This is a genomic window from Gemmiger sp. An194 (assembly GCF_002160145.1).
Taxonomy (GTDB): Bacteria; Bacillota; Clostridia; order Oscillospirales; family Ruminococcaceae; genus Allofournierella.
On the sequence record NZ_NFKA01000002.1, the window covers coordinates 114,340 to 171,060 of the forward strand.

General features: G+C 62.1%; 55 protein-coding genes, 1 riboswitch and 1 other annotated feature (2 of these 57 cut by a window edge). Of the genes, 29 read left to right on the plus strand and 26 right to left on the minus strand.

What is annotated here, in order from left to right:
* The 3 genes from B5F28_RS01750 to ilvD all read right to left on the minus strand — a co-directional run.
* On the minus strand, positions 1-577 hold the 5' portion of the coding sequence (locus B5F28_RS01750; RefSeq protein ID WP_158097484.1) for a PD-(D/E)XK nuclease family protein. Its footprint begins 2,672 nt before the window's first position; only the first 577 of its 3,249 coding nucleotides appear in the window; its start codon is at positions 575-577; the stop codon falls past the left edge of the window.
* Between the two features lie 119 nt (positions 578-696).
* Positions 697-1,719, minus strand: coding sequence for a bile acid:sodium symporter family protein (locus tag B5F28_RS01755; RefSeq protein WP_087292679.1), 1,023 nt, complete (start codon positions 1,717-1,719; stop codon positions 697-699).
* A 71-nt stretch (positions 1,720-1,790) separates the two neighbouring features.
* Positions 1,791-3,449, minus strand: coding sequence for a dihydroxy-acid dehydratase (ilvD, locus tag B5F28_RS01760; protein WP_087292682.1), 1,659 nt, complete (start codon positions 3,447-3,449; stop codon positions 1,791-1,793).
* 73 nt (positions 3,450-3,522) lie between these two features.
* Positions 3,523-3,805: a binding site (T-box leader), on the minus strand.
* Between the two features lie 215 nt (positions 3,806-4,020).
* Between ilvD and B5F28_RS01765 the strand changes: the two genes are divergently transcribed.
* Positions 4,021-4,593 carry an HD domain-containing protein gene (locus B5F28_RS01765; RefSeq protein WP_087292685.1) on the plus strand — a complete coding sequence of 191 codons (573 nt, stop codon included), beginning with the start codon at positions 4,021-4,023 and terminating at the stop codon, positions 4,591-4,593.
* Between the two features lie 76 nt (positions 4,594-4,669).
* Here B5F28_RS01765 and B5F28_RS01770 read toward each other — a convergent pair whose 3' ends face one another.
* The 7 genes from B5F28_RS01770 to B5F28_RS01800 all read right to left on the minus strand — a co-directional run bounded on the left by B5F28_RS01770 (position 4,670) and on the right by B5F28_RS01800 (position 10,541).
* Complete coding sequence (locus B5F28_RS01770; protein ID WP_087292688.1) at positions 4,670-5,068, minus strand: hypothetical protein; 399 nt, start codon at positions 5,066-5,068, stop codon at positions 4,670-4,672.
* A 194-nt stretch (positions 5,069-5,262) separates the two neighbouring features.
* Positions 5,263-6,048 carry a peptidoglycan-binding domain-containing protein gene (locus B5F28_RS01775; protein WP_158097485.1) on the minus strand — a complete coding sequence of 262 codons (786 nt, stop codon included), beginning with the start codon at positions 6,046-6,048 and terminating at the stop codon, positions 5,263-5,265.
* Positions 6,049-6,101: 53 nt separating this feature from the next.
* Positions 6,102-6,731 (minus strand): stage II sporulation protein R, encoded by a 630-nt coding sequence (locus tag B5F28_RS01780; protein ID WP_087292694.1) that lies wholly within the window; start codon positions 6,729-6,731, stop codon positions 6,102-6,104.
* A gap of 59 nt (positions 6,732-6,790) precedes the next feature.
* Positions 6,791-7,726 (minus strand): 4-(cytidine 5'-diphospho)-2-C-methyl-D-erythritol kinase, encoded by a 936-nt coding sequence (gene ispE / locus B5F28_RS01785; protein WP_087292697.1) that lies wholly within the window; start codon positions 7,724-7,726, stop codon positions 6,791-6,793.
* A 13-nt stretch (positions 7,727-7,739) separates the two neighbouring features.
* Positions 7,740-8,882, minus strand: coding sequence for a DUF362 domain-containing protein (locus B5F28_RS01790; RefSeq protein WP_087292700.1), 1,143 nt, complete (start codon positions 8,880-8,882; stop codon positions 7,740-7,742).
* Complete coding sequence (locus tag B5F28_RS01795; RefSeq protein WP_087292703.1) at positions 8,875-10,062, minus strand: pyridoxal phosphate-dependent aminotransferase; 1,188 nt, start codon at positions 10,060-10,062, stop codon at positions 8,875-8,877. The genes B5F28_RS01790 and B5F28_RS01795 overlap by 8 nt, the downstream gene beginning before the upstream one ends.
* On the minus strand, positions 10,062-10,541 hold the full coding sequence (locus tag B5F28_RS01800) for an Lrp/AsnC family transcriptional regulator (protein WP_087292706.1): 480 nt from the start codon (positions 10,539-10,541) through the stop codon (positions 10,062-10,064). Before B5F28_RS01800 ends, B5F28_RS01795 begins: the two co-directional genes overlap by 1 nt.
* A 391-nt stretch (positions 10,542-10,932) precedes the next feature.
* Between B5F28_RS01800 and B5F28_RS01805 the strand changes: the two genes are divergently transcribed.
* Together B5F28_RS01805 and B5F28_RS01810 are read left to right on the plus strand one after the other, a co-directional pair.
* The gene (locus B5F28_RS01805) at positions 10,933-11,202 is read left to right on the plus strand and encodes an ACT domain-containing protein (protein WP_087292709.1); all 270 of its coding nucleotides are present in this window, start codon (positions 10,933-10,935) and stop codon (positions 11,200-11,202) included.
* A 22-nt stretch (positions 11,203-11,224) separates the two neighbouring features.
* On the plus strand, positions 11,225-12,586 hold the full coding sequence (locus tag B5F28_RS01810) for a PFL family protein (RefSeq protein WP_087292961.1): 1,362 nt from the start codon (positions 11,225-11,227) through the stop codon (positions 12,584-12,586).
* A gap of 156 nt (positions 12,587-12,742) precedes the next feature.
* On the opposite strand, the gene B5F28_RS01815 is transcribed toward B5F28_RS01810, so the two are convergent.
* Both B5F28_RS01815 and B5F28_RS01820 read right to left on the minus strand, forming a co-directional pair.
* Positions 12,743-13,984, minus strand: a complete 1,242-nt coding sequence (locus B5F28_RS01815) for a metal-dependent hydrolase family protein (RefSeq protein WP_087183512.1) — start codon at positions 13,982-13,984, stop codon at positions 12,743-12,745.
* 78 nt (positions 13,985-14,062) lie between these two features.
* Positions 14,063-15,499, minus strand: a complete 1,437-nt coding sequence (locus B5F28_RS01820; protein WP_087292712.1) for an APC family permease — start codon at positions 15,497-15,499, stop codon at positions 14,063-14,065.
* Here B5F28_RS01820 and B5F28_RS14380 point away from each other — a divergent pair.
* The 9 genes from B5F28_RS14380 (at position 15,498) to B5F28_RS01855 (ending at position 24,229) form a co-directional block, all read left to right on the plus strand.
* Positions 15,498-15,716 carry a hypothetical protein gene (locus tag B5F28_RS14380; protein ID WP_143424667.1) on the plus strand — a complete coding sequence of 73 codons (219 nt, stop codon included), beginning with the start codon at positions 15,498-15,500 and terminating at the stop codon, positions 15,714-15,716. The two genes, B5F28_RS01820 and B5F28_RS14380, sit on opposite strands and share 2 nt — an antisense overlap.
* A 108-nt stretch (positions 15,717-15,824) precedes the next feature.
* Positions 15,825-16,553, plus strand: a complete 729-nt coding sequence (locus B5F28_RS01825; protein ID WP_087292715.1) for a LytR/AlgR family response regulator transcription factor — start codon at positions 15,825-15,827, stop codon at positions 16,551-16,553.
* A gap of 211 nt (positions 16,554-16,764) precedes the next feature.
* On the plus strand, positions 16,765-19,137 hold the full coding sequence (gene feoB, locus B5F28_RS01830; protein ID WP_087292718.1) for a ferrous iron transport protein B: 2,373 nt from the start codon (positions 16,765-16,767) through the stop codon (positions 19,135-19,137).
* A gap of 54 nt (positions 19,138-19,191) precedes the next feature.
* A complete protein-coding gene (locus B5F28_RS14385) occupies positions 19,192-19,362 on the plus strand; it encodes a FeoB-associated Cys-rich membrane protein (RefSeq protein WP_143424501.1) in 171 nt (56 codons plus the stop codon).
* Between the two features lie 443 nt (positions 19,363-19,805).
* Positions 19,806-20,690, plus strand: a complete 885-nt coding sequence (locus B5F28_RS01835) for an ABC transporter substrate-binding protein (RefSeq protein WP_087292721.1) — start codon at positions 19,806-19,808, stop codon at positions 20,688-20,690.
* Positions 20,691-20,748: 58 nt separating this feature from the next.
* Positions 20,749-21,438 carry an amino acid ABC transporter permease gene (locus B5F28_RS01840; protein WP_087292724.1) on the plus strand — a complete coding sequence of 230 codons (690 nt, stop codon included), beginning with the start codon at positions 20,749-20,751 and terminating at the stop codon, positions 21,436-21,438.
* A complete protein-coding gene (locus tag B5F28_RS01845) occupies positions 21,425-22,147 on the plus strand; it encodes an amino acid ABC transporter ATP-binding protein (RefSeq protein ID WP_087292727.1) in 723 nt (240 codons plus the stop codon). Before B5F28_RS01840 ends, B5F28_RS01845 begins: the two co-directional genes overlap by 14 nt.
* 78 nt (positions 22,148-22,225) lie before the next feature.
* On the plus strand, positions 22,226-23,452 hold the full coding sequence (locus tag B5F28_RS01850; protein WP_087292732.1) for an argininosuccinate synthase: 1,227 nt from the start codon (positions 22,226-22,228) through the stop codon (positions 23,450-23,452).
* 6 nt (positions 23,453-23,458) lie between these two features.
* Positions 23,459-24,229 carry a dimethylarginine dimethylaminohydrolase family protein gene (locus tag B5F28_RS01855; RefSeq protein ID WP_087292736.1) on the plus strand — a complete coding sequence of 257 codons (771 nt, stop codon included), beginning with the start codon at positions 23,459-23,461 and terminating at the stop codon, positions 24,227-24,229.
* Between the two features lie 98 nt (positions 24,230-24,327).
* Here B5F28_RS01855 and B5F28_RS01860 read toward each other — a convergent pair whose 3' ends face one another.
* The 3 genes from B5F28_RS01860 to B5F28_RS01870 all read right to left on the minus strand — a co-directional run bounded on the left by B5F28_RS01860 (position 24,328) and on the right by B5F28_RS01870 (position 27,122).
* On the minus strand, positions 24,328-24,750 hold the full coding sequence (locus B5F28_RS01860) for a hypothetical protein (RefSeq protein WP_087292739.1): 423 nt from the start codon (positions 24,748-24,750) through the stop codon (positions 24,328-24,330).
* A 125-nt stretch (positions 24,751-24,875) separates the two neighbouring features.
* Positions 24,876-26,789 (minus strand): aminotransferase class I/II-fold pyridoxal phosphate-dependent enzyme, encoded by a 1,914-nt coding sequence (locus B5F28_RS01865; RefSeq protein ID WP_143424668.1) that lies wholly within the window; start codon positions 26,787-26,789, stop codon positions 24,876-24,878.
* Between the two features lie 144 nt (positions 26,790-26,933).
* The gene (locus B5F28_RS01870) at positions 26,934-27,122 is read right to left on the minus strand and encodes a hypothetical protein (RefSeq protein WP_087181677.1); all 189 of its coding nucleotides are present in this window, start codon (positions 27,120-27,122) and stop codon (positions 26,934-26,936) included.
* A gap of 203 nt (positions 27,123-27,325) precedes the next feature.
* Here B5F28_RS01870 and B5F28_RS01875 point away from each other — a divergent pair, with 203 nt between their 5' ends.
* Genes B5F28_RS01875 through B5F28_RS01885 form a run of 3 tightly spaced genes read left to right on the plus strand, consistent with a single transcriptional unit; the run spans position 27,326 to position 29,534 of the window.
* The gene (locus tag B5F28_RS01875; RefSeq protein ID WP_247643374.1) at positions 27,326-28,150 is read left to right on the plus strand and encodes a pyridoxamine kinase; all 825 of its coding nucleotides are present in this window, start codon (positions 27,326-27,328) and stop codon (positions 28,148-28,150) included.
* Positions 28,151-28,152: 2 nt separating this feature from the next.
* A complete protein-coding gene (locus B5F28_RS01880) occupies positions 28,153-28,650 on the plus strand; it encodes a tRNA (cytidine(34)-2'-O)-methyltransferase (RefSeq protein ID WP_087292745.1) in 498 nt (165 codons plus the stop codon).
* An 8-nt stretch (positions 28,651-28,658) separates the two neighbouring features.
* Entirely contained in the window at positions 28,659-29,534 is an 876-nt protein-coding gene (locus B5F28_RS01885) for a DegV family protein (protein WP_247643375.1), read from the plus strand.
* Positions 29,535-29,595: 61 nt separating this feature from the next.
* Here the strand turns inward: B5F28_RS01885 and B5F28_RS01890 are convergent, their stop codons facing one another.
* The 3 genes from B5F28_RS01890 to B5F28_RS01900 all read right to left on the minus strand — a co-directional run bounded on the left by B5F28_RS01890 (position 29,596) and on the right by B5F28_RS01900 (position 32,822).
* Positions 29,596-30,447, minus strand: coding sequence for a class II fructose-bisphosphate aldolase (locus B5F28_RS01890; RefSeq protein ID WP_087292751.1), 852 nt, complete (start codon positions 30,445-30,447; stop codon positions 29,596-29,598).
* Positions 30,448-30,538: 91 nt separating this feature from the next.
* Positions 30,539-31,714: a diphosphate--fructose-6-phosphate 1-phosphotransferase gene (locus B5F28_RS01895; RefSeq protein WP_087292754.1), complete on the minus strand. Its 1,176-nt coding sequence runs from the start codon at positions 31,712-31,714 to the stop codon at positions 30,539-30,541.
* Between the two features lie 85 nt (positions 31,715-31,799).
* Positions 31,800-32,822, minus strand: coding sequence for a LacI family DNA-binding transcriptional regulator (locus tag B5F28_RS01900; protein ID WP_087292756.1), 1,023 nt, complete (start codon positions 32,820-32,822; stop codon positions 31,800-31,802).
* 171 nt (positions 32,823-32,993) lie between these two features.
* A riboswitch (PreQ1-III riboswitch) is annotated at positions 32,994-33,086 on the plus strand.
* Positions 33,087-33,093: 7 nt separating this feature from the next.
* Between B5F28_RS01900 and B5F28_RS01905 the strand changes: the two genes are divergently transcribed.
* Both B5F28_RS01905 and B5F28_RS01910 read left to right on the plus strand, forming a co-directional pair.
* Entirely contained in the window at positions 33,094-33,600 is a 507-nt protein-coding gene (locus B5F28_RS01905; protein WP_087292759.1) for a QueT transporter family protein, read from the plus strand.
* Between the two features lie 34 nt (positions 33,601-33,634).
* Positions 33,635-34,282 carry an HAD family hydrolase gene (locus tag B5F28_RS01910; RefSeq protein WP_087292762.1) on the plus strand — a complete coding sequence of 216 codons (648 nt, stop codon included), beginning with the start codon at positions 33,635-33,637 and terminating at the stop codon, positions 34,280-34,282.
* A gap of 57 nt (positions 34,283-34,339) precedes the next feature.
* On the opposite strand, the gene trhA is transcribed toward B5F28_RS01910, so the two are convergent.
* Positions 34,340-34,990 carry a PAQR family membrane homeostasis protein TrhA gene (trhA, locus tag B5F28_RS01915; protein WP_087292765.1) on the minus strand — a complete coding sequence of 217 codons (651 nt, stop codon included), beginning with the start codon at positions 34,988-34,990 and terminating at the stop codon, positions 34,340-34,342.
* 251 nt (positions 34,991-35,241) lie between these two features.
* Here trhA and secA point away from each other — a divergent pair, with 251 nt between their 5' ends.
* Positions 35,242-38,016 (plus strand): preprotein translocase subunit SecA, encoded by a 2,775-nt coding sequence (gene secA, locus B5F28_RS01920; protein ID WP_087292966.1) that lies wholly within the window; start codon positions 35,242-35,244, stop codon positions 38,014-38,016.
* 125 nt (positions 38,017-38,141) lie between these two features.
* Here the strand turns inward: secA and B5F28_RS01925 are convergent, their stop codons facing one another.
* From B5F28_RS01925 to B5F28_RS01945, 5 genes are all read right to left on the minus strand, one after another.
* On the minus strand, positions 38,142-39,077 hold the full coding sequence (locus B5F28_RS01925) for an MOSC domain-containing protein (RefSeq protein WP_087292768.1): 936 nt from the start codon (positions 39,075-39,077) through the stop codon (positions 38,142-38,144).
* A 6-nt stretch (positions 39,078-39,083) separates the two neighbouring features.
* A complete protein-coding gene (gene moaA / locus B5F28_RS01930) occupies positions 39,084-40,049 on the minus strand; it encodes a GTP 3',8-cyclase MoaA (protein WP_087292772.1) in 966 nt (321 codons plus the stop codon).
* A gap of 119 nt (positions 40,050-40,168) precedes the next feature.
* The gene (locus B5F28_RS01935) at positions 40,169-40,861 is read right to left on the minus strand and encodes a DUF554 domain-containing protein (RefSeq protein ID WP_087292775.1); all 693 of its coding nucleotides are present in this window, start codon (positions 40,859-40,861) and stop codon (positions 40,169-40,171) included.
* Between the two features lie 40 nt (positions 40,862-40,901).
* Positions 40,902-41,591, minus strand: a complete 690-nt coding sequence (locus B5F28_RS01940; RefSeq protein ID WP_087292778.1) for a response regulator — start codon at positions 41,589-41,591, stop codon at positions 40,902-40,904.
* Positions 41,576-43,222, minus strand: a complete 1,647-nt coding sequence (locus B5F28_RS01945; RefSeq protein WP_087292781.1) for an ATP-binding protein — start codon at positions 43,220-43,222, stop codon at positions 41,576-41,578. The genes B5F28_RS01940 and B5F28_RS01945 overlap by 16 nt, the downstream gene beginning before the upstream one ends.
* A 248-nt stretch (positions 43,223-43,470) precedes the next feature.
* Here B5F28_RS01945 and B5F28_RS01950 point away from each other — a divergent pair, with 248 nt between their 5' ends.
* From B5F28_RS01950 to B5F28_RS02000, 11 genes are all read left to right on the plus strand, one after another.
* Complete coding sequence (locus B5F28_RS01950; protein WP_087184099.1) at positions 43,471-44,151, plus strand: F0F1 ATP synthase subunit A; 681 nt, start codon at positions 43,471-43,473, stop codon at positions 44,149-44,151.
* Positions 44,152-44,197: 46 nt separating this feature from the next.
* Positions 44,198-44,413 carry an ATP synthase F0 subunit C gene (gene atpE / locus B5F28_RS01955; RefSeq protein ID WP_058963829.1) on the plus strand — a complete coding sequence of 72 codons (216 nt, stop codon included), beginning with the start codon at positions 44,198-44,200 and terminating at the stop codon, positions 44,411-44,413.
* An 18-nt stretch (positions 44,414-44,431) separates the two neighbouring features.
* Entirely contained in the window at positions 44,432-44,923 is a 492-nt protein-coding gene (atpF, locus tag B5F28_RS01960; RefSeq protein ID WP_087292784.1) for a F0F1 ATP synthase subunit B, read from the plus strand.
* Positions 44,920-45,435: an ATP synthase F1 subunit delta gene (gene atpH / locus B5F28_RS01965; protein WP_087292787.1), complete on the plus strand. Its 516-nt coding sequence runs from the start codon at positions 44,920-44,922 to the stop codon at positions 45,433-45,435. Before atpF ends, atpH begins: the two co-directional genes overlap by 4 nt.
* A 7-nt stretch (positions 45,436-45,442) precedes the next feature.
* A complete protein-coding gene (gene atpA, locus B5F28_RS01970) occupies positions 45,443-46,960 on the plus strand; it encodes a F0F1 ATP synthase subunit alpha (protein ID WP_087184097.1) in 1,518 nt (505 codons plus the stop codon).
* Positions 46,948-47,910: an ATP synthase F1 subunit gamma gene (gene atpG / locus B5F28_RS01975; RefSeq protein ID WP_087292790.1), complete on the plus strand. Its 963-nt coding sequence runs from the start codon at positions 46,948-46,950 to the stop codon at positions 47,908-47,910. The genes atpA and atpG overlap by 13 nt, the downstream gene beginning before the upstream one ends.
* A gap of 43 nt (positions 47,911-47,953) precedes the next feature.
* Positions 47,954-49,351 carry a F0F1 ATP synthase subunit beta gene (atpD, locus tag B5F28_RS01980; protein ID WP_087181695.1) on the plus strand — a complete coding sequence of 466 codons (1,398 nt, stop codon included), beginning with the start codon at positions 47,954-47,956 and terminating at the stop codon, positions 49,349-49,351.
* Complete coding sequence (locus B5F28_RS01985; RefSeq protein WP_087292793.1) at positions 49,351-49,752, plus strand: F0F1 ATP synthase subunit epsilon; 402 nt, start codon at positions 49,351-49,353, stop codon at positions 49,750-49,752. Before atpD ends, B5F28_RS01985 begins: the two co-directional genes overlap by 1 nt.
* Before the next feature lie 228 nt (positions 49,753-49,980).
* Positions 49,981-50,562 (plus strand): RNA polymerase sigma factor, encoded by a 582-nt coding sequence (locus B5F28_RS01990; RefSeq protein WP_087292796.1) that lies wholly within the window; start codon positions 49,981-49,983, stop codon positions 50,560-50,562.
* Positions 50,559-52,496, plus strand: coding sequence for a PepSY domain-containing protein (locus tag B5F28_RS01995; protein ID WP_087292799.1), 1,938 nt, complete (start codon positions 50,559-50,561; stop codon positions 52,494-52,496). Before B5F28_RS01990 ends, B5F28_RS01995 begins: the two co-directional genes overlap by 4 nt.
* 150 nt (positions 52,497-52,646) lie before the next feature.
* Complete coding sequence (locus B5F28_RS02000; protein ID WP_087292803.1) at positions 52,647-53,402, plus strand: AIM24 family protein; 756 nt, start codon at positions 52,647-52,649, stop codon at positions 53,400-53,402.
* Positions 53,403-53,493: 91 nt separating this feature from the next.
* Here the strand turns inward: B5F28_RS02000 and B5F28_RS02005 are convergent, their stop codons facing one another.
* On the minus strand, positions 53,494-54,639 hold the full coding sequence (locus tag B5F28_RS02005; protein WP_158097486.1) for an LCP family protein: 1,146 nt from the start codon (positions 54,637-54,639) through the stop codon (positions 53,494-53,496).
* Positions 54,640-54,998: 359 nt separating this feature from the next.
* Positions 54,999-56,721, minus strand: partial view of a SpoIID/LytB domain-containing protein gene (locus B5F28_RS15240; RefSeq protein WP_087292808.1) — the 3' portion only. It continues 1,166 nt past the right edge of the window; the window shows 1,723 of its 2,889 coding nt (coding positions 1,167-2,889); its start codon lies off the right edge, out of view — the gene reads right to left on this strand; it ends in the stop codon at positions 54,999-55,001.

The window sequence follows — 56,721 nt, forward strand, 5'->3', positions numbered from 1 at the left end:
ACACCGCGCGCCCGGCGAAGAAATCCGGCTGCAGCGCTTTGGCCGCTGCCAGCACCCGGTCCCCCGGGTCCATGGCCGAGCCCTCCAGCAGGGCCTCGTAGGCGGCGAAGATTCCCGCCAGTTCACCCAGCTTGCGGCTGCTGTGACCGGTATTTTGGGCCAGCTCCTCCAGCTGCCGGGGGCTGAGACCGGCGCTCTTGAATTCGTCCAGCGTCTCGGCGCACTTTTCGCAGAAGGCCGCGCTGCGCCGGTGGCGGCTGTAGTACACCAGATTCGGCCCCATGGACTGCAGCGCCCGGCGCACCAGCACCGCCCGGCCCGCGTCGGTGAGGGTGCGCACCGCCGCGCCGCCGTAGGCCTGCAGAATATCCTCGGCCAGGCTGGTGAAGCTGTAGCTGGTCACATAGCCGGACAGCTCGTCTCCCAGCAGCTGATACAGCCGCCCCTCGGTGGAGGAGGTGAACTGCTCGGGCACGATGAGCACGCTCTTTTCCCCCGCCAGCGCCCGGGTGCGGATGGTTTGTAACAAATGGCTCGACTTGCCGCTGCCGGACACTCCCAGCACCAGATGCAGCATGGCGATCCCTCCCTTTTGTGGTCTGTTCCCTTGATTATAACACAGCGCCCCGCCCCCGCAAAACAAAAAGCGGGCGCTCCATGCCGGGAGCGCCCGCTGAACATATTGATAAGGTAAGGTCAGGCGGTAGCAGTGGCAGCCTCCTGTGCGGGGGCGGCGGCCTGCTGAGCTTTCTGGGCCTTCTTCTCGGCGGCAGCGGCCATCAGGTTGGCCACGATGGAGCCGGAGATGTTGTGCCATACGCTGAACAGCGCGCCGGGAACTGTGGCCAGGGCCAGATCGGGGAAGACGGTGCCCGCCAGGCTGGTGGCCAGGCCGCTGTTCTGCATGCCCACCTCGATGGACAGCGCGTTGCACTTGGGATCGGACAGGCCCAGCAGCTTGCCCACGCCGTAGCCGCAGGCGTAGCCCAGAACGTTGTGCAGCATGACCACGCCCAGGATCAGCAGGCCATTGGCGAAAAGCTTGGCCTGGTTGCCGGAAACCACCGCGCCCACGATGGTAACGATGGCGGCCACGCTCACCAGAGGCAGAACCTCCACGGCGGCCTGGGTGAACTTGCCGAAGAACTTGTTGACCACAAAGCCCAGGGCGATGGGGATCACCACCACCTGCACGATGCTCACGAACATGCTCACAGCATCCACGGAAACGGTCTCACGCAGGTACAGGTAGCTCAGCGCCGGGGTCAGGAAAGGAGCCAGGATGGTGGAGCAGGCGGTCATGCCAACGCTCAGGGCAACGTCGCCCTTGGCCAGGAAGGTCATCACATTGGAGGAGGTGCCGCCGGGGCAGGTGCCCACCAGCATCACGCCCACGGCCAGCTCGGGAGGCAGGTTGAACAGCTTGATGAGCAGGAAGGCCAGGAACGGCATGATAACGAACTGAGCCGCGCAGCCCACCAGAACATCCTTCGGGCGGGTGAATACCACCTTGAAGTCCTCCAGCTTGAGGGTCAGGCCCATGCCGAACATGACCACCATCAGCAGGTTGTTCACGGTGACCAGACGGGTTGCCACGTTCCAGTCCTTGCCCACCCACAAAAAGCTTTCGGGTACAAAGAAGGCTAGGGCGGCCACCGCCACCACGATGAAGGCCATGTACCGGCCCACAAATTTGCTCAGCTTTTTCAACGCGTTCATTGTTTCGTTCCTCCCTGTTGTTTCACACACAATTTTGCAAAATTTCCGCAAGAAATTATTGTCTCAACGAATTATTTGAGCACCGCGCCGGTGTTTGCGCTGCTCACCAGACGGGCGTAACGGCCCAGCCAGCCGGTGGTGATGCGGGGGGCGGGGGCCTTCCAGTTTGCACGGCGGCGCTCCAGCTCCTCATCGCTCACCTTCAGCTCCACCTTACCGGCGGGGATGTCGATGGAAATGGTGTCGCCCTCCTCGATCAGGGCGATCTCGCCGCCCTGGGCGGCCTCCGGGCTCACATGGCCGATGGATGCACCGCGGGATGCGCCGGAGAAACGGCCGTCGGTGATCAGGGCCACGGTCTTGTCCAGCTTCATGCCCGCCAGTGCGCTGGTGGGGTTGAGCATCTCCCGCATGCCGGGGCCACCCTTGGGGCCCTCGTACCGGATGACCACCACATCGCCGGGGTGGATCTGGCCCGCATAGATGGCGGCAATGGCCTCGTCCTCACTGTCGAACACCCGGGCCGGACCTTCATGCGCCAGCATCTCGGGGGCAACGGCGCTGCGCTTGACCACGCAGCCGTCCTTTGCGATGTTGCCCCAGAGCACCGCGATGCCGCCGGTGGTGCTGTAGGGGTTGTCCATGGGGCGGATGGCGGAGGGGTCCCGGTTTTCGGCCCCGGCCAAATTCTCGCCCAGGGTCTTGCCGGTGACGGTGGGCAGTTCGGTATGGAGCAGGCCCGCGTCCGCCAGCTGCTTCATCACCGCCTGCACGCCGCCCGCGGCGTACAGGTCCTCAATGTGGGTGGGGCCTGCCGGAGCCAGGTGGCAGAGGTTGGGCACCTTGGCGCTGACCGCGTTGATGGTGGCCAGGTCCATGGGAACGCCCGCCTCGTTGGCAATAGCCAGCAGGTGCAGCACGCTGTTGGTGCTGCAGCCCAGGGCCATATCGGTGGCCAGGGCGTTTTCAAAGGCGGCGGGGGTGAGGATGTCCCGGGGGCAGAGATTCTGCTCCACCAGCTTCATCACCTGCATGCCCGCGTGCTTTGCCAGCTGGGTGCGGGCGGAGTAGACCGCCGGAATCGTTCCGTTGCCGGGCAGCGCCATGCCGATGGCCTCGCTCAGGCAGTTCATGCTGTTGGCGGTGTACATACCCGCGCAGCTGCCGCAGCCGGGGCAGGTGTTCTTGGTGAAGTCGTCCAGGGTGGCATCGTCGATCATGCCCGCCTTGTAGCTGCCCACCGCCTCGAACATCTGGGACAGGCTCACCTTCCGCTGGCCCTGACGGCCCGCCAGCATGGGGCCGCCGCTCACCAGAATGGAGGGAATGTTCAGCCGGGCCGCGGCCATCAGCATGCCGGGGACGATCTTGTCGCAGTTGGGCACCAGCACCAGGCCGTCGAAGCAATGGGCCAGGGTCATGGTCTCCACCGAGTCGGCAATCAGCTCGCGGCTGGGCAGCGAGTACTTCATGCCGGTGTGCCCCATGGCGATGCCGTCGCACACGCCGATGGCCGGTACCAGCACCGGGGTGCCGCCCGCCATGCGCACGCCGTCCTTCACCGCCTGGGCCAGCTTGTCCAGGTGGGAGTGGCCGGGCACGATCTCGCTGAAGGCGCTCACCACGCCGATGAGCGGCCGGTCCAGTTCCTCGTCGGTGTAGCCCAATGCGTAGAACAGGCTGCGGTTGGGGGTGCGCTCGGCACCCTTTTTCACGTTGTCACTTCTCATGGTTCCAAATCCCCTTTATCGTAAAATCAAAATAAAAAAGCCTTTGTCTTTCGCACTCGAATTTTGCTCGAATGCAAGAGACAAAGGCTTTTGAAAGCGCTCTGCGGTACCACTCTTGTTGCCCCGCCAAATGGCGAAGCCACCTCATGCCCGGACTCCCCGATTTTTCCAAACCGGTTCTAACCAGACGGCGGGATAACGGTTGCCTTCCGTCCGCGTTTACTCGCGCCCCGAAGGGCCTTTCAGGCGGCAGCTCAGAGGTGATTGTTCCCCCGGCCTTGATCGCGCTGCCTCGCACCAACCGGCAGTTCTCTGGGCGCAGTGCACAGGGTACTTTTCCTCTTCATTGCTTTTGCGTGTTGAATTGTCGTTGTGACCATTATAGCACCGTTTGCGCGGTTGTCAAGCGGTTTTTGTCTGATTATTTTGAATAAATTCACGCCGATTTGTTTGAATTTATTCGTGCATCCCGTACTTTGCAGCCGGACTTTTTTCTGCTACAATAACAAAAAAACACCGTGCCCGGGACTTTGCGCCCTGTGCACGGCATCGAGAAATGAGGTTGATTCAAATGGCAGGTTTGGCGATGGAACGCGCCAAAGAGCTGCTGCACAGCACCACCACCGAGGCGCACCTGTTTGAGCACGCCATCGGCGTGAGTGCCGCCATGGGAGCCATGGCCCGCCACTTCGGCGAGGACGCGGCCTACTGGCAGGCGGTGGGCTATCTGCACGACTACGATTACGAGCAATACCCCGAAGAGCACCTGAAGCACACCGAGGAGCCACTGCGCACCGCCGGGGTGGACGAGGAGAGCATCCGGGCGATTCTGGCCCACGGCTACGGCCTTTGCAGCGATGTGGAGCCGCACACCTCCATGGAGAAGAGCCTGTTCACGGTGGACGAGCTCACCGGCCTGATCGGTGCCACCGCACGCATGCGGCCGGGCGGACTTTCCGATCTGGAGGCCTCCAGCGTGAAGAAGAAATTCAAGGACAAAAAGTTCGCCGCCAAGATCGACCGGGCGGTGATCAAGCAGGGCTGCGAGATGCTGGGCATGGAACTGGGCGATGTGATCGAGCTGTGCATCCAGGGCATGCGCGAGCAGATGGACGCGCTGGGCCTTGGCCCCAAGGAGGGCTGAGCCAGCCCGCTTTTTTCAAATTGCAACGGCAGAGAAAGGGCCGGTATCCCGCTGGGATACCGGCCCTTTGCTTTGGTTATTTGGGTTTGCGGATCAGCGTCCAGGCCAGCGCCAGAACGCCGGCGGAGGCAGCTGCACCTGCTGCAATCAGCAGCGGCAGGCGCACCGTCAGGCTGGTCAGTCGGTTGTCGGAGGCATTCAGGCTTTTCAGCGTCTGATTTGCGTTCACATCCAGCTCGGTGAGCTGGTTTCCCCGGCAGTTCAGGCTCTCCAGCTGGGTGAAATACCCGATGCCCTGCAGGCTGGCAATGCCCTGATTGCTCACATCCATGACGGTCACAGCCTGCGGCTCGGCAGCATCCGCATGGACCGTGGCCGGAAGCTCCTGTGCGAAGGCGGAAACCGGCACCGATGCTGCCAGCATCATCAACGCGGCCAGCAGGCACAGACCCCGGCGCAAGTCATTCATTTTCATGGAATGATCAACCTCCCTTTGCTTTGGTAAGCGCTAAACAGTAATTTTTCCTTCTATCCAACAGATTCTATCACCACATCATTAACCTATTAATACAAAATGAATAAAACCGTCAAAACCACAAAAAAGCAGGACCTTCCCCTGTACAGATTGAGGAAAGTCCTACTTTTTATCCGGTATTTACCGCTTCTGGGTCAGCCCAACTGCTGGTTGAACACCGTAATCAGGCGGCTCCAGGTGGCGGTGCCCACCTTGCCGTCCGCCGTCAGGCCCTGCTGGCCCTGGAAAGCCACCACCGACTTTTTGGTGCCGGAACCGAAGTTGCCGTCCACCGTCAGCTGGGGAAGGCCCGAAACACCGTTCAGGTAGCTCTGCAAAAAGCGTACCCAGTCGCCGCGGCTGCCCTGCTGCATCACGTAGCCCACATACCGGGTGACCACCTTGGGCGGATTCCCGGCCCGCACAGCCTCATACACCTTGGCCAGCCCGGCAAAGGTATTTTTGCCCAGCAGCGCGTCGGCGGTGAGGCCGAACTGGGGCTGGAACCGGCGCAGCGCCGCCGAGGTGCCGCTGCCGAACACACCGTCCGCCGAGATGCTCTGGATGCCGGTGTACACCTTGCTCAGAGCCGCCAGCTTCTGCTGCATGCTTTTCACCACCGCACCCCGCGCACCGGGAGCCGCCACGATGCCCGGGTAGATCTCGCCCGCGCCGTAGATGCCCGCGTACTGGGTGTACAAAGCGTTCCAGGTGTTCTGGCCGGTCATGCCGTCCACGGTCAGCCCGGCCATGGTCTGGAACTGCTTCACCGCCTGCGCCGTGGCCCCGCCGTACTGGCCGTCCACCTTGACGCTCTGGATCTGAGGCCATTGCTTGCGGATGCCGTTCAGCCAGGTCTGTACCTGGGCCGAGTCCGGCCCTCTGCTTCCGTTTTGCAGCACCGTTCTGAAGTACGGGGGCACTGCTGTGATTGTTGCCATATCTGCATCCCTCCTTGCGCCATTGTATGCACAGGGGTTCCGGGATGTTCCTCTCAATTTTCGTGCAGCCATTCCTCCAGCCGTTCCACTGCCTCCAGGGCGGCAAAGCGGACCTCGTAGCCCCGGCTGTTTTCCAGAATCTCCTGCTGGGCCGCCTCAGGGTATTCGGCGGGCTGGGCGGCGGAAAGGCAGAGCGCCGGGTAAAGCACACAGAACCAGTTGCGGCCCGCGTGGTCCCCCAGCTCCACCCGCAGTGCGTCGTATCGGCCGGCGGGCAGAGTGAAGTCCTCGTAGGCGGTGGTGGGGAAATACATGTTGGTCACATAGACCCGCACCGCCTGGTCGCTGCCCTCTTCGCGCACCACCCGCTCGGCCGCGCGCTGGAAATCTTCCAGATGGGCCCGGGCGGTTTCCAGGGCGGCCTGCTGGTCCGGCAGACCGGCGAACAGGGTCTGGGCGGTTTCCAGCACCGCGTCCCGCACCAGCAGCTTGAGGGCCTGGTCCGCCTCACTGTTGGAGTTGGCCTGCACGTGCAGGCGCAGGGTGTCCTGCCGCAGGGAGGCGCAGGCCGCCGAGAAGGGGCCCAGCCAGCCGCTCACGGCAATGGCCAGCACCAGCCCGGCAGCCAGGGCCGCGTGGGCCATCCAGCTTGATTCATTCTTTTTAAGTACAGCAGAAAACATAAAACGCACATCCTTTCCTTGGCAGCTTCTGCCAATAGAATGGGCGTGCGTTCTGATTTTTATTCCGCGGGCTGGGATTTCTGCTCGGGATTTTTCCCGCCCTTGTTTCGGATCGGAGTCGGGCGGCGGCCGGGAACCACACGGGCACCCCAGCGGTCCGGCTGAGCCAGATAGACCTGGCTGTACTGCCTGCGCAGTGCATCGGCGGCCCGCTTTGCGGCGGCTTCGTCGTCAAACACGCCGAACACTGCCGCGCCGCTGCCGGTCATCAGGCTGGCCAGCGCGCCGTTCTCGTTCAGCAGCTGCTTGATGGCCGGGGTCTCCTTGGCACCGCTGCATTCCTCCAGCGCGTTGCCGCTGGCGGCGCACAGGGCGTTCAGGTCTCCCGCCTTCACCGCTGCCTCAGCGGCGGCGGAATCCGGGTGGACGCTGCTGCCCACCTCATCGTAACGGGCGAAGGCCTCGGGGGTGCTCACGCCCACGCTGGGCATGACCACCACGAACCAGCAGTCCGGGCAGGGGGGCAGGGGCTTGAGGATATCACCGATGCCCTGCACCCGGCAGGTGCCGCCCAGAATGGCAAAGGGCACATCCGCGCCGATGGTGGCGCCGATGGCGCACAGCTCGGTGATGGACAATTTGGCCCCGTACAGCTCGTTCATGCCCACCAGCACGGCGGCGGCGTCGGCGCTGCCGCCCGCCATACCCGCCCGCACGGGAGTGGCCTTGTGGATCTCGATCTCCACCCCGGCCAGCAGGCCGGTGTAGTGGAAGAAGGCCAGCGCCGCCTTGTAGGCGGTGTTCTTTTCATTGGCCGGGATGCGGCTGCCGGGCAGGCGCAGAATCAGATCCCGGCTTTTTTTCAGCACCACCCGCTCGTGCAGGGTGATGGTCTGCATGATCATATCCAGCGCGTGGTAGCCGCCGGGCAAAAGGCCGGTCACGTCCAGCGTCAGGTTCAGCTTGGCCGGGGCCAGCACGGTTACCTGTTTCATGGCTCACACCTCGTTATAATTTTTTTAAAAGAAAGGACCGCCGGGTGTCGATGGCCTTCACAGGGCACATCTCGTGGCAGCAGAAGCACCGGATGCACCTGGCCGGATGGATGTGCGCCTTGCCCTGCACCGTGATGGTGTGCTGAGGGCAGATCTCGGCGCACTTGCCGCAGCCGATGCACAGGCGTTTGTTGATCACCGGGCGGGGGGCCAGCAGCCGCTCCACCGCGGGCACCGCCCAGCGCACCGCCCGGGGGGCCTTGTCGGCAAAGTCCACACTGCCCCAGCTGGAGGGCAGCCGGTAGCCGGGAATGGGGCGGCACAGCTCCCCTTCCCCCCTGGCGCAGGCCAGGTCGAATCGCTCCGGGCACAGGCCCCGGCCGATGGCCGCGTTTAAGTAGGGCACGTCCTTGGGGCGGATGTTCAGCATATGGCAGAGGGCAAGGTCCATCTGCAGATGGTTCTCCGCCGCTGCCACAAGGCCCACCATGCGGGGCGTACCGCCCGCCGGGCCGTCGCCCTCCTGGGCCAGGATGCCGTCCAGAATGGCAAAGCCGGGCTTCACGCAGCCCAGCAGGTCGATGAGCATCTCGCCGAAGCGCTCCTTATCCGGGAAGCGCATGTGCCACTCGGCCTTCTGCAGTCCGGGGATGCAGCCGAACAGATTCTTGGTGGCGGCGGAAAGGCCGGTCATCATGTGGGTCTTGAGCTTGGGCAGGTTGATGAGCACATCGCAGTCCAGCACCGGCTCGATCAGGGTAAAGGCCCGGACCAGTCTGCCGCCGGATGCGGTTTCCCGGCTTCTGCAGTCGGTATAGAGGGCCGCGCCCTCCTCCCGGCACACATCGGCCAGGCCGCTCACCTTATAGATGCTGCGCAGGATGGCCGGGTTGTAGACCCCGCCGGGGGAATCCGTCACCATGATGGAGGCAGCGCCCCGGCGGCGCACCGCCCGGATCACCGCCCGCACCAGGGCCGGGTGGGTGGTTACCGCCTTTTCCGGCGCGTGCTTTGCCAGCAAATTGGGCTTTAACAGCACCTTCTTGCCCGCCAGTGCTTCGGCGGCGGGCAGCTGGCTGAACAGCCGCTCCACCGCAGCATCCACCGTCTGCTGGTCATAGTTTGCCGCCGCGGCAAAATACACGTTGTTATCCATTCACGCCCTCGTCCCGCAGCTGCTGCAGAAAGGCCTCGATCCGGTCCAGCGCCTGCTTCAGATGGCTCACGGAATAGGCGTAGCTGATGCGCACAAAGCCCTCGCCGCAGTCGCCGAAGGCGGTGCCGGGCACCACTGCCACCCGCTTGGCATACAGCAGCTTTTCACAGAATTCCTCGCTGGACAGGCCGGTGGACTGGATGCTGGGGAACACATAGAAGGCTCCCTTGGGCTCAAAGCAGGAAAGGCCCATCTCGTTCAGGCGGCTGACCAGAAAACGGCGGCGCATGTCGTATTCCTGACGCATGCGCTCGATCTCGTCGTCGCATTCCCGCATGGCCACCACCGCCGCATACTGGCTGGTGGTGGGCGCACACATGATGCAGTTCTGGTGCAGCTTGGTCATCACGGCAATGATCTCGCGGGGGCCGCAGGCAAAGCCCATGCGCCAGCCGGTCATGGCGAAGGCCTTGGAGAAGCCGTTCACCACCACGGTGCGCTCGGCCATGCCGGGCAGGCTGGCAATGCTCACATGGGGATGGTCGCCGTAGTTCAGCTCGGCGTAGATCTCATCCGACAGGACCATGATGTCGGTATCCCGCAGCACCTCGGCAATGGCCTCCAGGTCCTCCCGCTCCATCACCGCACCGGTGGGGTTGCAGGGGAAGGGCATGATAAGCAGCTTGGTCTTGGGGGTGATAGCCGCTTTCAGCTCGGCGGCGGTGAGCCGGAACTCATTTTCCGCCTTCAGAGGCACCGGCACCGGCACGCCGCCGGTGAGGGTGGTGATGGGCTGATAGCACACAAAGCAGGGCTCGGGGATGATGACCTCGTCGCCCGGGGCCACCAGGCTGCGGATGCACATGTCGATGGCCTCGCTGCCGCCCACCGTGACCAGAATCTGGCCCAGCGGGTCATAGGAAAGGCCGAACCGACGGTCCATATAGGCGGCGATCTCCTGCCGCAGCTCCTTCATGCCGGCGTTGGCGGTGTAGCTGGTCTTGCCCTTCTGCAGGCTCTTGATGCCCGCGTCCCGGATGCGCCAGGGGGTCTTGAAATCCGGCTCGCCCACGCCCAGGCTGATGCAATCGTCCATTTCGGCGGCGATGTCGAAGAATTTACGGATGCCCGAGGGCCGCATGGCAGCAGCGGCCGGGGCGATCAAACGGCTGTAATCCATCACAGCGTAGCCCACTCCCTTTCGTCCGGCTCTTCCTCGGCGTACATCACGCCATCCTTTTTATAGGTGCGCAGCACAAAGTGGGTTGCGGTGGACAGCACATCGTCCATGGGGGAAAGGCGCTTGGCCACAAAGAGGGCGATCTCCTGGAAGCTGTGGCCCGCGATCACCAGCTGCAGATCGTAACCGCCGCTCATAAGCAGAACGCTCTGCACCTCTTCGAACTGGCTGATGGCCATGGCGATCTCGTCAAAGCCGTGGCTCTTTTTGGGGCGAACCCGCAGCTCGATCACGGCCTGCACCTTATCGGTGCTCACCTTTTCCCAGTCCACCATGGCCCGGTAGCCACGGATCACGCCTTTGTTGGCATAATCATCCATCTGGGCGGCCACCTCTTCCGGGCTGATGCTCAGCATGGCAGCCAGCTCTTCCACGCTCAGGCGGGCGTTTTCCTCCAGCAATTTCAGCAAACGTTCCATACAATGGATCACTTCTTTCTTTGTTGATTGGCCCTCTTTGGGGGCAAATTCGGCAATTTAACTTGGGCAATACTGCATAATTCCAGGTGGTGGAGCGCACCAGAAAATTTTTTGCGGAATGAAGCAAAAAGCACAGCCAAGCCTTGGAGGCCCCGCGAGCATTTTTGGAAAATTCCACGGAAAATTTTGGTGCGATACGCCGCCTGAGCTTTTGGGCGTGAATTGTGCGGTGTTGCCCTTATTATAAAAAAAAATACTGTTAAAGTAAACCACGGGACCGCAAAATCTGCTATAATGGCAATAACGTCTTGCAGCCGCCAGCGGCTGCAAACCGCCGCAAACCGGGCACCGCGCCGTGCGCTGTGCCGTCGCAGAGGGAGGATTTTGGTTTATGAAAGCTGTTATCACCGTTGTCGGAAAGGACACCGTGGGCGTGATCGCCAAGGTCAGCGCCGTGTGCGCCGAGCTGAACATCAATGTGGAGGACGTGACCCAGAGCATCATGCAGGAAATGTTCTGCATGATCATGCTGGTGAACCTGAGCCGCTGCACCCAGGATATGGACGCTGTGCGCGCCCGCTTTGCCGCCATTGCCGAAGAGGTGGGCATGGAGCTGCACATCACCCGCGAAGAAGTGTTCGACGCGATGCATCACATTTGAGAAGGGGGCCGTTCCATTGAGCATGATCAACACCAGCGACATCCTGGAAACCATCGGGATGATCACCTCGGAAAATCTGGATGTGCGCACCGTGACCATGGGCATCAGCCTGCTGGACTGCGCCGACCCGGACCCCAAGAAGGCCTGCGAGAAGATTTATAACAAGATCACCGAAAAGGCCGCCCGCCTGGTGCCGGTGGTGGAGAAGATCTCCACCGATTACGGCATTCCCATCATCAACAAGCGCATCAGCGTGACCCCCATCGCCATGCTGCTGGCCAGCGCCCCCACCGCCGACCCGGTGGACTACGCCAAGACTCTGGACCGTGCGGCCAAGGCTGTGGGCGTGAACTTCATCGGCGGCTTCGGCGCACTGGTGCACAAGGGCTTCTCCGCCGGGGACGAGCGGCTGATCGCCTCCATTCCCCAGGCGCTGGCTGAAACCGACATCGTGTGCAGCAGCGTGAACATCGGCTCCACCAAGACCGGCATCAACATGGACGCGGTGAAGCTGATGGGCGGCGTGGTACGCAAGGCCGCTGAGGTCACCGCCGACAACCAGTGCATGGGCGCTGCCAAGCTGGTGGTGTTCTGCAACGCCCCCGAGGACAACCCCTTCATGGCGGGCGCCTTCCACGGTGTGGGCGAGCCGGACTGTGTGGTACACGTGGGCGTTTCCGGCCCCGGCGCGGTGCGCGCCGCCCTGGCAAAGCTGCCCAAGGACGCCCCGCTGGACGAGGTGGCCGAGCTGGTGAAGCGCACCGCCTTCAAGATCACCCGCATGGGTCAGCTGGTGGGCAACCTGGCCGCCAATGAGCTGGGCGTGCCCTTCGGCATTGTGGACCTGTCGCTGGCTCCCACCCCTGCCATCGGCGACAGCGTAGCCAACATTCTGGAGGAGATGGGTCTGGAGAGCTGCGGCTGCTGCGGCACCACCGCTGCCCTGGCCCTTCTGAACGACGCGGTGAAGAAGGGCGGCGTAATGGCCTCCAACCACGTGGGCGGCCTGTCCGGCGCTTTCATCCCCGTGAGTGAGGACGACGGCATGATCCAGGCGGCTCGCTGCGGCAGCCTGTGCCTGGAGAAGCTGGAAGCCATGACCGCCGTGTGCAGCGTGGGCATCGATATGGTGGTTCTGCCCGGCGACACCCCCGCCGAGGTGATCAGCGCTCTGATCGCCGACGAGGCGGCCATTGGCATGGTAAACACCAAGACCACCGCCGTGCGCGTGATCCCCGCCATCGGCCGCAAGGCCGGCGAGGAGCTGGACTTCGGCGGCCTGCTGGGCTACGCGCCCATCATGCCCATCAGCACCTACAGCCCCAGCGTGTTCATCAACCGGGGCGGCCGCATCCCCGCTCCCCTGCAGGCGCTGAAAAACTGAGGTTTTCCTCTCATCTTTATGCAGACAAAACAAAAAAGAGGTCTCCCGCCGGGAGGCCTCTTTTTTTCTTTCTTACATTATATAAGAACAGGAAAACCCCCGGCCCGGGGAGAGGTTCGGGCCAGGGGCTTTTTGTTATGGAAGGAGTGACGGAGATCAGCCCTTGACGAAGGCGCCTTCCTTCATGATGACCTTCATGTTGTCCACGGCGATGGCGCGGATGTTCTCCAGGGGGTTGCCCTCGATGACCAGCAGGTCAGCGGACTTGCCGGCTTCCAGAGTACCGGTCACGTCGTCTACCTTCAGCATCTCGGCGCCCACCTTGGTGGCGGCCACGATGGTATCCATCTCGGAGATACCGGCGCACTCTACGAAGGAGTACATCTCGCCGATGGCGGTGGTGCCATAGGGAGTCAGGCTGCTGCAGAAGGAGTCGGAACCGATGGTCAGGCCGATGCCCTTGGCCTTGGCCTTGCGCAGGTTGGCGTAGATGCGGTTCAGCTCCTTCTCGACCACGGTCTCACCGGGCTGAGAGTCGTGCATCTCGGGGATGTACACAGGGGGATAGGTCTTGAACCACTCATGCAGGAACTGGATGGTGGGGCAGAAGTAGATGCCCTTCTCAGCCATGATGTCCAGGCATTCGTCGTTCAGAGCCTGGCCGTGGATGATCAGATGCACGCCGGCCTTGGCGGAGTCCAGAGCGCCGCCGAAGCCCTCGGCATGGCTCCATACGGGGATGCCGACCATGTTGCACTCGTCCACAACGGCCTTGATCTCTTCGTAGGTGTAGTGCTGATCGGTCTTCTTGTCCCAGCGCCAGATGCCGCCGCCGGTGGACCAGATCTTGATGGCGTCAGGGCTCTGACGCAGACGGCGGCGAACTGCCTTGCGCAGCTCCCAGGGACCGTCTACACGCTCCGCCCAGGGATGGCTCTCGTCGTTGTACCAGCTGGGCAGCTTGTGGCTGTCGCCGTGGCCGCAGGTGCGGGCGAAGCCCAGGCCGGTGCCCACCACGCGGGGGCCGGTCATAACGCCGCGCTCGATCATATCGCGGATCTGCAGGCCGCTGCGGCTGATCTCACCAACGGTGGTCAGGCCGTGCTCCAGGCACTCGTGAGCCTGCTGAACGGCAACAACGGTCTTCTGGATGGGATCTTCCAGTACCCAATCGGTATCGTCGTCGGTCAGGTTGCCGGAGAAGTGCAGATGGGTATCGATCAGGCCGGGCATGATGGTCTTGCCGGTGATGTCGTGGGTCTCGTAATCGGGGCCGTATTCCTTCTTGGGACCGGCGTATACGATCTTCTTGTCTTCCACCAGGACCAGAGAGTCCTTGACCGGCTCGGCGCCAGTGCCGTCGATCAGCAGACCGCCAACGAATGCTACCTTACTCATAATGAAACAAACCTCCTGTTTCTTTGTTTGTGTATGTACCGAAGCGTAGTTTGAGCGCTTATAGGTTCATTTGGAAAATTACTTTTTCTTGGCTGCCTTGGTAACGGCCATCAGAATCAGGCCGATGACCAGCCAGCCCAGAACGATGCCCCATTCCACACCGTTCAGAGCGGCGGGGCTGAAGGGTACCACCATCAGCAGGATCACGATGGAACCGGCGGCGATGGCGGCGCAGATGCCCAGCTTGCCGCCGGGGACCTTATAGGGACGGGACAGATCGGGCTCGGTGTAGCGCATGCGCAGGCAGGCCAGGCTCACCATGGTGCAGCTGAAGATGAAGGCCAGTGCGGAAACGTTGGTCAGGCTCAGCAGCATGTTCTTGCCCAGGAAGGGTCCGATCACGGTGATGACCGCCAGGATGGTGCAAGCCAGCTTGGGGCAGCCGGACTTGGAATCCAGCACCGCGAAGGATTCGGGCAGCTGGCCCTTTCGGCCCATGGCCAGCATGATGCGGCTGGTGGCGCCGAAGAAGGAGTTCATGGGGCCCATGGGTCCCAGGGTGGCGATGATGAGCATCACCACATAGAAGATCATGCTGATGTCCTTCAGGCAGGCCAGAGCGGGCACGTCCTTGGTGATGAACTCGGTCCAGGGAACGATGGTGCCGAAGGAGTAGATGCAGATGATGTAGAAGCCGCCCGCGGCCAGCAGGGCCAGGCTGATGATCTTGCCGAATTTGTTCCAGTCCAGACCCTCGGCGGCCTCCTCAGCCTGCTGGGGAATGGTGTCGAAACCGGCATAGAAGAACGGGGTCATAACCAGAACGGACACGATACCGGCGAACATGTTGGTACCGGCGGTCTGGGTGGTGCTGCTCTGCACCTGCTGGAAGGAGGGCAGAATGTTGGCGGGGCCGCCCTTGAAGAAGGAGATGCCCATGGCCAGCAGCATACCGGCCAGCAGAGCCTTGGTCAAAAAGGCCTGCAGCTTGGCGGCGCTGGAAGCGCCCTTGAAGTTCAGCCAGATCACGTAGAAGGCGAAGCCCAGCGCGATGATGGTGGGGAACAGATAAACGTCCGCGCCCAGGATGCTGTACAGCTTCACCGACCGCAGAATCGGGAACAGGTCGCCGAACATCTGGCTCACCAGAGTGGAGATGGCGATGGCCTCCCAGGGGCACAGGATACCGTTGCCCAGAACCAGGAACCAGCCGGTGATGTAGCTCAAGGTGTGGCCGAAGGTGCGGTCCACATATTCCACGATGCCGCCGGAGATGGGAATGGCGGCGGTGAGTTCACCGAACACCGCGCCGATGGGCACCAGGAACAACGCGCCGATGCCGAAGGCGATCATTGCGGCGATGGGGCCGCCGCCGGTGACCATCCAGTCGCCCACCTGCAGCACCCAGCCGGTGCCGATGATGGCGCCGAAGCCGATGGTAAAGAAGTTCCACAGCGACAGTGTCTTTTTCATTCCGCCCTGTTCGGGCGCCGCTGTTTGGGGAGCATTTGCCATGAAGAGTTCCTCCTTGTTACAGGGCATTTGGGTCTGTCTGCCCATTGGCCAAAGACAGATTTCAGCCCTGTTTTTTCTTCTCTCTCTCCCACTGGAAAAAACGTTTCCGGCAGGCACGGCAACACTATACCAAGTTTTTGGCAAAGTGTGTACAGCTCGCGCACAATCTGCACTTTTGTCGTCAAAATCAGCAAAAGCGGTTGATTTTATCGACTAAAGCCCATATAATATATACAAAGTGAACAAATCCAAGGCGTTTTTTTCTACATCAAAATCCGGGTATTTTCCCCGTTTCGCGCCTAAAACAGGAGGTTTTTCTGGTTATATGATCCGTTACATTGCACTGTGCGGCCGCGACCGGCAGGAAAATTCCGAGCTGCTCCACAGCCTGGCTCCGCTGAACAAACGGGTGGGCCTGGAGTTCGTATTTTTCGACTCCAGCCGTACCCTTTTGGATGAATACAACCGTGGCCGCCGGTTCGATCTGATCCTGCTGGATGTGGGCGAGGACGGGTCCGGTCTTTCAGCGGCCATCCAGCTGCACCGGCTGCATCCGGCCATGAGTCTGATCCTGCTGGCCAGCAGCGAGCAGTGGGCCATTCCCGGCTATCGCACCCGGGCCTGCGGCTATCTGGTGCGGCCCTTCTCCGGGGTGGCGCTGCAGGAGGAGGTCTGGCTGGCGCTGACTCACTGTGAAACACCGGATTTTTACTACAGCTTCTCCAGCGAGGAGGGCACGGTGCAGATCAAGCACAGCGAGATCTATTATTTTGAATCGGACGTGCGGCGCATCACCCTGGTGGGGGAAAGCGCCAGCTACCAGTTCAGCGGCCAGATCAGTCAGATTGCCCAGCAGATGGAGCCCTTCGGCTTCGCCCGCACTCACAAGAGCTATGTTGTAAATCTGCTGCACGTGGAAAACCTGTTCCGGGACGTGCTCACCCTGGCCAACGGCTGCCAGATTCCCTGCAGCCGGATGCACCACCAGGAGGTGGCCCGCCGCATCCGGGACCGGCAGCCCTCCAGCGAGCTGTGGGCCCCGCCCCGCTGCTGACCGAATTTTTCTCGTTGCATGTTGGCTCCGGCTGTGCCGGGGCCTTTTGTTTTGCCCAAAAATCCCCCGCGCTGCCCATACCGCCCCTTGTATTGACATTTGAATCCACAGGTGCTACACTGATGCAGCGTATAGGCATTATAATAAAGTATTGATACCAAACCAAAGACGGAGCAATGGCTGCGTTTTTCCAAAAGAGGGGTTTTACGCAATGACACTTGATCAACTGCCGATTGGCAAAACCGCCACCATCACGGCGGTAAACGGCTCCGGCGCGCTGCGCCGCCATTTTCTGGACATGGGCCTCACCCCGCGCACCCAGGTAACGCTGCGCAAGGTCGCTCCCATGGGCGACCCCATCGAGCTGGAGCTGCGGGGCTACGAGCTGACCCTGCGTCTGGAGGATGCCAAGAGCATCAACATTGAGGGCGTGCACACTCGCACCCCCGAAGAGGTGGAGGCCGAGCACCATCACCAGCACGACCTGCGCGCCGTGGAGCCCATCGCTCACCCGGGTCTGGGCGAAGCCGCCGCCAAGCGGAACCGGAGCGCGAACGCTCTGCCCGCAGGCACGCCCATCACCTTTGCGCTGGCGGGCAACCAGAACTGCGGCAAGACCACCCTGTTCAACCAGCTCACCGGCTCCAACCAGCACGTGGGCAACTTCCCCGGCGTGACCGTGGACCGGAAGGACGGCCAGATCCGCAAGCATCCGGAGGCCACCGTGGTGGACCTGCCGGGCATCTATTCCCTGTCGCCCTATTCCAATGAAGAGATCGTGACCCGGGACTTTCTCATCAACGAGCGGCCCCAGGGCATCATCAACATCGTGGACGCCACCAACATCGAGCGCAACCTGTATCTGACCATGCAGCTGATCGAGCTGGGCATCCCCATGGTGCTGGCCCTCAACATGATGGACGAGATGCGGGCCAACGGCAACACCGTACTGGTGAACCAGCTGGAGGAAGAGCTGGGCATCCCGGTGGTGCCCATCAGTGCCGCCAAGAACGAGGGCATCGACGAGCTGATCGAGCACGCCATGCAGGTGGCGGTAAACCAGGAAAAGCCCGCCCGGGTGGATTTCTGCGCCGGCGCCATGCACCGCTGCATCCACGCCATCTGCCACCTGATTGAGGACCATGCCCAGCGGGCCCGGGTGCCCCTGCGCTTCGCTGCCACCAAACTGGTGGAGGGCGACGTGCCCATGCTGGAGCGGCTGCACCTTTCCGACAACGAGAAGGATCTTCTGGAGCATGCCATCACCGAGATGGAGGCCGATCTTTCCACCGACCGGGAGGCTGCCCTGGCGGACATGCGCTACGCCTTCATCGGCGCGCTGTGCGAGCACACCGTGATCAAGAAGGGCGAAAGCAGGGAGCACGCCCGCAGCGTGAAGATCGACAGCCTGCTCACCCACCGTTTTCTGGCCATCCCCATCTTCCTGGGCATCATGGGCCTGGTGTTCTGGCTCACCTTCGGCCTGATCGGCCAGGGCCTGAGCGACCTGCTGGCCCTGGGGCTGGACGCCCTGACCGGCGTGGTGGACAATGCGCTCACCGCCTACGGCATCAATCCGGTGGTACACAGCCTGGTGATCGACGGCATCTTCGCTGGTGTGGGCAGCGTGCTCACCTTCCTGCCCATCATCGTGGTGCTGTTCTTCTTCCTCTCCATTCTGGAGGACTCGGGCTACATGGCCCGCGTGGCCTTCGTGATGGACAAGCTGCTGCGCAAGATCGGTCTTTCCGGCCGAAGCTTCGTGCCCATGCTCATCGGCTTCGGCTGCAGCGTGCCCGCCATCATGGCCACCCGCACCCTGTCCAGTGAGCGGGACCGGAAGATGACCATTCTGCTCACCCCCTTCATGAGCTGCTCGGCCAAGCTGCCCATCTACGCCATGTTCACCGCCGCCTTCTTCCCCAAGTATCAGGCGCTGGTGATGATCGGCCTTTATGTGACCGGCATTCTGGTGGGCATTCTGTTCGGCCTGCTGCTTAAGGGCACCGCCTTCAAGGGCGAGCCCGTTCCCTTCGTGATGGAGCTGCCCAACTACCGCCTGCCCAGCGCCGCCAGCGTGCTGCGGCTGATGTGGGAAAAGGCCAAGGACTTTTTGACCCGTGCCTTCACGGTGATCTTTGTGGCCTCCATCATCATCTGGTTCCTGCAGACCTTCGATGCCCGCCTGAACGTGGTGACCGATTCCTCCACCAGCCTGCTGGCCATGCTGGGCGGTCTGCTCGCTCCCCTGTTCGCGCCTCTGGGTTTCGGCGACTGGCGGGTCTCCACCGCCCTCATCACCGGCTTTACCGCCAAGGAGGCGGTGGTCTCCACGCTGGCGGTGCTCACCGGCTCCAGCCTGAACACCCTGCCCCAGGCGCTGGGCAGCCTGTTCACCCCCTTCACCGCTTTTGTGTTCCTGATCTTCACCCTGCTTTACACCCCCTGTGTGGCAGCCATCGCCGCCGTAAAGCGGGAGATGGGCGGCGCCAAGGGCGCCCTCACCGTTGTGGTGGCCCAGTGCGTGATCGCATGGCTGGTTGCTTTTGCCGTTCGCTGTGTGGGTCTGCTGTTCGGGCTGTAATCCAAGCTATCCCAGCCGGGTATCCTGCCCGGCCCTGATCCGGAGGTTTTACTCATGAATCTGCCCACTCTTCTGGTGCTTGCGATCGTTGTGGTCTGCTTTGTGGCGGCTCTTGTGTTCATCTGCAAAAACGGCGGCTTCGGCGGCGAGTGCAGCGGCGACTGCTCCAGCTGCGCCGCCCGCTGCGAAGCAGCCAGGCAGAACAAGGAAGACGGCAAGCACTGAACATTTTTCTCCGTTCACCCCAAAGGGCGGGCGGGAGCTTTTGCTCCCGCCCGCTCTTTTTGTTTGGATTCGGGCTGAGCATACCGGATACCCGCCGCCCGGCAGATATTTATGCATATTTTGCAAGAACACATGCATATTATTCTTTTTCCAGTTTTTTCTCCGCTTTTACTCATGCAAAAAACCTTCATTTTATATTCACACGATATTAATAAATTCCCACAAATTAAGAATAAATATGCCGTTTATCCCGTTATTTTTTAGATTATATGCATTTTATTCATCAAATCGCACAGCGTTTTCCTCTTTTGCCACGCTGCTTTGTCAAAGTATACAGTCTTATAAAAATTCATTGACATTGAATATTTATTCAGCTATAATGAGTCCATCGAACACAGGACAGCGGCTTTGAGGGGGCCGCTTCATCAAGGAGGAAACACAGTATGAAAAAGTTGATCGCATTCGCACTGGCATCCATTCTTACTCTGAGCCTGACCGCCTGCGGCGGCGCTTCGTCCACTGCTTCTTCTGCAGCTGCGGCATCCACCGCCGCTTCCGCTTCCACCGCTTCTTCCGCGGCAGAAAGCACCAGTTCTTCCACCAGCACCGACGGTGCAACGCCCACCCTGGACGCCATCAAGGAGAAGGGCACCTTCACCCTGATGACCGCCACCGGCTTCCCGCCTTTTGAGTATCTGGGCGCGGACGGTCAGCCCGCCGGTGTGGACATCGACGTGGGCAAGCTGGTGGCCGATGAGCTGGGCGTGGAATACGAGGTTCTGGACATGGACTTCGGCCTGCTGATCGAGGCGCTGAAGAGCGGCAAGGGCGACATGATCGGCGCGGGCATGACCGTGACTGACGAGCGTGCCCAGCAGGTGGACTTCACCGTTACCTACGCCACCGCCGGTCAGGTGCTGCTGCTGCCCGCGGACAGCACCATCACCAGCGCCGAGGAGCTGAAGAGCGGTGACTACACCGTGACCGTACAGGCCAACACCACCGGCGACATCTACGTACAGGACACCCTGGGCATCTCTTCTCCCCTGCAGTTCAAGAACGCGGTGGAATGTGCCGCTGCTCTGGCCGCCGGCAAGGCTGACGCCGCTGTGATCGACAGCGTGGCCGCCAACACCATCGTGAAGAACTACGAGGGCGAGCTGAAGGTTCTGGAAGAGATGGTCACCGAAGAGAACTACGCGCTGGCCATCGCCAAGGGCCAGGAGGATCTGGTGGAGTTCGTGAACCAGGTCATCGAAAAGAACATCGAGAACGGCACCATCGACAAGCTGCTGGAGGAGCACACCGCTCTTTCCAGCGAGGGCTGATAAAACCGGAGCGGCGGGGCCCAAAAACGGGCCCCGCGTTCCACAGTGAGGTTTTCGTATGGAAAAGCTTTTGAACGACCTTTACATGGCCGTTATCTATCAAAACCGGTGGCAGGTGTATCTGGAGGGCCTGGGCAACACCCTGCTCATCACCGCCTGCGCTCTGCTCATCGGCATCCTGATCGGTCTTGTGGTGGCGCTGGTGCGCATCACCTGCGCACCTCGGAAAAACTTCCTGCAAAAGCTGGGCAGCTGGGTATGCGGGCTGTACACCACCGTGATCCGCGGCACGCCCGTCATCGTGCAGCTGCTGATCCTCTACACCGTGATCCTGGCCAGCAGCGAGGGCATTGTGGTTTGTATCGTGGGCTTCGGCATCAATTCCGGCGCTTATCTGGCCGAGGTGGCCCGAAGCGGCATCGCCTCGGTGGACCCGGGTCAGATGGAGGCTGGGCGCAGCCTGGGCCTCGGCTACGGGGTGACCATGCGCAAGATCGTGCTGCCCCAGGCCGTGAAGAACATTCTGCCCGCCCTGTTCAACGAGTTCATCGCTCTGCTGAAGGAGACCAGCGTGGCCGGTTACATTGCGGTGCGCGACCTGACCAAAGCCTCGGACGGCATCCGCGGCATCACCTTCAACAGCGTTCCGCTGTATCTGGCGGCCATCATTTATCTGCTGTTCGTCATCGGCATCACCCAGATTCAGAAGCAGGTGGAAAGGAGGCTGGCCCAAAGTGATCGCAGTTAACAACCTGACCAAAGACTTCGGCGGGGTCCAGGTGCTCAAGGGCATCACCGAGACCATCTCCCCCGGCGAAAAGATCGCCATCATCGGGCCCTCCGGCTCGGGCAAATCCACCTTTCTGCGCTGTTTGAACCTGCTGGAGACCCCCACAAGCGGGCAGATCCTCTTCAAGGGGCAGGACATCACCGCCCCCGGCACCGACATCAACCAGGTGCGCCAGCACATGGGCATGGTGTTCCAGCATTTCAACCTGTTCCCCCACCTGACCGTGCGGGAGAACATCACCCTGGCACCGGTGCAGCTGAAACTGCAGACCAAGGACGAGGCCAACGCCAAGGCCGAGGAGCTTTTGAAGCGCATCGGCTTGTACGACAAGATCGACACCTACCCCAGCAAGCTTTCCGGCGGGCAGAAGCAGCGCATCGCCATTGTGCGGGCGCTGGCCATGGACCCGGAGGTGCTGCTCTTCGACGAACCCACCAGTGCGCTGGACCCGGAAATGGTGGGCGAGGTTCTGGGCGTGATGAAGGACCTGGCCGATCAGGGCATGACCATGGTGATCGTGACCCACGAGATGGGCTTTGCCCGCGAAGTGGCCACCCGGGTCCTCTTTATGGACGGCGGCCAGGTACTGGAGCAAAACCCACCCGCCGAATTTTTTGAACACCCGAAAAACGAACGCCTTTGTTCGTTCCTGTCCAAGGTGCTTTGAATTTCATACAAACAAATTCAAACAAAATCAAAAAACAACCGGCCCCGCTGCGGGTCGTCTGAAAGGATGCGTATCATTATGAAAACTCAGTACAACAAGGTTCTGCTGGCCTACTCCGGCGGTCTGGACACCTCCATCATCATTCCCTGGCTGAAGGAAAACTACGGCTGCGAGGTCATCGCCGTCTCCGCCGACGTGGGCCAGGGCACCGAGCTGGACGGCCTGGAGGAAAAGGCCATCAAGACCGGCGCTTCCAAGCTGTATGTGCTGGATCTGACCGACGAGTTCATCGACGACTACGTCTTCCCCACCCTGCAGGCCGGCGCCAAGTACGAGGGCACCTATCTGCTGGGCACCAGCTTCGCCCGCCCGCCCATCGCAAAGCATCTGGTGGAGATCGCCGAGAAGGAAGGCTGCGACGCCATCTGCCACGGCTGCACCGGCAAGGGCAACGACCAGGTCCGCTTTGAGCTGAGCATCAAGGCCTTTGCGCCCGACATGCCCATCATCGCCCCCTGGAGAGAGTGGGACATCAAGAGCCGCGAGGAGGAGATCGACTACGCCGAGGCCCACAATGTTCCCCTGAAGATCAACCGGGAAACCAACTACTCCAAGGACAAGAACCTCTGGCACCTGAGCCACGAGGGCCTGGATCTGGAGGACCCCAGCCTGGAGCCCCAGTACCAGAAGCCCGGCTTTCTGGAGCTGGGTGTGAGCCCGGAGCAGGCCCCGGACACCCCCACCTATGTGACCATCCACTTTGAGAAGGGCATTCCCACCGCGGTGGACGGCGTGGCCATGAAGGGTAGCGACATCGTGCGCACCCTGAACAAGCTGGGCGGCGAAAACGGCATCGGTATCATCGACATCGTGGAGAACCGTCTGGTGGGCATGAAGAGCCGCGGCGTATACGAAACTCCCGGCGGCGAGATCCTCTACTTCGCCCACGCTCAGCTGGAGATGCTCTGCCTGGACAAGGCGACCTCCCACTACAAGGCTCTGGTGGCCCAGAAGTTTGCCGACATCGTATACGACGGCCAGTGGTACACCCCGCTGCGCGAGGCCCTGAGCGCCTTTGTCACCGAGACTCAGAAGACCGTGACCGGCGATGTGAAGCTGAAGCTCTACAAGGGCAACATCATCCCCGCAGGCACCACCTCTCCGTACAGCCTGTACAGCGAGGAGCTGGCCACCTTCGGCGAGGACGGCATCTACGACCAGAAGGATTCCGCCGGATTCATCAACCTGTTCGGCCTGCCCGTCACCGTGCAGGCAAAGTGCAAGAAAAACTGGCCCAAGGAGTGAGAAGCAATGTTTCAGCATGTGATCGTAAAGACCCCCTGCAAGGCCATGGTGAACGGCATTACCGATCACCCCGAGCTGGGGACCCCCGACTATGAAAAGGCACTGGCCCAGCACGCGGCCTACATTGAGGCGCTGAAGCAGTGCGGTGTGGATGTGACCGTGCTGCCGCCGGACGAGGCCTACCCGGACAGCTGCTTCGTGGAGGACCCAGCCATTGTGACCAAATACTGCGCCATCGTGACCAACCCGGGCGCGGCCAGCCGCAAGGGCGAGACCGCTGCCATCGAGCCGGTGCTGGAACAATTCTATCCCAAGGAGAAGATCTTCCACATCACCGACCCGGGTACCCTGGAGGGCGGCGACGTGATGATGTGCGGCGACACCTTCTACGTTGGCCGCTCCGCCCGCACCAACGAGGCGGGCATCCAGCAGCTGGCCGAGATTCTGGGTCAGTTCGGCTGCCAGGTGGTGGAGGTCCCCCTCACCGAGGTGCTTCACCTGAAAACCGGCGTGGTCTACCTGGAAAACAACAACATGCTCACCGCCGGTGAGTTCTGCCAAAAGCCCGCCTTTGCCGGCTACAACAAGGTGAGCATTCCCGCCGAGGAGGCCTACGCGGCCAACTGCATCTGGGTGAACGGCACCGTGCTGGTACCCGAAGGCTACCCCACCGTACTGAAGGCGGTGCAGGAGCTGGGCTACAAGACCATCGTGTGCGACACCTCCGAATACCGCAAGATCGACGGCGGCCTGAGCTGCCTGTCCCTCCGTTTTTAAACCAGAAAAAGTGCCCCGGGTATCTTGGAATACCCGGGGCACTTGCCTTTTTATGCAAAAAGGGAGCGCAGCCTTCGCCGCGCTCCCTTTGCTTCTGTTCAGTCGTTCTGTGCCTTGTGCACGATCCACACCTCGTGGGCCGCCACGGTGGCCTCCAGATCGTCCACCTTTTTCTCCAGGCGGTCCAGCCGCTCGTTGGCCTGCACCACACCGTCCGCTACCTGGCGGATCATGGGCATGACCTGGCTTTCCACCACCACGTTCATGTGGTTCTTCATCCGCTCCTCGCTGGCGGTGACGGCCGTGTTTATAGAGTGATCCACATAGCTCTTCATCCGCTCTTCACTGGCAGCGATGGCTGTGTTGATGGAATCCTCCATATAGCCCTTCATCCGCTCTTCGCTGGCAGCGATGGCTGTATTGATGGAATCTTCCATATAGCTCTTCATCCGCTCTTCACTGGCGGTGACGGCTGTATTGATCAAACCCGCAAGGGCCTGCATATCTTCCTGGGTCAGCATGGTGCGCTCCTTTCCGCCGGGGGCTGCTTTCTTCACTCATCTGTTGCATTGCTCAGTATAGCACAGCTGCCCCTGGGGAATCAATGCGTTTTTTGCCCAAAACCGGCTGGCAGTTTTTTCCCGTTTTACGGTGCGGGCACCGGCTCCGGCTGACGGGTACAGATCTGCCGCAGCTTTTCCACCAGGCGCTCGTTGTCCGCCCTAGTACCCACCGCCAGGCGGCACCAGCTGCTGTCCAGCCCGTGGAAGGCAGCGCAGCTGCGCACCATCAGGCCCGCGGAGATCAGGGTATCCGCAAAGCCCGCCGGGCCCTGCACCAGCACAAAATTTACCCGGCTGTCCAGCACGGTGAGGCCCAGCTGCCGCAGCTGTTCGGTGAGCCAGGGGCGCTCGGTTTCCAGCAAAGCCCGGGTCTTTTCCAGATGCTCCGGCTGGCGCAGCGCGGCCAGTGCCGCGGCCTGGGCCGGGCCGTTCACCCCAAAACGGGGACCGGCGGCGGTCATCTGCCGCACCAGCTCCTCGTGGGAGGAGATGGCATAGCCCACCCGCAGGCCGGGCATGCCCCAGGCCTTGGAGAAGCTGTCCACCACCACAAGGCCCGGGCAGTACACCGCGTCCTGCTTGAGGGAGTGCTCCTGCCCGTCCCGGGCAAGCTCAATGAAGCTTTCGTCCACTACACACAGCACATCCCGCTCAGCGCACAGCTTCACCAGATTCATCAGGCGGCTGCGGGGCAAAAGCGCACCGGTGGGGTTGCCCGGGTTGCACAGCACCAGCATCTGCGCCCCCTCCAGAGCCTGCTCCACCGCGCCGGCCTCAGGCACAAAATCCTGCTCGGGGCCTGCCATCAGGTGCACCAGCTCGCAGCCGGTCTGCTCCAGCGCCCGGCCGTATTCCTCATAGGCGGGCTCCAGGATCACTGCCTTCTTCGGCTGCACCGCCCGGGCCAGCCGCCAGATCACCTCGTCCGCACCGGAGGCCACGAACACGCTCTTGGTCAGCACCTCATACCGGTCCGCCAGAGCTGCCCGCAGGGCGGTGCAGTCCGGGTCCGGATATGTATCGGCAGCGGTCAGAGCGGCAGCAGCGGCCTGGGCCGCCACCGGGGGCATACCCAGCGGGTTGCTGCTGCCGGAGGCATCCAGCGTGCGCAGAGCCAGCGGCGGCATGGAGGGAGCCTCAATGCCTAAAAACTCCAGCAGCGCCCCGGCCTGGGCCATGGTCTCATCGAAGCCCTGCTGGTACAGCGCCCGCAGCTTGTTCACATCCCGCTCGGTGCGGGTCACGGTGACCGGGGTCTGGGGCCGGATCACAAACACCTTGCCCTCCTGCTCCAGCTCCTCGATGCGGCGCACCCGGCGGTTATAGTCCTCCGCCTGATGCAGACAGGCCTCCATCAGCTGGGGATGGGTCTTGTAGCGGCGGCGGTACATCTGGTCGATGGCCGGGCCCTGGCCCTTTTTGCGGAAACCCTTCTGCCGGGTGAGCACCACCACCAGCTTGCCCGCCGGGAAGGGCAGCTCCTCCGGCAGGGGGATGCAGCTGGCGATGCCGCCGTCCAGGCAGACGTCCTCGCCCACCTTCACCATACTGCACAGCAGCGGCATGCTGCAGCTGGCCCGGCAGGCGGTGAAGAACTCCTCGCCCATCTCCTTGTCGTGGTAGAAGATAGCCTTGCCGGTGCGGCAGTCGGTGGCCACCGCCCACATGCTCTGATCGGAATGATAGAAGGTCTCGTAGTCAAAGGGCACCAGCTCATGGCTGAGCTGACCGAACACGAAGTCGAAGTTGAAGAAGCTGAAGGTCTTCAGCAGGTGGGACGGTCCCATGTAACGGGGGTCGTTCACGTAGTTCAGGTTGATGTCCCGGCTGCGGCCCGGCTGGCGGGACAGATAGCTCAGCGCGTTCAGCGAGCCCGCACTCACGCCCACCACATTGGGGATGCGCACGCCAAGCTCCATCAGCGCGTCCAGCACACCGGAGGTGTAAACGCCCCGCAGAGCGCCGCCCTCCAAAATCAATGTATCGTTCTGGTTCATGGTCTTTCCCTCACTTCCTCCGGGCAGGGCAAAAACGCCGCCGCCCGTTTGCTGGTTCAAAAAAGAAATATACTGTTTAGTATAGTACAAAATTATAAAAAAATCATGCCCTGCCGTGAAAAAAACAGGCGGGGCATGATTGCCTCAATGATAATACCGGCCGACCATCTTGTCCAGGTCCAGCACCGCACGCTCCGCACCGCGGGCCACCTTTTTGGCCATCTTTTTCATCTTGCGGGTGTTCTTGCCCTTGGTCCCCGCGGCCACCCCGGCCGCTACTGCCATGGTCGCGGCGGTCAGGCCCGCGGCTGCCATCATGGTTTTCTTTTCCATTTTGTGTTCTCCTCCCTGGGTAAAATCCGCAAGCGCCTGCGCCTGCGTTACAGGGTTTAGTCTGCCCTGCTTTTCCTGACCTATACGGTTTTCTTACGGATTCTCTCTTTCTTTGCGGCGGGAATTGTGATAGACTATATAAGTTAAGAGTCGCCTGCCCTGCTGGGAGCAGGCCCCTCTTATTCAGAAGGAGTGACCTTTTTTTGAAGCATAACGCACCCAAAACCATTTTGTGCATTCATGATCTGTCCGGCATGGGGCGGTGCAGCCTGAGCGTTGCCGCACCGGTACTGGCCACGATGGGCCACCAGCCCGTTCTTCTGCCCACGACCCTGCTTTCCACCCACACCGGCGGCCTGGGCAAGCCGGTGGTGCAGCCGCTGGCCTCCTACGCCGATGCCGCGCTGAACCACTACCGCAAGCTGGGCGTGGAGTTCGACTGCATCTATTCCGGTTACCTGGCCAGCGAGGCTGAGCAGCAGCTGGTGCTCAAGGCCTTTTCCTACTGGCCCGGCGCACTGAAAGTGGTGGACCCGGTACTGGCCGATCACGGACGCTTTTACACCGGCATGCAGGACCTGCTGCCCGGCATGCGTGAGCTGTGCCGCCAGGCGGACCTGATTCTGCCCAACCTGACCGAAGCCTGCTTTTTGCTGGGCCGGGAATACAGCGCCGAGGAGTTCACCCCCGAGCAGGCCCAGGCTCTGGCCGATGAGGTGAGCGCGGGCGTGCAGCGGGCGGTGGTGACCGGCCTGCCTCTGGCAAAGCACCTGGCCTGCGCCGGCTCCAGCGGGCGGGACCGCTTTGTGGTCAAGCGCCTGCGCATCGACCGCAGCTACCCCGGCACCGGCGATCTGTTCGCCGCCGTTCTGGTGGGCTGCCTTTTGCGCGGCAACGCCCTTTCCGCCGCGGCGGATGCTGCCGCCGGCTTTGTGGCCGAGGCCATCAACAACACGGCCCCCACCGCGGACCCTGCCTTCGGCGTATGGTTCGAGCCGCTGCTGGGCCGCCTGAGCGGAGGAAACTGAACATGCCTGTTTTGAACATTGTTCTGGTGGAGCCCCAGATTCCGGAGAACACCGGCAACATCGCCCGTACCTGCGCGGTGACCGGCGCCCGGCTGCATCTGGTGCGGCCTCTGGGCTTTGAGGTAACGGACAAGCACCTGAAACGGGCGGGGCTGGATTACTGGCACCTGCTGGACATCACCTATTACGACAATCTGGATGACTTTTTCGCAAAGAACAGCGGCCCCTTCTTTTATTTCACCAGCAAGGGCCGCCACCGTCATACCGATGTGACCTACCCGGACGGCAGCTATCTGGTATTCGGGCGGGAGGATGCCGGCCTGCCGGAGCGGCTGCTGTTTGAAAACCCGGACCACTGTGTGCGGATGCCCATGCGCAAGGGTGTTCGCTGCCTGAATCTTTCCAACTCGGTGGCCGTCGGGGTATACGAAGCGCTTCGCCAATGGGATTTTGCGGACCTGGAGAGCCAGGGCCAACTGACCAAATACGAATGGAAGTGAGGAGTACCATGCGTAAGATCGCCGTTTTGACCGACTCTGCCTGTGACATTCCTGTGGAACTTCAGGAAAAGTACGGCATCGACATCCTGCCCTTCACCATCACGCTGGACGGCGTGAGCTATGTGGAGCGCAAGGATTTCACCTTCGACCAGTACTACCAGATGCTGCGGGACGCCAAGGGCACCCCCAGCACCGCCCACATCACCGCCATGCAGTTCTGCGACCAGTTCTGCAAATATCTGGATGAGGGCTACACCGATGTGCTGTATGTGAGCATCAACTCCACCGGCAGCGCCACCCACGACGCCGCCATGATGGGCGTGGACCTGCTGAACGAGGAGCGCCCCGGCCACGAGCTGCGGGTGCATATCGTGGACAGCCACACCTATTCCTTCATCTACGGCTGGCCGGTCTGCGAGGCCGCCCGCCTTCTGCGCAACGGCGCTGAGCTGGAGTATGTGATGAACATGCTGAACGAGCGCTTTGCCCGGGCCGAGGTGGTGCTTTCCGCCTTCAGCCTGAAGGTGATGAAGAAGAGCGGCCGTGTTTCGGCTGCCGCCGCCTTCGCGGGCGAGCTGCTGGGCCTGCGCCCCATCATCAGCCTGATCGACGGCAAGAGCAAGGTGGAGGCCAAGGTGCGCGGCGATGCCGCCGTGCCCGGCGCGCTGATCAAGTACGTGCGCAGCCGCGTGGACAACATCGACGAGGACTTCGAGTACATGATCGCCTGCACCGACATTCCCGCGGTGGATGACCTGATCAAGCAGTGCAAGAAGGAGTTCGGCCACGGCCCCCTGCATGTGTTCAAGCTGGGCGCCGCGGTGGCCAGCAACACCGGCCCGGACACCATCGCCATCACCTACCTGGGCCGTCCCCGCCGCTGATTTTTCCATTGCAACAAAAATGCCCCGGCAGCCGCCGGGGCATTTTTTGTTTGCTTGTTGTTCAGGCCCTTCCCTCCGAGCCTGCCAGCCGGATGATCCGCTTCACATCCTCGCACAGGGCGTCGCTGGCGTACTGACTCACCTTCCAGGAATGGCCCTGGTGGTCCAGCTCATCCATTGCCCGCCGGTAGTGCTCCAGATACCGCCAGCGGATCTCGGTGCCGAAGTTGATCTTGGCCACGCCCAGCCGGATAGCCGCTTTGACCAGCTCCTCCTCCATACCGGTGCAGCCATGCAGCACCAGCGGAAGATCGGTAAAGGCGCGCACCTGCTCCAGAACCTCCAGATGGATGTCCGGCTTGCCCTTGTAATAGCCGTGGGCATTGCCGATGCCGATGGCCAGAGTATCCGGCTGGCACAGCTGCAGAAACCGGCGCACCTGCTCGGGACGGGCGATGTTCCTGTTCTCCAACGCCACGCCGTTTTCCAGCCGGAGCAGCTCGCCCACCTCCGCCTCCACCGGCACCGCCCGATCCCGGGCCATGGCCAGCACCCGGTTGGTGAGGGCGGCATTTTCCTCCACCGGCAGGCGGGAGCCGTCGATCATCAGGCTGGTGAAGCACAGCTCCAGCGCCTGGGCACAGAGCTCCGCGCTGTCGCCGTGGTCCAGATGGATGGACACCGGCACATCCACCTGCCCGGCGCACCATTGGGCGGTATGCACGAACCAGTCGTGGCCGGAGTAGGCCCCGGTGCCCGGGTAATGGGCCAGGATCATGGGGCTGCCCAGCTCCTGAGCCGCCTTGCAGCAGGCCCGGATGATATCATAGTTGCCGCCCTGGGTGTTGATGGCGGGAATGGCATAGCCCTCCCGGGCGGCTTTGCGCAGCTGGTCCAGATTGTTGGTCAGCATGGCCTGCTCTCTCCTTTCCAAACGACACGACGACACGGCGGCCGCTGCCCCATTGCCGGGGCAGGGCCGCCGTGAAACAGAATTCTTTTGCTTACAGCTGAGGCTTGAAGGTGACGAAACGGCGCAGCTCCTCGCCGATCAGCGGGCGGCACCAGTCCACAAAGGCGGGGGTCACATCCCGGCCGTCTGCGCTGATGAACTCATCCGGCAGCTTGCGCTCGTGCAGCATCACCTGCTCCACCGGGATCAGGAAGGTCTCGGACTTATAGACCGGGCCGGGCACACGGCGGAAGCCCACCATCACGCCGTTCTCCCCGTTCAGGGCGGCACGGCAGGCCTCGGCACCGGCGATCACCGCCTCCTCCCGGTCCACGCTGGACTGGAAGGCAATGGAGGACCGGTTGCAGATGCCCGGCTTTTCGCTGCGGGCCTTGATGCCCAGCTTCTGGATCACCAGATTGGCCAGATGGGCGCTCACGTCGCCGTAATAGACCGAGCGGCCCACCTGGAAGATGGGCGGCACGATGGAGGAGCCGTCCGGATTGCACAGGCCCTCGCTGGTCACGATGACCACGCCGCCCTTTTTGCTGTGCAGCTGCTGCACCCGCTCCAGGAATTCCTCCTCAATGAAGGGGCGCTCGGGCAGGTAGATCATGTCCGGGCCGTCGCCGTTGCCGCTGCGGGCAAGGGCGCTGGCCGCGGCGATCCAGCCCGCGTTGCGGCCCATGGCCTCGATCACGCACACATGGATGGGCAGGCTGCGCACATCCTGGCTCACCTCGCTGGTGATGGCCGCGATGTAACGGGCAGCGGAGCCGAAGCCCGGGGCATGATCGGTGACGGCGATGTCGTTGTCGATGGTTTTGGGAATGCCCACCACCCGCACGTCCACGCCCTCGGCCACGCAGGCCTTATAGAGCTTGCCGCAGGCATCCATGCTGCCGTTGCCGCCGTTGAACAGCACATATTTGATGTTGTGCTTTTTGCAGATGCGGGCCATGTTGGCGTAGTCCTCGGCCTCCAGCGGGTCCCGGCTGGTACCGATGGCCGAAGCCGGGGTCTGCAGCAGCAGGCGCAGCTCCTCCTCGGGCACGGCGCTCAGCTCACAGAACTGCTCCCGCAGCATACCGCCGCTGCCGCCGATGGCACCATACACCTTGTCCACCTGATCCGGGTGCTTTTTGGCTTCGGTCACCGCGCCGTACAGCGAGGAATTGATCACGGCGGTGGGTGCGCCGCCGTGTACGATCAGCAGATTTCCTTTCATCGCTTTTCTCCTTGTCTTATGTGTTCTTGCGTTGAACGTTTTCCTATATGCAATGGCAGGCCCGCCGGGGGCCGCCAGAACCTACTTATTCCACCGCCGTGCTGGCCCGGCAGATCAAACGGGTGTACACCCGCACCGGTTCGGGCACCTGGCCCTGTTCGATCATGGTCTTGAGCATATCCACCGCGATGCGGGCGATCTCGGCCCGGGGGATCTCCATACTGGTGAGCGGGGGCGCCACATACTGGCCCAGGCTGGAGTTATCAAAGCCGATGACCGCGATATCCTGCGGGATGCGTTTCCCCTCCGCCTGAGCCGCCTGCATGGCAATGCAGGCCACCTTGTCGTTTCGGCCGAAGATGGCGTTCACCGGCCGACCGCTGCGCAGATACGCCCGCACCCGCTCAGCCAGCTGCTCCGGGCTGCCGCATCCGGTGATGATCCGGCTTACCGGGTCCGCGCAGTAACCGCTCTCCTGCATCTGGTGCACAAAGCCCCGGTAGCGCAGATCGTCCATATTGCTGAAATTGCCCCGGGCGCTGTAGCGGTCGATGTACAGGATATCTCTGCGGCCCAAGCCCCCCAGATACTGCACGCACTCCCGCGCGCCCTCGTACAGGCCGTTGTCGATCCGGCCCGCGCCCTTCACCTGGGAATAATCCCGGTTTTCCAGCAGAACCACCGGGATATTGGCATCCACGAACCGCTGGATAAACGCCTGGGGGAAGCTGACCGAGCTGATGATCAGACCGTCCGGCCGGCGGCCGATGATCTCGTTCACAAACTGCTCGGTGTTCCGGTTGGAGCACAGCGACACCATGTAGCCCAGCCCGTAGGCGCACTGGTCCAGCTCGTTCACCAGCAGGCTGAAGTGCTCGGTGACGATCTGGTCCGCGATGAAGATGATCTGGTTGCTGCTCTTGCCCTTCAGGGCCCGGGCGATGCTGTTGGGCCGGTAGTTCAGCTGGCGCACAGCCTCCTCCACCCGGCGGCGCTTCTCCTTGTCCACATATCGATTGTTGTTGATCACATAAGAGACCACCGTCTCGCTGACTCCGGCCAGACGCGCCACATCCTTGCGGGTGACCTGCTTGAATTTTGATTCCATGCTGCGACCTCCTTCATCTAAACACGAGTGTATCTCTCTTCCCTCATTATAAATCCACTGCATGCCGCCGTCAAATAAAACGCGGCGCATCCCTGTAAAATTTTCAGGAGCTTTTTATTGCACTTTGACGATACTATTTGATATAATACCGGTATGCGCCGCAAGGCGCAAGAGCAACTTAGGATTTTAGGCTCGCCCGGGTTTTGCCCGGGCCCACCCGTTTGGACCTGGCAGTGCCAAACGGATAAAATCTTTCTGCCGGAGTGTAATCATGAATACGAAACGTCTTGTCCGCGCGGCCATGGTGGCCGCAATTTACGTGGTGCTCTGCCTGGTGCTGGCCCCCCTCAGCTACGGCGCCGTGCAGGTTCGCCTGGCCGAGATGCTGTGCCTGTTGCCGGTGTTCGGTGCGGAGTACATTGTGGCTGTGACCCTGGGCTGCTTTTTGGCCAACCTGTTGGGCTCCACCCTGGTGGATGTGGTGTTCGGCACCGCTGCCACTCTGGTGGCCTGCCTGGTAACCTACGCGGTGCGCAAGATGCGCGTGGGTGGTCTGGCCATTCCCTCCGCGATCCCTCCCATTGTGAGCAATGCGGTGATCGTGGGCGCGCTGGAGCTCACCTTCTTTCTGCCCGGCGTCACCGGCACCGCTGCGCTGGCGGCCTGGAATGCCCTGACCGTGGGCATCGGCGAGGTAATCAGCTGCGGCATTCTGGGCGTGGCCCTGGTGAAGCTGATGGAGAGCAACGCCGGCCTGCGCCGCCTGTTCTGCGAATGAGCCGTTTCTTTTAAAACGAAAAAAGGAGGCCGCCATGAAACCGAGTCTTTTGATCTGGGACTGGAACGGGACCCTGCTGGACGATGTGGCCCTGTGCAACCAGTGCCTGAACGATCTGCTGGCCGGGCACGGCTACGCCCAGCGATACGACGCGGCCGCCTACAAGGAAATTTTCGGATTTCCCATCCAGGACTATTATGTCCGGGCGGGCTTTGATTTCAGCCGCCACCCCTACGAGGAGCTGGCCGAAATTTACATGGCCCAATACCTGCCCGCCGCCGAGGGCTGCGGGCTCTGCCCCGGTGCCCGCGAGGCGCTGGAGTGGGCGAAGGAGTCCGGCATCCGCCAGGTGATCCTTTCCGCCTCCCAGCTGCCCATCCTCCGCCGCCAGGTGGAGGAGCGTTCGCTCTCTGGCTTCTTTGATGAGTTGCTCGGCCAGAGCGACATCTACGCCCGGGGCAAAAAAGAGACGGGCCTTTCCTATTTAAAGGAAAGCGGCATCGACCCGGCCAGCGCCATGCTGGTGGGTGACACCCTGCACGACTTCGAGGTGGCCCGGGCCATGGGCACCGGCTGCGTGCTCTGCGCCGCCGGACACCAGAGCCGGGCGCGGCTGGAGGCCGCCGGGGTGCCGGTGATCGGCACTCTGAACGAGCTGCCCGCCTGCCTGGAACAGCTTTGATCAACAGAACAAAAATGCCCTCCCGGCCGGGAGGGCATTTTTATTACAAGATAAGCTTCAGGCCACGAACAGGAACACCGCCAGAAAATGGAGCAGGCTTCCTGCCAGAATGAACAGATGGAACAGCTCGTGGAACCCCCAGTTGGGGCCCAGGTTGGGGCGCTTGGCGATGTAGATCACCGCACCCACCGAGTAGCTGATGCCGCCTGCCGCCACCAGTGCCAGGCAGGCGGTGGGCATGGAGGCAAAGGCGGGCAGATCCACCAGAATGGACCAGCCCATGGCCAGATAAATCAGGGTGCCGATCCAGCGGGGTGCGTCCAGCCAGACCAGCTTGAACAGAATGCCCAGAAAGGCCGCCGCCCATAAACAGCCCAGGAAAATTTCCCGCTCTCCGGCGGGCATATAGGCCACACAGAAGGGCGTATAGCTGCCCGCGATGAGCACATAGATCATGGCGTGGTCCAGCTTGCGCAGCCGCCGCAGCGGCGCCGCCGCGCACAGTGCGTAGTGATAGATGCTGCTGGCGGAGTACAGCGCCACCAGCGAAAGGCCGAACAGGGCTACCCCCGCCAGCACCAGCGCGCTGGAGCCCTGCCACAGGCTGCGGCCCACCAGCAGAAAGGTGGCGATCACACCGCCCACAGCACCCCAGAAATGGGTGTAGCTGCTCATGGGCTCACGGCCCTTTGCAAAATACCGGCTCATTCAATCCCCTCCCCGAGTTCATCTCGTTTTAAAAACTATGTTCTATTGTTAGTATAACCACTTTATGCAATAAAATCAATGTCTGACAAAAAAATTAACAAATATTCCACCCCCTCGCTTTGACAGGGGGCCATGGATGATGTATGATATTAGAATAGCGTAGTATGGGCTTTCTATACACGCACGGCGCCGCCCCTTTGTGCGGCCGCTTTTGTGTATCAACGATATAGAGAAGAATGTGAGTGATCGATTTGGCATTTTTAGACAAGCTCTTCGGTTCCTTTTCCGACAAGGAGCTGAAAAAGATCCGCCCCATCGCCGATAAGGTGATCGCGCTGGAGAGCGAGATGGCCGCCAAGACCGACGCGGAGCTGCAGGCCATGACCCCCGCGCTGAAGGAGCGGCTGGCAAACGGCGAAACGCTGGACGATATCCTGCCCGAGGCCTTTGCCGTCTGCCGTGAGGCCAGCTGGCGTGTGCTGGGCATGAAGCACTTCCCCGTGCAGATCATCGGTGGTATCGTGCTGCATCGCGCCTGCATCGCCGAGATGCAGACCGGTGAAGGCAAGACCCTGGTGGCCACCCTGCCCGTTTACCTGAATGCACTGGCCGGCAAGGGCGTGCACGTGGTGACCGTGAACGATTACCTGGCCCGCCGCGACTCCGAGTGGATGGGCAAGCTGTACCGCTGGCTGGGCCTGAAGGTGGGCCTGATCGTGCAGGGCATCACCAACGAGCAGCGCCACGCCGCCTATAACGCGGACATCACCTACGGCACCAACAACGAGTTCGGCTTCGACTACCTGCGCGACAACATGGTGGTCTACAAGGAGAACATGGTGCAGCGCGGCCACTTCTTCGCCATCGTGGACGAGGTGGACTCCATCCTGATCGACGAGGCCCGTACTCCCCTGATCATCAGCGGCAAGGGCGACGATTCCAGCGACCTGTACCAGCAGGCCGACGCCTTCGCCAAGACCCTGAAGATGAGCAAGATCGTGGAGCTGGACGACAAGGAGGACCAGGACGCCCAGGTGGACGGCGACTACGTGGTGGACGAAAAGCACAAGACCGCCACCCTGACCCAGTCCGGCGTGAAGAAGGCCGAGGCCTACTTCCATGTGGAGAACCTGGCCGATGCCGCCAACATGACCCTGGCCCACCACATCAACCAGGCCATCAAGGCCCGCGGCGTGATGCAGCGGGACATCGACTACGTGGTGCGTGACGGCGAGGTCATCATTGTGGACGAGTTCACCGGCCGACTGATGATCGGCCGCCGCTACAACGAAGGCCTGCATCAGGCCATCGAGGCTAAGGAGGGCGTGAAGGTTGCCGCCGAGAGCAAGACTCTGGCCACCATCACCTTCCAGAACTACTTCCGCATGTACGAGAAGCTGGCCGGCATGACCGGTACCGCCAAGACCGAGGCGGACGAGTTCATCGAGATCTACGGCCTGCAGATCGTGACCGTGCCCACCAACAAGCCCCAGCTGCGCAAGGACGAGCCGGACAGCGTGTACAAGACCGTAAAGGGCAAGTACGACGCGGTGGTCAAGCAGGTTGCCGAGTGCCACGCCAAGGGCCAGCCCGTTCTGGTGGGTACCGTGAGCATTGAAAAGAGCGAGACCCTGAGCAAGCTGCTCAGCCGCCAGGGCATCAAGCACAACGTGCTGAACGCCAAGAACCACGAGAAGGAAGCCGAGATCGTGGCCCAGGCCGGTAAGAAGGGCGCCGTGACCATCGCCACCAACATGGCCGGCCGTGGTACCGACATTATGCTGGGCGGCAACGCCGAATACATGGCCAAGGCCCAGCTGCGCAAGGAAGGCTTTGCCGAGGAGCTGATCGTGGAGGCCGACGGCCACGGCGAGACCGACAACGAGGACATTCTGGCCGCCCGCGCCCGCTTCAACGAGCTGCTGGCTGCCCACAAGGCCGAGATCGCCAAGGAGGCCGAGGAGGTACGCGCCGCCGGCGGTCTGTACATCATCGGCACCGAGCGGCACGAGAGCCGCCGCATCGACAACCAGCTGCGCGGCCGTTCCGGCCGTCAGGGCGACCCGGGCGCTTCCCGCTTCTTCCTGAGCCTGGAGGACGACCTGATGCGTCTGTTCGGCGGCGAGCGGGTACAGAGCCTGATGGACACCCTGGGCCTGGACGACGAGACCCCCATCGAGAACAAGATGATCACCAACACCATCGAGGGCGCCCAGAAGAAGCTGGAGGCCCAGAACTTCAGCACCCGTAAGAACGTGCTGCAGTTTGACGATGTGATGAACAAGCAGCGTGAGATCATCTACGGCCAGCGCCGCCAGGTGCTGAACGGCGAGGACCTGAAGGAAACCCTGCGCACCATGATGAAGGACAACATCGAGGGCAGCGTGGCCACCTTCTGCGCCGGTGATGATTCCTCCGCCTGGGATCTGGCCGCTCTGCGCCGCCACTACCTGGGCTGGCTGACCATGGACAGCGACCTGCACTACGAGGAGGACCAGCTCAAGAGCCTGAAGCGTGAGGACGTGAGCAAGTTCCTGCTGGATCGCGGCACCCTGATCCTGGACGGCAAGGAGAAGAAGTACGGCTCCAATATCATGCGTGAGCTGGAGCGTATGTGCCTGCTGCGCAACGTGGACACCAAGTGGATGGACCACATCGATGCCATGGACCAGCTGCGTCAGGGCATCTATCTGCGCAGCTACGGCCAGCGCGACCCCGTTGTGGAATACCGTCTGGAAGGCTTCGAGATGTTCGATGCCATGATCGATAACATCAAGGAAGACACCGTGCGCATGCTGCTGACCATCGAGCTGAAGATCCAGCCCCAGCAGCAGGCTCCCGTAGTGGAGCGCACCCAGGTTGCCAAGCCCACCGGCGACGCTGCCACCCCGGGCAAGAACGTGAAGGCCACCAGCTCTTCCGGCCCCATCAAGGTGGATAAGATCGGCCGCAACGATCCCTGCCCCTGCGGCAGTGGTCTGAAGTGGAAGAAGTGCACCTGCAAGGAGTACCATCCCGACCTGTAAGCCAGTAAAATAACCGCCCGCCGGACTCTTTCGCTTGAGTCCGGCGGGCGATTTGTTTTTGATCGTTTTTGATAAAAGAAAAGCCGCGGTTCCGGCAAAGCATCGGAACCGCGGCCTTTTTCGTTTTATTTGCGGGCGCACTCGCCGCCCTCACCCCGCATCAGGGTCAATGCGTGAGGAATCACATCCAGGAACACATCCATGCTCTCCTGCACCGCCTTGGGGCTGCCGGGCAGGTTGACGATCAGGGTCTTGCCCCGGATCACCGACACACCCCGGCTGAGCATGGCCCGGGGGGTAATCTGCATGCTGGCCGCCCGGATGGCCTCGGCAATGCCGGGCGCATTCCGCTGGGCCACTGCCATGGTGGCCTCGGGGGTCACGTCCCGGGGGGCAAAACCGGTGCCGCCGGTGGTGAGGATCAGGTCCAGCTGGCGCTGGTCGCACAGGCGGATCAGCTGCCGTTCCAGCACCGTCTGTTCATCCGCCAGCAGCAGGGCCTCCACCACCTGGTAGCCCTTTTTCTCCAGCCGCTTCACAATGGCCGGGCCGCTTTCGTCCTTCCGCTGGCCCTGGGCCCCCTTGTCGGACAGGGTGATCACCGCCGCCTGGAAGGGCCGCACACCGGTGCGCTCGGCCAGCTGCATCTCGTCGCCCACTGTGATCTCGCCGCCCTCCAGCACCCGGGCGAACACGCCCTCCCGGGGCATGATGCAGTCGCCCATGGCCTTGTAGATCTGGCAGTGATTGTGGCACTCCTTGCCGATCTGGGTGATCTCCAGCAGCACGGAGCCGCAGCGCAGCAGGGTGCCCACCGGCAGCGCCCGGAAGTCAAAGCCCTCCACCACCAGATTTTCACCGAAGGCCCCGTAGTCCACCTGTGCGCCTTTTTTCCGGAAGGCCCGGATCTTTTCCTCGCCCAGCAGACTCACCTGCCGGTGCCAATTGCCGCCATGGGCATCGCCCACCAGGCCCCACTCGGGGGTGAAGGCGGCTTTTTCCACCGGGTGCTTGGCCACGCCCCGGGCTTCGGACACACAAATCGCTTTTACGGTTCCCATTCTTTGTTATCCTCCGATCTGCGCCATGCGGCGGTGTTCTGTGATCTCATCGTATTTGTCAAAGCAGTGGTGGGCGGGCTTTTGCTCCACCGCCCGGGCGATGGCCGCCCGCAGCGCCTCATCCGATGCGCCGGTGCGCAGCAGCGCCCGCAGATCCACCGAGGCGTCGTAGCACAGGCAGGGCTTGAGCTGTCCGGTGCTGGTGAGCCGCAGCCGGTTGCACTGGTCGCAGAACCGGTGGCTCACTGCGTCGATCCAGCCGATGCGGCCCTGCAGGCGCTCGCTGGCCTCGTAATGGGCCGGGCCGTTGCCCCGCCGCTCGTTCACCGGGTTCAGGTCCGGCCAGCGCTCCAGCAGCAGTGCCCGGGCCCTTTGCGGCGGCAGGCCGCCGCCTGCGCCGCCCTCGCCGATGGGCATCAGCTCGATGAAGCGCACATCCAGCGGCCATTGTTCCGCCATTTCCGCCAGCGGCACCACCTCCGGCTCAGCGCTGGCCAGCAGCACGCAGTTCAGCTTGGTGCGGATGCCCGCCGCCATGGAAGCACGCACGCCCCGCAGCACCTTGTCCAGCACATCAAAGCCAGTGATGGCCGCGTAGCGGGCCGGGTCCAGCGCGTCGATGCTCACGTTCACCGCGTCCAGCCCCGCCCGGGCCAGCGGCAGTGCCAGCTCCTCCAGCAGCACCCCGTTGGTGGTCAGGGTCACCTGGCCGCAGCCCGGCAGGTTTTTCAGCTGCTCCACGAATTCCACCGCGCCCCGGCGCACCAGCGGCTCGCCGCCGGTGACCTTGAAGTTGCAGATGCCCAGGCTGATGGCCGCCCGCGCCGCCCGCAGGATCTCCTCATAGCGCAGGATCTCCGGATGGGGCACAAAGTCCGCCCCATCCGGCATGCAGTACCGGCAGCGCAGATTGCACCGGTCGGTAAGTGAGATCCGCAGATAGTCAATGCTGCGGCCGTAACGATCCTTCATCGGGTCGATTCCCCTTTCCCGCGCCGGGCAGACCTCTCCCGGGCGGATTCCTTATATTTTAATAAATATAACGCCTTTTATTAAAAAAGTCAATGAACACCCGGCCCGCCGGGTGGTCCTCACAGGCCCAGTGCCTGCAGGACCACCACCGCGGCGGCGCTCACCGCCAGAGCGGGCAGATAGTTCAGGGTTTTGATCTGCTTGATGCCCAAGATTCCCAGGCCGGAGCTGAAGATCAGCGCGCCGCCCACCAGACTCAGCTCGGTGAGCAGTTCCGTGGTCACATAAGGGGCAATCGCGCCGGACAGCAGATAGATGGCCCCCTGCCAGCAGAAGAGCACAAGCGCCGCCAGCGCGATGCCGATGCCGAAGGTGGAGGCCAGCACTGTGGAGGTGATGCCGTCCAGCACGGCATTGGTGAACAGATAGGTATTATCCCCCTGCAAGGCGCTCTGCATGGGGCCCAGAATGCTCAGGGTCCCGGCGCAGAACAAAAGAATAGCGGTGGAAAGCCCCTTGCCCAGTTCGCTGCCGCCCGCCAGCGGCAGCTTGTCCACCGCTTTCTGGAACAGACTGTCCAGCGAGATGGCGGTGCCCAGCACGCCGCCCACGGCCAGACTCACGATGAACAGCACCGAGTAACGGCTTTCAGGCATGGCCTGCACCACCGAGTTTACCCCCAGCAGGGTGGCCGCCAGACCCATGCCGTTCATCAGAGCCTCCTTGTAGCGTTCACCCAGGCCGCTTTTCAGCCGGCTGCCCACCAGACTGCCCGCCAGAATGGTGGCTGTGTTTGCAATGGTTCCGATCATATTGCTCTCTCTTCCCTCCCCGATTTGTTTGCCCCCGCGCTCAGTCCCGCAGTGTATAGATCACGCTGGGCCGCCCGCCGGTGGAGTAGTCCACCCGGGAATCGGCCCGGCCGCTTTCCGCCAGGTAATGCACATAATGCCGGGCAGTCACCGCCGAAAAGCCGGTCTTCATGGCCAGCTGCTCGCAGGTAAGGCCCTGGGGGTTTTCCCGCAGGCAGGTGCACACAGCCTCCAGCGTTTTGGGCTGCAGGCCCTTGGGCAGCGGCTTCTCCTCCGGCTTGTCCTCTGCCGGGACCACAGCGGCGCCCCGGTGCAGCAGCTCGTCCAGCTGCTGCTGGTTCACGCTCTGGGCACGAATGGCCTGCCTGCGCCGGTCAAAAGCGTCCAGCGCCTGGCAGAACCGCTCATATTCAAAGGGCTTGACCAGGTAATCCACCACACCCAGCCGCATGGCCGCCTCCACGGTGGCGGTGTCGCTGGCGGCGGTGATCATGATCACATCGGTGCTCACCCCGGCCGCCCGCAGTTGGCGCAGCACATCCATTCCGTCCATCCGGGGCATGTACATATCCAGGATCACCAGATCCGCCGGGTGGCTGCGCAGGTATTCCAGCGCGGCCCGGCCATCCGGGCATTCCCGGCACACCTGAAAGCGCGGGTCCTTTTCGGTATAGCGGCGGTTGAGCATGGCCACCATGGGGTCATCCTCCACGATCACAACCTGGTACAATCTCTCTCCTCCTTTTCCTGCTTATCCTCTGTATTCTCTTCCTGGGGCGGGATGTGGATGGTGAAGGTGGTACCCAGCCCCACCACCGATTCCACCCGCACATCGCCGCCGTAGGCCTGCACGATGCTCTGCACCAGCGCAAGACCGGTGCCCCGGCCCTGCCCCTTGGTGGAAAAGCCCTGCTCAAACATCCGCTGCCGTACCTTGGGCGGAATGCCGCAGCCGGTATCCTCCACGCAGATGAGCAGGCCCTGTGCCTCCTCCTGGATGCAGACCTCCACCTCCCGCACCGCGCCGTCCGCCACATTCTTGAAGGAATCGAAGGCGTTCTCGATCAGGTTGCCCAGCACCGAGATCATGGCGTCGGTGGGCAAACAGCGGCTGCCGTGAGGGAAATGGCTGGAGGCATCCAGCCGGAAGACCACCCGCAGCTCCTGGGCACGGCTGAGCTTGCCGATGAGCAGCGCCGCCACCGCGGGCTCCTGGATGCGGCCGGTGATGCCGCCCATGGACTGGGCCCGCACCTTGGTCAGCTCCAGCACATAGCGCTCGGCCTCCTTGTATTCCTCCAGCTGCAGAAGGCCCAGAATCACATGCAGCTTGTTCATAAATTCGTGGGTGTTGGCCCGCAGCGCCTCCACCACGTGGTTCACGCCGGTCAGGTCCTCGGCCAGGCGCACCATCTCGGTGCGGTTGCGGAAGATGGCCACCGCGCCCACGGTGCGGCCGTTTTTCACAATGGGCATCCGGTCCGCCAGAATCTTCACATGCACCAGCGATTTGAGGGGCACATTGTATTCCGCCTTACCGCTGTGCAGCACCCGGTCCAGGGTGCTGGCCGAATAGACCTGATGCAGCGGCTGGCCCACCGCCTCATCCACCGACAGCTCCAGCATCTGCTTGGCCGCCGCATTCAGATAGATGATGCGCTCGTTTTCGTCAATGGCCATTACGCCCTCTTCCAGCGCATCCCAGATATCCGCCCGCTGGACCATCAGCCGGTACAGGTCCTCGGGCTCATAGCCCGCCAGCTCGCTTTTGATGTAGCGGGCCAGCCGCCGGGCCCAGAAGCCGCCGATGCACAGCGCCACCGCCGCAATGAGCAGGTACTGCAGCACGGTCCCGGCCACCATCCGGTATACCGACCGCATGTAGACCCCCACCACCGCATAGCCCAGCAGGTTGCCCTCCTGATCGAAGACCTTGGCGCAGGCGCAGCGCTCCATACCGTTTTCGGTCTCGCCCTCCTGCAGAAAAACCGGGTCGGTCCTGCTCGGGTCCGGCTGGACCACTCCCTGCAGCCCGCTGCGGGTGCTTGCCCCAGCCAGCATGGAGCCCTCCGTATCGATGACCACCGCCACGTCCAGGTCGTTCACCCGGCGCACCACCTGCTGCAGCAGCGCCGTGACCGACTGATCGCTGCCGCCCTCCAGCAGGCCCCGCACATCCTGGGTGCGGGCCAGCAGATAGGCCACATCCATCATGCTCCGGTCCATCATCTGGTGGCTGGAGCGCAGGTTCAGCCACAGGCTGCTGCCCATGGCAATGAGCACCGTGAGCACGATCACCATCACGCTCAGAGTGACCAGCTGAGCATTCAGGGTCTTTTTCAGATGAGCAAGCAGTTTCACGGCCGGTCCCCCTCCCCTATTTCAGGCGATATATGTAATATGATAGCACATTTTCCCCCCTGCGCCAAATGCTCCGCCGGAGCAGAGAGCATCTTTCGTACAGGTTTTCCACAATGAAAACAACTGTTGTGCAAACCGCCAACCATATTTTTCAAAGACGCTTTTTTTACTTTTTTTACTTTCGTAAGCCTTACACTTCCGGGGCGTTTGTCATAGAATAGGCAGGTACCGAAAAGGGGGGAGATTTATTGGATATCAAGGAAGAACTCATCGAAGCGCTGCAACCGAAAACCGCCTTTGAGATCCCGCTGTTCGGCGGAATCCCGGTGCCGGAATCCGCACTCAACAGCTGGATTCTCATCGCGCTCTTCACCATTTTCTGCATCTGGCTGACCCACGGCATGAAAAAGGTGCCCGGCCGCCGGCAGATGGTGGCGGAAATTCTGGTTGGGTTCATCAACAACTTCTGCAAGGACAACCTGGGCGAACACTGGCGCACCTTTGCGCCCTACATTGGCACCATGGGCATCTATCTGGTGCTGGCGAACCTGTCCGAGTTCATCGGCCTCACGCCGCCCACCAAGGACCTGAACGTGACCGCCGGTCTGGCTTTTCTGGCAGTTCTGCTGATCTACGGCTCCAGCTTCCGCATCAAGGGCCTGAAGGGCGGCCTGCACAAGTTTGTGGAGCCCTCGCCCATCGTGGCGCCGCTGAACATTCTGGAGATCGGCATCCGGCCGCTGTCGCTGTGTATGCGACTGTTCGGCAACGTGTTCGCAGCCTTCATCATCATGGAGCTGGTGAAGATGCTGGTTCCCATTGCAGTGCCCATTCCCCTGAGCCTTTACTTTGACGCATTCGACGGTATCATTCAGGCGGTGGTGTTCGTGTTCCTCACGACCCTGTTCCTGAGTGAAGCCATTGAATAAAACCATCTTACTTTAAAAATGTATTGAATTTTAGGAGGAACTTATTATGACTACCGCTTTTGCTGCCGCTATCGCCGTTCTGGTTGGCCTGGGTGCCGGTATCGGCATTGGTTTTGCCACCGCCAAGTCCAACGAAGCCATCGCCCGTCAGCCTGAGGCTGCCAGCAAGATCAGCAGCAACCTGCTGCTGGGCTGCGCTCTGGCCGAGGCCACCGCGATCTACGGCTTCCTGATCGCCATCCTGCTGATCTTCATGCAGTAATCGAGGGGGCGATGAGCCGTGTCGATTTTAAATCTTAATGCAGAGATCGTTTATGTGTTCATCAACCTGGCGATCCTGCTGGTCTTGATGAAGATCTTTTTGTTCGGACCGGTCACCAAAATGCTGGACGAGCGGTCCAAGGAAATTGCCGACACCATCGACGGCGCCAACGCCAAAATGGAGCAGGCCGAGCAGAGCCGCCAGGAGTATGAGGCTCAGCTGCTGAACGCCAAGAAAGAGGCCCAGGACATTGTGGACGCGGCCAAAAAGCGCGGTCAGCAGGAGTACGAGGCTCAGCTGGCCAAGGCCCGGGACGACATCGCCCGCATGCAGGCCGATGCTCAGAAGCAGGCCCAGGCCGACCGTGACGCCCTGCTGGAGGGCGCCCGCCAGGAGATCGCCATGCTGGCGCTGCTGGCTGCCTCCAAGGTGTCGCAGCAGAAGATGAACAGCCAGGCCGACCGGGATATGGTCAACGCCTTCCTGGCTGAAGTGGAGGAAACCGCATGAGCCTGACTGCCGCCCGTTATGCGAGCGCTTTGTATCAGGCCGGCTGCACCGAGGACGAGCTGCGCGACACCGCGCAGCTCATTCTGGAAAATAAGCCCCTGCTGGAAGCGCTGGTCAGCCCGGCGGTCCGCTTGGAGGAAAAGCAGGCGGTACTGCGCCGCCTGCCCTTCGCAAGCTGCCCGGACCGGCTGATGCATTTTTATGAACTGCTGGCAAAAAAGGGCCGCTTTGCCCTGCTTGCCGATATCGTATATGAATATCATCTGCTCACGCTGGCCGCTGCCAACCAGACGGTTTGCGTGATGCGCTGCGCCCAGATGCCGGACGAGGCCATGGTGGTGGACATCGCCAAGGCCATGTGCCGCCGCCACGGCCGCGACGGCGTGGAGATGCAGGTGATCGTTGATCCGTCCCTGATGGGCGGCTTCGTCCTGGAGATCGACGGGACGACCTATAACAAGAGTGTGAGCGGGCAGCTGCATCGTTTGGCGCGCCGCCTGCAAGAGAGGTGAAGCCACAGTGAATCAATCCGAAGAGATCATTTCCATTCTCCGCCAGGAGATTGAAGCATACGACAGCCGCGCCACCCACGAAGAGACCGGCACCGTAATCGAGATCGGCGACGGCATTGCCACCGTGTACGGTCTGGACAAGGCGGTTTACGGCGAGCTGGTGGAATTTGAGACCGGTGCCAAGGGCATCGTTCTGAACCTGGAGCGGGACAGCGTGGGCGTTGTTCTGCTGGGCAGCGAAGAGGGTCTGGCCGAGGGCAGCGTGGTCAAGCGCACCGGCCGTGCGGCGGATGTTCCCGCCGGTGAGGCCATGATCGGCCGCACCCTGAATGCCCTGGGCGAGCCCATCGACGGCCTGGGTGCCATCGAGGCTGCCGCCCGCATGCCCATCGAGCGCGAGGCCTCCGGCGTTGTGAGCCGCGAGCCCGTAAATGTTCCCCTGCAGACCGGTATTCTGGCCATCGACTCCATGGTGCCCATCGGCCGCGGCCAGCGCGAGCTGATCATCGGCGACCGCCAGACCGGCAAGACCGCCATCGCGGTGGATACCATCCTGAACCAGAAGGGCAAGGATGTGATCTGCATCTATGTTGCCATCGGCCAGAAGGCCTCCACCGTGGCCCAGCTGCGCAACAACTTTGTGAAGTACGGCGCCATGGACTACACCATCATCGTGTCCAGCCCGGCCAGCGAGCCTGCACCCCTGCAGTACATCGCTCCCTACTCCGCCACTGCCATCGGCGAGTATTTCATGTCCAAGGGCAAGGACGTGCTGATCGTTTACGACGATCTGTCCAAGCATGCGGTGGCCTACCGTGCCCTGAGCCTGCTGCTGCACCGCAGCCCCGGCCGTGAGGCTTACCCCGGCGACGTGTTCTACCTGCACAGCCGCCTGCTGGAGCGCTCCTGCCGCTTGACCAAGGAATACGGCGGCGGCTCCATGACCGCTCTGCCCATCATCGAGACCCAGGCGGGTGACGTTTCCGCCTACATCCCCACCAACGTGATTTCCATCACCGACGGCCAGATCTATCTGGAGAGCAGCCTGTTCTTCGCAGGCCAGCGCCCCGCCGTGAACGTGGGCCTTTCCGTGAGCCGTGTGGGCGGCAGCGCCCAGACCAAGGCCGTGAAGAAGACCGCCGGTACTTTGCGTATCGACCTGGCCCGCTTCCGCGAGCTGGAGGTGTTCACCCAGTTCAGCTCTGACCTGGACAAGGCCACCCAGACCGCTCTGGACCACGGCAAGCAGCTGATGGAGATCCTCAAGCAGCCGCTGTACCATCCCATGAGCGTGAGCCGCCAGGCGGTCATCCTGTACATCTCCACCGGCAGCCTGCTGGCGGACGTGCCTCTGGCCAAGTCCCGCGAGGTGGCTCAGGGCTTTGTGGACTACTTGGAAAACACCCAGCCCCAGCTGCTGGAAGAGATCGAATCCACCGGCGCGCTTTCCGCCGCTGTTGCCGAGAGCATCCGCGCCGAACTGGATGCCTACAAGGGACAGGTGAGCGCGCAATGGCAAGCATAAAAGAGATCCGTACCCGCATCAAGAGCGTGGATCAGACCCTGAAGATCACCAATGCCATGTATCTGATCTCCTCCTCCAAGATGCGCAAGGCCCGCCAGCAGCTGAATGGCGTGGAGCCTTACTTCCAGAAGATTCAGGATACCATTGCGGATATTCTGTATCACTCCGAGGAATTCCGGCATCCCTTCATGGACACCCGCCCCGGGAAAAAGAAGCGCACGGTGGGCTACATTGTGATCACCGGTGACAAGGGCCTGGCGGGCGCTTACAACCACAACGTGCTCAAGCTGGCCGAGGAAAAGCTGGCCGCCACCGAGAACCCGGTCCTGTTTGTGATCGGTCAGGTGGGCCGGGCCTACTTTTCCGGCAAGAACGTGAACGTGGACGGCGAGTTCCTTTACACCGCTCAGGACCCCACCGTGACCAGAGCGCGGGACATCAGCGACACCATGGTGGACCTGTTCCTGCGCGGCCAGCTGGACGAGGTGCATGTGATCTACACCGAGATGGTGAACCCCGTGCTGATGCGCCCCGCCACCTACCAGCTGCTTCCCCTCACCCGGGAGCAGTTCGCCCACAAGGAAGCCCAGTACACCGCCGGCCAGTACAACCGGCAGGTGGTGTACGTTCCCTCCGAGCACAAGGTCATGGATAAGATCGTGCCCGGTTACCTGAAGGGCGTGCTCTTCGGCTGCCTGGTGGAATCCTTCTGCAGCGAGCAGAATGCCCGCATGACCGCCATGGATTCCTCCACCAAAAATGCCCGCGAGATGATCCGCACCCTTTCGCTGGAATACAACCGGGCCCGGCAGACCGCCATTACCCAGGAGATCACCGAGATCGTGGGCGGCGCCCAGCAAAAGGGCGGCAAGGTCCGCCCCGAGCGCCGCATGCAGCCCGCGCTTACCCTGCTGGTGAGCGCCGACGGCAGCGTGCTGAAACGCTCCTGATCCTTTTCTTCTATTGTTCGATATTTGAAAGCGAGGAACCGATATGCAAAACAAAGGCACCATCGCACAGGTTCTGGGCCCCATTGTGGACGTTGAGTTCAAGGACGGCAAGCTGCCCGCCATCAACGATGCCCTGACCGTGCAGCTGAACGGCGCCGAGCAGGTCATGGAGGTCGCCCAGCATGTGGGCGGCAACACCGTGCGCTGCATCATGCTCAGCCCCAGCGAGGGCCTGGGCCGCGGCGTGGAAGTGACCGCCAAGGGCGCGCCCATCGAAGTGCCCGTGGGCGAAAAATGCCTGGGCCGCATGTTCAACGTTCTGGGCCATGCCATCGACGGCCGCGAGGAAGTGACCGACTCCGAGAAGTGGTCCATCCACCGCGAGCCCCCCAAGTTCGTGGATCAGAGCCCCGTGGTTCAGATCCAGGAGACCGGCATCAAGGTCATCGACCTGCTGGCCCCCTACGCCCGCGGCGGTAAGATCGGCCTGTTCGGCGGCGCGGGCGTTGGCAAGACCGTGCTGATCCAGGAGCTGATCCGTAACATCGCCACCGAGCACGGCGGCTACTCCATCTTCACCGGCGTGGGCGAGCGTACCCGTGAGGGCAACGACCTGTGGCGCGAGATGAGCGAGTCCGGCGTTCTGGAGAAGACCGCCCTGGTCTTCGGCCAGATGAACGAGCCCCCGGGAGCCCGTATGCGCGTTGCGCTGACCGGTCTGACCATGGCCGAGTACTTCCGCGATCAGGAAAAGCGGGACGTGCTGCTGTTCATCGACAACATCTTCCGTTACGTGCAGGCCGGCAGCGAGGTTTCCGCCCTGATGGGCCGTATGCCCAGCGCCGTGGGCTACCAGCCCACCCTGGCCAACGAGGTCGGCGCGCTGCAGGAGCGAATCACCTCCACCAAGAACGGCGCCATCACCAGCGTACAGGCCGTTTACGTGCCCGCCGATGACCTGACCGACCCCGCGCCCGCCACCACCTTCACCCATCTGGACGCCACCACCGTGCTGAGCCGTAAGATCGTGGAGCAGGGCATCTACCCCGCTGTGGACCCCCTGGAGTCCACCAGCCGTATTCTGGAGCCCGACGTGGTGGGCCAGCGCCATTACAACGTGGCCCGCGGCGTGCAGGAGCTGCTGCAGCGCTACAAGGAGCTGCAGGACATCATCGCCATTCTGGGCATGGAAGAGCTGGGCGAAAACGACAAGAAGACCGTGGAGCGGGCCCGCCGCATCCAGCAGTTCTTCAGCCAGCCCTTCTTCGTGGCCGAGCAGTTCACCGGCCTGCAGGGCAAATATGTGCCCCTGGCCGAAACCATCAACAGCTTCGAGGCCATTCTGGGCGGCGAGCTGGATCAGTACCCCGAGACCGCGTTCTCCAACGTGGGCACCGTGGACGACGTGCGTGAGAAGGCCCGGGCACAGGGGGCGATCTGATGGCTGACCTGTTTCTGGAGATCATCACCCCCGAGCGCCAGTTCTACATCGGCCCCGCCCAGGAACTGGTCATCCCCGCCATCGACGGCCTGTACGGTGTGCAGCCGGGCCATGAGCCCGCTGTGACCGCCATGGAGCCGGGCGAACTGCGGTATAAGGTGGACGGTGAGTGGCACGTTGCCGCCATCGGCCAGGGCTTTGTGGAGATCATGCCCGAGCGTGCCATCGTGCTGGTGAGCACCGCCGAAAAGCCCGAGGAGATCGACGCCAAGCGCGCCGAGGAAGCCAAGGAGCGCGCCGAGGAGCGCCTGCGCCAGAAGAAGAGCGTGGAGGAGTATTACCGCTCCAAGGCTGCTCTGGCCCGCGCCATGGCCCGCCTGAAGGTGTCCGGCCGACGCTGATCTCTTTTCCCCTTATTTTCTTAGCTGTTTCCTTCTTCATTCTGTTTTGCCCCGCAGGGCGGCCCGGATGGGATTCCCTGCGGGGTCTTTTTTTGCGCTTGCCAAGGCTGTGCGGCCCATTCTATAATAAGAACAGAAATGGTTTTTCCCATTTTTTAAAAATTTTTTGAAAGCAATGCAATAAACGTTTTGTTCCGTGCATTACTAGAACGACAGGAGACAACGGATATGATGCTTGTGCTTGGCGCAATGGCCCAGGAGGCCCGTGCCGCGAACCCCAGCGAAGAGCTGGAGGCGCTGCTCAGCGGCATTGCCGCGGGCAGCCGGGAGGATCTGGCCGAACTTTACCGCCGTACCCGGGCGGCGGTGTACGGCCTGGCTCTCTCTTACCTGAAAAACGGCGCGGAGGCCGAGGATGTGGCCCAGGATACCTTCGTGAAGGTGTGGGCCGCTGCTCCCTCCTACCGGCCCCAGGGCAAGCCCATGGCCTGGCTGCTCACCATCGCCCGGAATCTGGCACTGGGGCGGCTGCGCACCGCGGCCCGCATCCAGGATCTTTCCGAGGCCCAGTGGTCCGCCTTTTCCATCGAGAGCGACACCCTCACCGCCGACGACCGCACCGTGCTGGGCGCGGCGCTGGGGCGCCTTTCCGATGAAGAGCGGCACATCGTGGTGCTGCACGCGGTCTGCGGGCTCAAGCACCGGGAGATCGCCCAGTTTCTGGATCTGGCGCTGCCCACCGTGCTTTCCAAGTATCACCGGTCCCTGAAAAAGCTGAAAACCATTCTGGAAGGAGATGACGCGCAATGACCGACCGCAATGTGGAACAGGCGCTGCGCACCGCTTTGGAACACGCGGCACCGAACGACGTGGAAAGCGTTCTCCTTCGCTGTGATGACCGGAAAGGAAACGTGATCCCCATGACGAATCAGAATCCTGAAAAGAAAAACCGCAAGCCCCTGCGTCTGGCCGCTCTGGCCGCTGCCGCCTGCCTGGTGCTGGCCATTGGCGGAGGTTCCATCTATTACAATCAGTCTCAGACCGCCGCGTCCATCGTCTCGCTGGATGTGAACCCCAGCATCGAGCTGGTACTCAACCGCCGCGAGCGGGTGCTGCGGGCCACCCCCCTCAACGAGGATGCCGCCGCTGTGCTGGACGGCATGGACCTGACCGGCTCCACCCTGGATGTGGCGGTGAACGCGCTGATGGGCTCGCTGCTGAAAAACGGCTATGTGGACGAGCTGGCCAATTCCATCCTCATCACCGTGGAGGACGACAACGCCGCCCGCGCTTCTCAGCTGGAAAGCCAGCTCACCGAGACGGTGAACGCGGTGATGACCTCCAGCTCCATCAACGGAGCCATCCTGAGCCAGGTGGTGAGCCAGGATCAGGACCTGCAGGCCAAGGCCGACGAATACGGCATCTCGCTGGGCAAGGCCCAGCTGATCCAGCAGCTGGTGGACCAGAACCCCACCCTCACCTTTGAGAGTCTGGCCGGCCGGACCGTGAACGATCTGAACCTGCTGCTCTCCAGCCAGGGAACCACCCTCACCGCCGTGACCTCCACCGGCCGCGCCAGCGACGGCGGCTACATCGGCACCGAGGTGGCCAAGAACGCCGCTCTGGCCCACGCGGGCCTGACCGCCGACCAGGTGACCGTGTCCAAGGTGGAATTTGATGTGGAGGACGGCCGGATGGTCTATGAGGTGGAATTCTGGGCCGGGAACGTGGAATATGAGTACGATGTGGATGCCACCACCGGCGAGATCGTGAAGAACCGCACCGAGCGCTACACCGCCGCCGCGGGCCAGAGCGCTTCCATTGATGAAGCTGCCGCCAAGGCCGCCGCTCTGAACGCCTTCGCTCTGAGCGAAGACCAGGCGGAGGGCATTCTGGTGATCCCCAGCTACGACGACGGACGCTTTGTGTACAAGGTGAAATTCTGGACCGGCAGCACCGAATACTTCTGCGCGGTGGACGGCGCGGGCCAGATTTTGAAGAGCGAGAAGGAGGAGCATTCCTCCTCCGGCTCAGCTGCTTCCAGCAGCACTGACGTGGGTCTGGAGGCCGCCAAAACCGCCGCCTTGAAGCATGCGGATCTCTCCGCCGATCAGGTGACCGGTCTGACCGCCAAGCTGGACTGGGACGACGGCCAGCGGGTGTATGAGGTGGAGTTCTGGCAGGGCAGCACCGAATACGACTATGAGATCAATGCGGACGGCACCGTGCGCCAGTATGAGTCCGAGGCACATGCCGCCCCCACTGCCATCACCGCCAAGCCCGGCACCAGTACCAGCATCGGCAGCAGCACCACCGGCACCGACATCGGTGAGTCCGGCGCCAAGGCCGCCGCGCTCGGCGCCGCTGGCCTGACCGAGGATAAGGTCCAGAACCTGTACATCGAGCGGGACTGGGACGACGGCCGCGTGGAATACGAGGTAAAATTCCTTGCCGGTACCACCCAGTATGAGTACGAGATCGACGGCTCCACCGGCAGTATTCTGAAGGGCGAAAACAAGGCGCTTACCTCCGGCGGCTCCTTCATCAGCGCCGATGACGCGCTGGCCAAGGCCCTGAGCCACGCCGGGCTGGACCGGTCCGCCATTCGGGAGCTGGAAATGGACAGCGATCTGGACGACAGCACCCCCCATTATTCTATCGAATTCAAATCCGGAAATCTGGAATATGACTACGAGATCAGCGCCACCGACGGCGCGATCCTGAAGGTTGAAACAGACAACTGACCTTCCTCAAAACGGCTGCGAAGAGTTCCGCAGCCGTTTTGTTTTGGTAAAAAATTCCCAAAATCTCTTCCCGCTGACTGCCTTGCGTGGTATAATGACCACAAATACACGGCATTTTTTGCGCCGTTGCAACAGCAAGGAGGTTCTACCATGGTCACATTCAATAATCTGCTGAATAACCCCAACATTCTCACCGCAGCCCAACTGGGCGGCATGCGGGTGCTGGAATACGAGAAGGACCTGAGCGTCCGTCCGGACAACGCCATCGCCAGCTACTACGCTTCCGAGATGAACGTGCGCCGCCGCCAGCTGCTGCTGGAGCTGAAGGGCGACAGCTACGTGGTGCAGGCCGGGGCCATGCAGTGGATGAGCGGCGCGGTGGAAGCCACCTCCGGCATCAAGGGCGTGGGCGATCTGCTGGGCAAGGCGCTGGCCTCCAAGGCCACCAAGGAGAGCGCGGTGAAGCCGGAATACAAGGGCACCGGCCACCTGATGCTGGAGCCCACCTACAAGCACATCATCCTGCTGGATGTGGGCCAGTGGGACGGCCTGGTGCTGGACGACGGCCTGTTTCTGGCCTGCTCCGGCTCGGTGCAGCAGAAGGTGGTGGCCCGCTCGAACCTGTCCAGCGCAGCGCTGGGCAACGAGGGCCTGTTCAACCTGTGCCTGCGGGGCGCGGGTGTGGCGGCGCTGGAAAGCCCGGTGCCCCGCGGCGAGCTGATCGAGTTCAAGCTGGACAACGACCAGCTGCGCATCGATGGCAACATGGCCATTGCCTGGTCCTCCACGTTGAACTTCACGGTGGAAAAATCCACCCGCAGCCTGATCGGCTCCGCGGTTTCCGGCGAAGGACTGGTGAATGTTTACCGGGGCACCGGCACGGTGCTCATGGCCCCGGTGGTCTGATTTCGGCCCAAATTCCGCAATACCGCAATACATAGAAAAAAGGCTCCCCGGTTGGGGAGCCTTTTTGTTTTGCTCAGATTTGCGGGGCGGTTCAGCCCTCAGAGGCAGAGGAAGCGGCTTCGGAGGAGGCGGTCAGCTCGGCCTCGCCCTCCTCGGCATCGGTCATCACGTCGCCCATGGTGCGGCCCTCGTCGATGTTCATGCCGTAGAGGTAGGTCTGGCCGGTGATGAGGCCCAGCTTCTCGGCAGCCACCGGAGCCTCCGGGCTGCGGAAGTGCTCGTTCAGGATCTCAGCGCAGCTCTCCCGGTCCACATAATAGACCTGGGTATGGCCGTTGATGTTGGCCGCGCCGCCGGGTGCGCGCACGATGTAGATATTGGCCGGGTCCACCTTCAGCATGGTGGCATACAGACCCCAGATTTCGGTGATGTCCAGACTGGTGTCGATGTAATGGGCCACCACCTTGCAGGTGCTGTAGTAATCGGCCAGGGTATAGTCGTTCAGCAGGCTCTTGAGCAGAGCGGCGTAGAAGTACTGCTGGGTCTCCAGCCGCTTGTAGTCGGCGGTGGAGTAGTTCCGGTTGCGCAGGATCAGCTCGGCGGTGTCGCCGCTGATCCGGTGGGTGCCCTGGGTGCAGACCGTATTCTCGATTCCGGTCACCTTATCCACGGTGACGATGTCCCAGGGAACATACATCTCGATGCCGCCCATGTTGTTCAGCATGGTCTTGAAGGCCTGCATGTCGATGACCACATAATCGTCCACCGGCAGCTTGAACAGCTCGTAGATCTTGTTGGCCAGGTTGTTGATCTTGTTTTCCTGGTCCGGGCCGTTGGCGTAGACCTCGTTGATCTTGCCGGTGCTGGTCTTGATGCCGTCGCCCACATCCTCGCCCGCATAGGTATCGCGGGGGATCTGGAAGGCGTTCACCTTGCCGCTGTCCCGGTCGATCTGCACATACATGATCACATCGGTCATGCCCTTGCCCTCGGCGTAGTCACGGCCGTCATCGTCGGCATCGTAGTCGATGCCCACCATCAGCAGGTTGTAAAAGCGGTCGCCGCCGGCCTCAATGTCCGGGTCGGTCTGCTGGTTCAGGGTGCCCGCCTCGCCCTCGTCCAGGGCCGGGGCGATCTGGCTGTAGAGATAGGCCATGGCGCTGCATCCAGCCAGCAGTACCACTGCAACAACGATCACCAGGATCTTGATCCAATTTTTCTTTGCCGGGTTTTCCACGCAGGTTCCCCTTTCTTTTTTGCTCATTTGGTTGATTGCACGGAACAGCCGCCGGAAAGACAGAAAGGCTTGACCGGCGGCTGACAAAACGGCCCGGAGCCATGGCCCCGGGGGCTACTTTCCAACAAGTATCAAAAAAGTAACAACGGTTATTATACCGTATTCCCGTCGAATTGGGGAGTATTTTCACAAATTTTTTCCTTTTCGCACAAATTCTCTTTTCCTATTTTGTGCAATCAGCCGCAGAAACCCCAAACTTTTCATAGCTTTTCCTACATAATTCCCCATTGATACAAAAAAACGGGGCGCTTTCCTCTTGGGAAAACGCCCCGCATGCGGATTTTAAAGCTTCCTGCCGATCATCCCACAGCCGACAGGGTGGTACCGGGGAAGTAATGGGCCAGAATCTGGTCGTAGGTCCAGCCGTTGGCCGCATAGCCCCACGCGCCGTACTGGGACAGGCCGCATCCGTGACCGTAGCCGTAGCAGGTGATGCTGAAGCTGCCGTCCGCGTAAGCGATGTCGAAGGCTGCGCTGCGGATATCCCGCCCGGCAAAGCCTGCCAGCACGCTCACCTGCAGCTTCTGGCCGGTGATGGTGGCGGTGCCCAGACGCAGGCTGGTCACATAGCCGGAGGAATTCTTCACAATGTCGCCGAACCAGTCATTGGGGTCCTCGCTGTAGGCATACAGGTCCACGCCCAGCTTTTCCATGGCCCGGTCGGCCACCTCCTGCTCGGTGAACACCCGGGTGTTCTTCCAGTTGCTGGCATACTGCTGGTCGTAGGGGCTTTCCACTGCCACCAGATAGGGGCGGGAGGAGCCCCACACATCCTCACTGGGGCAGGTGCCGAAGGCGGCGCTGGCAAAGTAGGGAGTAAAGGCCACGCGGCCGTTGTAGGTCACGATCTGGTTGGCCACCTCCCGGGCTGCCTGCCGGATGGTCTCGTTGGGCTCCCGGCCGGAAACACTGGGCGCGCCGCCCTGGCTGAGGATCCAGGAATGCGCGGCCACCATCTGGGCCTTGTAGGCCTCAATGGGTGCACCCGCGCCCAGCTCGTTGCGGGCGATCATGGCCAGGCATTCCACCAGATCCATCTCCTGCCGCACGCCGTTCATGGTCACCGTAATGGTGCCCGCACTGGGCGTGGCGGTGGGCTGAGGCGCCTGGGTGGGCTGGGGAGCCGGGGTAGGCTGTGCCGTATTGCCGCCGGGAGCCTGGGTCGCCTGGGGTGCCTGGGTGGCATCCGGCGCCTGCGTGGCTCCGGGCTTGGGCGTGGTGCCCGGCTTCGTTGTAGCGCTGGGCTTGGGACTGGGGGTAGCCGGCGCGTCGGTGGGCGGCGGCGTCAGGGTGGGAATGGGGGTGGCGTTGGGGTCCAGCGGGTGCACGCCCTCCACCACCTGATCCTCCTGGGGCATGCCGCTCTCCTGCTGCACATCGCTGCTGGTGGCGCCGCCGGTGGCGTACCAGTTCATCCAATACTGATGTAAGGTCTCCACCGAGGGAACCTCCTCACCGGTCTGCGCATACATGGCCAGCGGCAGCAGGGGCTGGTCCGCCTGAACGATCTGACGGCCCAGCAAAAAGCCCGCCTCATCCTGCCGCTGCAGCCGGCCGGTGACCGCCAACTTGCGGCCGGAGCCGTCCGATGCATCGGCCACCAGAGTGACGAAGCTGTCCTCGTCCTCCAGGTCCACCGGCATCTCATACAGGCTGCGGGCCTTGACCCCCAGCACAAAATTCAGAAAATTCTGCTGGTCGCTCAGATCCTGCAGGCCGTACAGATCAAAGGCGGTCTCGCCGGTTTCGGCCGGGTCCCAATAAAAGACGGCGGCAACCTTATAACGATAGGTGCTGCCGTCGGTGTACAGAGTGAAGCCGCAGTTGTCCCGCAGCAACTCCTCCTCATCCAGCTCGCTCAGCTGCCGGATGCTGCCCTCAGGGCATTCCACGATCTGGTTGGTGCGGGCCTGGCCGGGCTGGCCGCTGCTCACAAAGCGGGCCAGCTCGTCGCCCTGGGCCGCCTGCACCGCAAGGCCCACCGCCTGGCCGGGCTGGGACGCGTTTGGCTGGTAGACCAGC

Coding starts and splice junctions, on each gene's coding strand:
- B5F28_RS01755 (WP_087292679.1), bottom strand. CDS start 1,719: ATGAACGCGTTGAAAAAGCTGAGCAAATTTGTGGGCCGGTACATGGCC.
- ilvD (WP_087292682.1), bottom strand. CDS start 3,449: ATGAGAAGTGACAACGTGAAAAAGGGTGCCGAGCGCACCCCCAACCGC.
- B5F28_RS01765 (WP_087292685.1), top strand. CDS start 4,021: ATGGCAGGTTTGGCGATGGAACGCGCCAAAGAGCTGCTGCACAGCACC.
- B5F28_RS01770 (WP_087292688.1), bottom strand. CDS start 5,068: ATGAAAATGAATGACTTGCGCCGGGGTCTGTGCCTGCTGGCCGCGTTG.
- B5F28_RS01775 (WP_158097485.1), bottom strand. CDS start 6,048: ATGGCAACAATCACAGCAGTGCCCCCGTACTTCAGAACGGTGCTGCAA.
- B5F28_RS01780 (WP_087292694.1), bottom strand. CDS start 6,731: ATGTTTTCTGCTGTACTTAAAAAGAATGAATCAAGCTGGATGGCCCAC.
- ispE (WP_087292697.1), bottom strand. CDS start 7,726: ATGAAACAGGTAACCGTGCTGGCCCCGGCCAAGCTGAACCTGACGCTG.
- B5F28_RS01790 (WP_087292700.1), bottom strand. CDS start 8,882: ATGGATAACAACGTGTATTTTGCCGCGGCGGCAAACTATGACCAGCAG.
- B5F28_RS01795 (WP_087292703.1), bottom strand. CDS start 10,062: ATGGATTACAGCCGTTTGATCGCCCCGGCCGCTGCTGCCATGCGGCCC.
- B5F28_RS01800 (WP_087292706.1), bottom strand. CDS start 10,541: ATGGAACGTTTGCTGAAATTGCTGGAGGAAAACGCCCGCCTGAGCGTG.
- B5F28_RS01805 (WP_087292709.1), top strand. CDS start 10,933: ATGAAAGCTGTTATCACCGTTGTCGGAAAGGACACCGTGGGCGTGATC.
- B5F28_RS01810 (WP_087292961.1), top strand. CDS start 11,225: ATGATCAACACCAGCGACATCCTGGAAACCATCGGGATGATCACCTCG.
- B5F28_RS01815 (WP_087183512.1), bottom strand. CDS start 13,984: ATGAGTAAGGTAGCATTCGTTGGCGGTCTGCTGATCGACGGCACTGGC.
- B5F28_RS14380 (WP_143424667.1), top strand. CDS start 15,498: ATGAAGAGTTCCTCCTTGTTACAGGGCATTTGGGTCTGTCTGCCCATT.
- B5F28_RS01820 (WP_087292712.1), bottom strand. CDS start 15,499: ATGGCAAATGCTCCCCAAACAGCGGCGCCCGAACAGGGCGGAATGAAA.
- B5F28_RS01825 (WP_087292715.1), top strand. CDS start 15,825: ATGATCCGTTACATTGCACTGTGCGGCCGCGACCGGCAGGAAAATTCC.
- feoB (WP_087292718.1), top strand. CDS start 16,765: ATGACACTTGATCAACTGCCGATTGGCAAAACCGCCACCATCACGGCG.
- B5F28_RS14385 (WP_143424501.1), top strand. CDS start 19,192: ATGAATCTGCCCACTCTTCTGGTGCTTGCGATCGTTGTGGTCTGCTTT.
- B5F28_RS01835 (WP_087292721.1), top strand. CDS start 19,806: ATGAAAAAGTTGATCGCATTCGCACTGGCATCCATTCTTACTCTGAGC.
- B5F28_RS01840 (WP_087292724.1), top strand. CDS start 20,749: ATGGAAAAGCTTTTGAACGACCTTTACATGGCCGTTATCTATCAAAAC.
- B5F28_RS01850 (WP_087292732.1), top strand. CDS start 22,226: ATGAAAACTCAGTACAACAAGGTTCTGCTGGCCTACTCCGGCGGTCTG.
- B5F28_RS01855 (WP_087292736.1), top strand. CDS start 23,459: ATGTTTCAGCATGTGATCGTAAAGACCCCCTGCAAGGCCATGGTGAAC.
- B5F28_RS01860 (WP_087292739.1), bottom strand. CDS start 24,750: ATGCTGACCCAGGAAGATATGCAGGCCCTTGCGGGTTTGATCAATACA.
- B5F28_RS01865 (WP_143424668.1), bottom strand. CDS start 26,789: ATGAACCAGAACGATACATTGATTTTGGAGGGCGGCGCTCTGCGGGGC.
- B5F28_RS01870 (WP_087181677.1), bottom strand. CDS start 27,122: ATGGAAAAGAAAACCATGATGGCAGCCGCGGGCCTGACCGCCGCGACC.
- B5F28_RS01880 (WP_087292745.1), top strand. CDS start 28,153: ATGCCTGTTTTGAACATTGTTCTGGTGGAGCCCCAGATTCCGGAGAAC.
- B5F28_RS01885 (WP_247643375.1), top strand. CDS start 28,659: ATGCGTAAGATCGCCGTTTTGACCGACTCTGCCTGTGACATTCCTGTG.
- B5F28_RS01890 (WP_087292751.1), bottom strand. CDS start 30,447: ATGCTGACCAACAATCTGGACCAGCTGCGCAAAGCCGCCCGGGAGGGC.
- B5F28_RS01895 (WP_087292754.1), bottom strand. CDS start 31,714: ATGAAAGGAAATCTGCTGATCGTACACGGCGGCGCACCCACCGCCGTG.
- B5F28_RS01900 (WP_087292756.1), bottom strand. CDS start 32,822: ATGGAATCAAAATTCAAGCAGGTCACCCGCAAGGATGTGGCGCGTCTG.
- B5F28_RS01905 (WP_087292759.1), top strand. CDS start 33,094: ATGAATACGAAACGTCTTGTCCGCGCGGCCATGGTGGCCGCAATTTAC.
- B5F28_RS01910 (WP_087292762.1), top strand. CDS start 33,635: ATGAAACCGAGTCTTTTGATCTGGGACTGGAACGGGACCCTGCTGGAC.
- trhA (WP_087292765.1), bottom strand. CDS start 34,990: ATGAGCCGGTATTTTGCAAAGGGCCGTGAGCCCATGAGCAGCTACACC.
- B5F28_RS01925 (WP_087292768.1), bottom strand. CDS start 39,077: ATGGGAACCGTAAAAGCGATTTGTGTGTCCGAAGCCCGGGGCGTGGCC.
- moaA (WP_087292772.1), bottom strand. CDS start 40,049: ATGAAGGATCGTTACGGCCGCAGCATTGACTATCTGCGGATCTCACTT.
- B5F28_RS01935 (WP_087292775.1), bottom strand. CDS start 40,861: ATGATCGGAACCATTGCAAACACAGCCACCATTCTGGCGGGCAGTCTG.
- atpE (WP_058963829.1), top strand. CDS start 44,198: ATGACTACCGCTTTTGCTGCCGCTATCGCCGTTCTGGTTGGCCTGGGT.
- atpH (WP_087292787.1), top strand. CDS start 44,920: ATGAGCCTGACTGCCGCCCGTTATGCGAGCGCTTTGTATCAGGCCGGC.
- atpG (WP_087292790.1), top strand. CDS start 46,948: ATGGCAAGCATAAAAGAGATCCGTACCCGCATCAAGAGCGTGGATCAG.
- atpD (WP_087181695.1), top strand. CDS start 47,954: ATGCAAAACAAAGGCACCATCGCACAGGTTCTGGGCCCCATTGTGGAC.
- B5F28_RS01985 (WP_087292793.1), top strand. CDS start 49,351: ATGGCTGACCTGTTTCTGGAGATCATCACCCCCGAGCGCCAGTTCTAC.
- B5F28_RS01990 (WP_087292796.1), top strand. CDS start 49,981: ATGATGCTTGTGCTTGGCGCAATGGCCCAGGAGGCCCGTGCCGCGAAC.
- B5F28_RS01995 (WP_087292799.1), top strand. CDS start 50,559: ATGACCGACCGCAATGTGGAACAGGCGCTGCGCACCGCTTTGGAACAC.
- B5F28_RS02000 (WP_087292803.1), top strand. CDS start 52,647: ATGGTCACATTCAATAATCTGCTGAATAACCCCAACATTCTCACCGCA.